Source organism: Bradyrhizobium centrosematis (assembly GCF_045571495.1).
Taxonomy (GTDB): domain Bacteria; phylum Pseudomonadota; class Alphaproteobacteria; order Rhizobiales; family Xanthobacteraceae; genus Bradyrhizobium; species Bradyrhizobium centrosematis.
Genome location: NZ_CP120703.1, coordinates 904,558 through 960,350, shown reverse-complemented (window position 1 = coordinate 960,350; position 55,793 = coordinate 904,558). Strand labels below are relative to the sequence as shown.

The 55,793-nt window shown below is 64.9% G+C and carries 56 protein-coding genes and 1 pseudogene (2 of these 57 only partly in view); 24 read left to right on the top strand and 33 right to left on the bottom strand.

The window, feature by feature from the left end; genetic code table 11:
- From P6U31_RS04525 to P6U31_RS04510, 4 genes are all read left to right on the top strand, one after another.
- Positions 1–243: the 3' portion of an ABC transporter permease gene (locus P6U31_RS04525; RefSeq protein WP_407187064.1), read on the top strand. The gene continues 597 nt to the left of window position 1, outside the view; only the last 243 of its 840 coding nucleotides appear in the window; its start codon lies beyond the left edge, outside the window; its stop codon occupies positions 241–243.
- Between the two features lie 2 nt (positions 244–245).
- Positions 246–1,865, top strand: a complete 1,620-nt coding sequence (locus P6U31_RS04520; RefSeq protein WP_407187063.1) for an ABC transporter ATP-binding protein — start codon at positions 246–248, stop codon at positions 1,863–1,865.
- Between the two features lie 366 nt (positions 1,866–2,231).
- Positions 2,232–2,405 (top strand): hypothetical protein, encoded by a 174-nt coding sequence (locus P6U31_RS04515; RefSeq protein WP_407187062.1) that lies wholly within the window; start codon positions 2,232–2,234, stop codon positions 2,403–2,405.
- Complete coding sequence (locus P6U31_RS04510; protein ID WP_407187061.1) at positions 2,402–2,611, top strand: hypothetical protein; 210 nt, start codon at positions 2,402–2,404, stop codon at positions 2,609–2,611. Before P6U31_RS04515 ends, P6U31_RS04510 begins: the two co-directional genes overlap by 4 nt.
- 24 nt (positions 2,612–2,635) lie before the next feature.
- Here P6U31_RS04510 and P6U31_RS04505 read toward each other — a convergent pair whose 3' ends face one another.
- Positions 2,636–2,920 carry a hypothetical protein gene (locus tag P6U31_RS04505; protein ID WP_407187060.1) on the bottom strand — a complete coding sequence of 95 codons (285 nt, stop codon included), beginning with the start codon at positions 2,918–2,920 and terminating at the stop codon, positions 2,636–2,638.
- A gap of 117 nt (positions 2,921–3,037) precedes the next feature.
- Positions 3,038–3,379 carry a hypothetical protein gene (locus tag P6U31_RS04500; protein WP_407187059.1) on the bottom strand — a complete coding sequence of 114 codons (342 nt, stop codon included), beginning with the start codon at positions 3,377–3,379 and terminating at the stop codon, positions 3,038–3,040.
- A 119-nt stretch (positions 3,380–3,498) separates the two neighbouring features.
- Between P6U31_RS04500 and P6U31_RS04495 the strand changes: the two genes are divergently transcribed.
- The 4 genes from P6U31_RS04495 (at position 3,499) to P6U31_RS04480 (ending at position 8,421) form a co-directional block, all read left to right on the top strand.
- Positions 3,499–3,819 carry a hypothetical protein gene (locus P6U31_RS04495; RefSeq protein ID WP_407187058.1) on the top strand — a complete coding sequence of 107 codons (321 nt, stop codon included), beginning with the start codon at positions 3,499–3,501 and terminating at the stop codon, positions 3,817–3,819.
- Between the two features lie 226 nt (positions 3,820–4,045).
- Positions 4,046–4,771, top strand: a complete 726-nt coding sequence (locus P6U31_RS04490; protein ID WP_407187057.1) for an outer membrane protein — start codon at positions 4,046–4,048, stop codon at positions 4,769–4,771.
- A gap of 162 nt (positions 4,772–4,933) precedes the next feature.
- On the top strand, positions 4,934–7,078 hold the full coding sequence (locus P6U31_RS04485; protein ID WP_407187056.1) for a methyl-accepting chemotaxis protein: 2,145 nt from the start codon (positions 4,934–4,936) through the stop codon (positions 7,076–7,078).
- Between the two features lie 281 nt (positions 7,079–7,359).
- Complete coding sequence (locus P6U31_RS04480; RefSeq protein ID WP_407187055.1) at positions 7,360–8,421, top strand: MBL fold metallo-hydrolase; 1,062 nt, start codon at positions 7,360–7,362, stop codon at positions 8,419–8,421.
- A gap of 58 nt (positions 8,422–8,479) precedes the next feature.
- On the opposite strand, the gene aroQ is transcribed toward P6U31_RS04480, so the two are convergent.
- Complete coding sequence (aroQ, locus tag P6U31_RS04475; protein ID WP_128923269.1) at positions 8,480–8,911, bottom strand: type II 3-dehydroquinate dehydratase; 432 nt, start codon at positions 8,909–8,911, stop codon at positions 8,480–8,482.
- A gap of 318 nt (positions 8,912–9,229) precedes the next feature.
- Between aroQ and hemA the strand changes: the two genes are divergently transcribed.
- Both hemA and P6U31_RS04465 read left to right on the top strand, forming a co-directional pair.
- Positions 9,230–10,459, top strand: a complete 1,230-nt coding sequence (hemA, locus tag P6U31_RS04470; RefSeq protein ID WP_407187054.1) for a 5-aminolevulinate synthase — start codon at positions 9,230–9,232, stop codon at positions 10,457–10,459.
- Between the two features lie 548 nt (positions 10,460–11,007).
- Entirely contained in the window at positions 11,008–14,517 is a 3,510-nt protein-coding gene (locus P6U31_RS04465) for a NahK/ErcS family hybrid sensor histidine kinase/response regulator (protein WP_407187053.1), read from the top strand.
- 10 nt (positions 14,518–14,527) lie between these two features.
- Here P6U31_RS04465 and P6U31_RS04460 read toward each other — a convergent pair whose 3' ends face one another.
- The 4 genes from P6U31_RS04460 to P6U31_RS04445 all read right to left on the bottom strand — a co-directional run bounded on the left by P6U31_RS04460 (position 14,528) and on the right by P6U31_RS04445 (position 17,487).
- Positions 14,528–15,352, bottom strand: coding sequence for an SDR family NAD(P)-dependent oxidoreductase (locus P6U31_RS04460; RefSeq protein WP_407187052.1), 825 nt, complete (start codon positions 15,350–15,352; stop codon positions 14,528–14,530).
- 18 nt (positions 15,353–15,370) lie between these two features.
- Positions 15,371–15,934 (bottom strand): cytochrome P460 family protein, encoded by a 564-nt coding sequence (locus P6U31_RS04455; protein WP_407187051.1) that lies wholly within the window; start codon positions 15,932–15,934, stop codon positions 15,371–15,373.
- A gap of 70 nt (positions 15,935–16,004) precedes the next feature.
- Entirely contained in the window at positions 16,005–17,033 is a 1,029-nt protein-coding gene (locus P6U31_RS04450) for an alpha/beta fold hydrolase (protein ID WP_407187050.1), read from the bottom strand.
- Positions 17,034–17,067: 34 nt separating this feature from the next.
- Positions 17,068–17,487, bottom strand: coding sequence for an organic hydroperoxide resistance protein (locus P6U31_RS04445; protein ID WP_407187049.1), 420 nt, complete (start codon positions 17,485–17,487; stop codon positions 17,068–17,070).
- A 199-nt stretch (positions 17,488–17,686) separates the two neighbouring features.
- Here P6U31_RS04445 and P6U31_RS04440 point away from each other — a divergent pair, with 199 nt between their 5' ends.
- Complete coding sequence (locus tag P6U31_RS04440; RefSeq protein ID WP_407187048.1) at positions 17,687–20,548, top strand: ATP-binding protein; 2,862 nt, start codon at positions 17,687–17,689, stop codon at positions 20,546–20,548.
- Positions 20,549–20,635: 87 nt separating this feature from the next.
- Here P6U31_RS04440 and P6U31_RS04435 read toward each other — a convergent pair whose 3' ends face one another.
- Positions 20,636–21,307, bottom strand: a complete 672-nt coding sequence (locus tag P6U31_RS04435) for a response regulator (protein WP_407187047.1) — start codon at positions 21,305–21,307, stop codon at positions 20,636–20,638.
- 338 nt (positions 21,308–21,645) lie between these two features.
- Here P6U31_RS04435 and P6U31_RS04430 point away from each other — a divergent pair, with 338 nt between their 5' ends.
- A complete protein-coding gene (locus tag P6U31_RS04430; protein ID WP_407187046.1) occupies positions 21,646–23,271 on the top strand; it encodes an MFS transporter in 1,626 nt (541 codons plus the stop codon).
- Positions 23,272–23,393: 122 nt separating this feature from the next.
- Here the strand turns inward: P6U31_RS04430 and P6U31_RS04425 are convergent, their stop codons facing one another.
- Entirely contained in the window at positions 23,394–23,867 is a 474-nt protein-coding gene (locus tag P6U31_RS04425) for a secondary thiamine-phosphate synthase enzyme YjbQ (RefSeq protein WP_407187045.1), read from the bottom strand.
- Between the two features lie 26 nt (positions 23,868–23,893).
- Positions 23,894–24,415, bottom strand: a complete 522-nt coding sequence (locus tag P6U31_RS04420) for a hypothetical protein (RefSeq protein ID WP_407187044.1) — start codon at positions 24,413–24,415, stop codon at positions 23,894–23,896.
- A gap of 359 nt (positions 24,416–24,774) precedes the next feature.
- On the opposite strand from P6U31_RS04420, the gene P6U31_RS04415 reads away from it, so the two are divergent.
- From P6U31_RS04415 to gspM, 5 genes are all read left to right on the top strand, one after another.
- Positions 24,775–25,149 carry an AtpZ/AtpI family protein gene (locus P6U31_RS04415; RefSeq protein ID WP_128923256.1) on the top strand — a complete coding sequence of 125 codons (375 nt, stop codon included), beginning with the start codon at positions 24,775–24,777 and terminating at the stop codon, positions 25,147–25,149.
- A 112-nt stretch (positions 25,150–25,261) separates the two neighbouring features.
- Positions 25,262–26,011, top strand: a complete 750-nt coding sequence (locus tag P6U31_RS04410) for a F0F1 ATP synthase subunit A (RefSeq protein WP_407187043.1) — start codon at positions 25,262–25,264, stop codon at positions 26,009–26,011.
- A gap of 53 nt (positions 26,012–26,064) precedes the next feature.
- Positions 26,065–26,292, top strand: coding sequence for a F0F1 ATP synthase subunit C (locus tag P6U31_RS04405; protein WP_018643436.1), 228 nt, complete (start codon positions 26,065–26,067; stop codon positions 26,290–26,292).
- Between the two features lie 61 nt (positions 26,293–26,353).
- Positions 26,354–26,920, top strand: coding sequence for a F0F1 ATP synthase subunit B' (locus P6U31_RS04400; RefSeq protein ID WP_407187042.1), 567 nt, complete (start codon positions 26,354–26,356; stop codon positions 26,918–26,920).
- A gap of 5 nt (positions 26,921–26,925) precedes the next feature.
- Complete coding sequence (gspM, locus tag P6U31_RS04395; RefSeq protein WP_407187041.1) at positions 26,926–27,411, top strand: type II secretion system protein GspM; 486 nt, start codon at positions 26,926–26,928, stop codon at positions 27,409–27,411.
- Between the two features lie 126 nt (positions 27,412–27,537).
- Here the strand turns inward: gspM and P6U31_RS04390 are convergent, their stop codons facing one another.
- The 5 genes from P6U31_RS04390 to P6U31_RS04370 form a co-directional block, all read right to left on the bottom strand.
- Positions 27,538–28,188: a hypothetical protein gene (locus P6U31_RS04390; RefSeq protein ID WP_407187040.1), complete on the bottom strand. Its 651-nt coding sequence runs from the start codon at positions 28,186–28,188 to the stop codon at positions 27,538–27,540.
- Positions 28,189–28,310: 122 nt separating this feature from the next.
- Positions 28,311–28,898, bottom strand: coding sequence for a GNAT family N-acetyltransferase (locus P6U31_RS04385; RefSeq protein WP_407187039.1), 588 nt, complete (start codon positions 28,896–28,898; stop codon positions 28,311–28,313).
- Between the two features lie 38 nt (positions 28,899–28,936).
- Positions 28,937–30,226 (bottom strand): M16 family metallopeptidase, encoded by a 1,290-nt coding sequence (locus P6U31_RS04380; RefSeq protein WP_407187038.1) that lies wholly within the window; start codon positions 30,224–30,226, stop codon positions 28,937–28,939.
- The gene (gene thrC, locus P6U31_RS04375) at positions 30,223–31,641 is read right to left on the bottom strand and encodes a threonine synthase (RefSeq protein WP_407187037.1); all 1,419 of its coding nucleotides are present in this window, start codon (positions 31,639–31,641) and stop codon (positions 30,223–30,225) included. The genes P6U31_RS04380 and thrC overlap by 4 nt, the downstream gene beginning before the upstream one ends.
- Before the next feature lie 562 nt (positions 31,642–32,203).
- Positions 32,204–32,848 carry a response regulator gene (locus P6U31_RS04370; protein ID WP_407187036.1) on the bottom strand — a complete coding sequence of 215 codons (645 nt, stop codon included), beginning with the start codon at positions 32,846–32,848 and terminating at the stop codon, positions 32,204–32,206.
- 86 nt (positions 32,849–32,934) lie between these two features.
- On the opposite strand from P6U31_RS04370, the gene P6U31_RS04365 reads away from it, so the two are divergent.
- Positions 32,935–34,266 (top strand): histidine kinase, encoded by a 1,332-nt coding sequence (locus P6U31_RS04365; RefSeq protein WP_407187035.1) that lies wholly within the window; start codon positions 32,935–32,937, stop codon positions 34,264–34,266.
- A 103-nt stretch (positions 34,267–34,369) separates the two neighbouring features.
- On the opposite strand, the gene P6U31_RS04360 is transcribed toward P6U31_RS04365, so the two are convergent.
- From P6U31_RS04360 to coxB, 9 genes are all read right to left on the bottom strand, one after another.
- Positions 34,370–34,738 carry a nuclear transport factor 2 family protein gene (locus tag P6U31_RS04360; RefSeq protein WP_407187034.1) on the bottom strand — a complete coding sequence of 123 codons (369 nt, stop codon included), beginning with the start codon at positions 34,736–34,738 and terminating at the stop codon, positions 34,370–34,372.
- Between the two features lie 113 nt (positions 34,739–34,851).
- Positions 34,852–35,604, bottom strand: a complete 753-nt coding sequence (locus tag P6U31_RS04355) for an SURF1 family protein (protein ID WP_407187033.1) — start codon at positions 35,602–35,604, stop codon at positions 34,852–34,854.
- Positions 35,601–36,002: a DUF983 domain-containing protein gene (locus P6U31_RS04350; protein ID WP_407187032.1), complete on the bottom strand. Its 402-nt coding sequence runs from the start codon at positions 36,000–36,002 to the stop codon at positions 35,601–35,603. The genes P6U31_RS04355 and P6U31_RS04350 overlap by 4 nt, the downstream gene beginning before the upstream one ends.
- A 98-nt stretch (positions 36,003–36,100) precedes the next feature.
- Complete coding sequence (locus P6U31_RS04345; RefSeq protein WP_407187031.1) at positions 36,101–36,997, bottom strand: cytochrome c oxidase subunit 3; 897 nt, start codon at positions 36,995–36,997, stop codon at positions 36,101–36,103.
- 79 nt (positions 36,998–37,076) lie between these two features.
- On the bottom strand, positions 37,077–37,730 hold the full coding sequence (locus tag P6U31_RS04340; RefSeq protein ID WP_407187030.1) for a cytochrome c oxidase assembly protein: 654 nt from the start codon (positions 37,728–37,730) through the stop codon (positions 37,077–37,079).
- A gap of 5 nt (positions 37,731–37,735) precedes the next feature.
- Positions 37,736–37,912 carry a CoxF protein gene (locus tag P6U31_RS04335; RefSeq protein WP_407187029.1) on the bottom strand — a complete coding sequence of 59 codons (177 nt, stop codon included), beginning with the start codon at positions 37,910–37,912 and terminating at the stop codon, positions 37,736–37,738.
- Complete coding sequence (locus P6U31_RS04330) at positions 37,909–38,853, bottom strand: heme o synthase (RefSeq protein ID WP_407187028.1); 945 nt, start codon at positions 38,851–38,853, stop codon at positions 37,909–37,911. The genes P6U31_RS04335 and P6U31_RS04330 overlap by 4 nt, the downstream gene beginning before the upstream one ends.
- Before the next feature lie 60 nt (positions 38,854–38,913).
- Entirely contained in the window at positions 38,914–40,533 is a 1,620-nt protein-coding gene (gene ctaD / locus P6U31_RS04325) for a cytochrome c oxidase subunit I (protein WP_407187027.1), read from the bottom strand.
- A gap of 86 nt (positions 40,534–40,619) precedes the next feature.
- Positions 40,620–41,474: a cytochrome c oxidase subunit II gene (gene coxB / locus P6U31_RS04320; RefSeq protein WP_407187026.1), complete on the bottom strand. Its 855-nt coding sequence runs from the start codon at positions 41,472–41,474 to the stop codon at positions 40,620–40,622.
- Between the two features lie 448 nt (positions 41,475–41,922).
- Between coxB and P6U31_RS04315 the strand changes: the two genes are divergently transcribed.
- Positions 41,923–42,468: an invasion associated locus B family protein gene (locus tag P6U31_RS04315; RefSeq protein WP_407187025.1), complete on the top strand. Its 546-nt coding sequence runs from the start codon at positions 41,923–41,925 to the stop codon at positions 42,466–42,468.
- A 13-nt stretch (positions 42,469–42,481) separates the two neighbouring features.
- On the opposite strand, the gene P6U31_RS04310 is transcribed toward P6U31_RS04315, so the two are convergent.
- Positions 42,482–42,766, bottom strand: coding sequence for a DUF5615 family PIN-like protein (locus tag P6U31_RS04310; protein ID WP_407187024.1), 285 nt, complete (start codon positions 42,764–42,766; stop codon positions 42,482–42,484).
- A gap of 43 nt (positions 42,767–42,809) precedes the next feature.
- Positions 42,810–43,034, bottom strand: a complete 225-nt coding sequence (locus P6U31_RS04305) for a DUF433 domain-containing protein (protein ID WP_407187023.1) — start codon at positions 43,032–43,034, stop codon at positions 42,810–42,812.
- A gap of 151 nt (positions 43,035–43,185) precedes the next feature.
- Between P6U31_RS04305 and tldD the strand changes: the two genes are divergently transcribed.
- From tldD to P6U31_RS04290, 3 genes are read left to right on the top strand one after another with little or no spacing between them, the layout of a single operon-like run.
- The gene (gene tldD / locus P6U31_RS04300) at positions 43,186–44,613 is read left to right on the top strand and encodes a metalloprotease TldD (protein WP_407187022.1); all 1,428 of its coding nucleotides are present in this window, start codon (positions 43,186–43,188) and stop codon (positions 44,611–44,613) included.
- Positions 44,610–45,386, top strand: a complete 777-nt coding sequence (gene lepB, locus P6U31_RS04295; RefSeq protein ID WP_407187021.1) for a signal peptidase I — start codon at positions 44,610–44,612, stop codon at positions 45,384–45,386. The genes tldD and lepB overlap by 4 nt, the downstream gene beginning before the upstream one ends.
- A 51-nt stretch (positions 45,387–45,437) precedes the next feature.
- Positions 45,438–46,004 carry a nucleotidyltransferase family protein gene (locus tag P6U31_RS04290; protein ID WP_407187020.1) on the top strand — a complete coding sequence of 189 codons (567 nt, stop codon included), beginning with the start codon at positions 45,438–45,440 and terminating at the stop codon, positions 46,002–46,004.
- 138 nt (positions 46,005–46,142) lie between these two features.
- On the opposite strand, the gene P6U31_RS04285 is transcribed toward P6U31_RS04290, so the two are convergent.
- From P6U31_RS04285 to P6U31_RS04275, 3 genes are all read right to left on the bottom strand, one after another.
- Positions 46,143–46,721 (bottom strand): PAN domain-containing protein, encoded by a 579-nt coding sequence (locus P6U31_RS04285; protein ID WP_407187019.1) that lies wholly within the window; start codon positions 46,719–46,721, stop codon positions 46,143–46,145.
- Between the two features lie 215 nt (positions 46,722–46,936).
- Positions 46,937–48,307 carry a glutamate--cysteine ligase gene (locus P6U31_RS04280; protein ID WP_407187018.1) on the bottom strand — a complete coding sequence of 457 codons (1,371 nt, stop codon included), beginning with the start codon at positions 48,305–48,307 and terminating at the stop codon, positions 46,937–46,939.
- Positions 48,308–48,405: 98 nt separating this feature from the next.
- The gene (locus P6U31_RS04275; RefSeq protein ID WP_097657218.1) at positions 48,406–48,903 is read right to left on the bottom strand and encodes a MarR family winged helix-turn-helix transcriptional regulator; all 498 of its coding nucleotides are present in this window, start codon (positions 48,901–48,903) and stop codon (positions 48,406–48,408) included.
- 159 nt (positions 48,904–49,062) lie between these two features.
- Between P6U31_RS04275 and P6U31_RS04270 the strand changes: the two are divergent.
- Positions 49,063–49,619 (top strand): annotated as a pseudogene (locus P6U31_RS04270) (glutathione S-transferase N-terminal domain-containing protein).
- Between the two features lie 54 nt (positions 49,620–49,673).
- Entirely contained in the window at positions 49,674–49,955 is a 282-nt protein-coding gene (locus P6U31_RS04265) for a hypothetical protein (protein ID WP_407190086.1), read from the top strand.
- A gap of 493 nt (positions 49,956–50,448) precedes the next feature.
- Here the strand turns inward: P6U31_RS04265 and P6U31_RS04260 are convergent, their stop codons facing one another.
- The 4 genes in view from P6U31_RS04260 to P6U31_RS04245 are tightly spaced (at most 55 nt apart) and all read right to left on the bottom strand, a layout consistent with a single transcriptional unit that may run on beyond the window.
- The gene (locus P6U31_RS04260; RefSeq protein WP_407187017.1) at positions 50,449–52,662 is read right to left on the bottom strand and encodes an FAD-dependent oxidoreductase; all 2,214 of its coding nucleotides are present in this window, start codon (positions 52,660–52,662) and stop codon (positions 50,449–50,451) included.
- 18 nt (positions 52,663–52,680) lie between these two features.
- The gene (locus tag P6U31_RS04255) at positions 52,681–53,889 is read right to left on the bottom strand and encodes an acetyl-CoA C-acetyltransferase (RefSeq protein WP_407187016.1); all 1,209 of its coding nucleotides are present in this window, start codon (positions 53,887–53,889) and stop codon (positions 52,681–52,683) included.
- 55 nt (positions 53,890–53,944) lie between these two features.
- Positions 53,945–55,735, bottom strand: coding sequence for an acyl-CoA dehydrogenase C-terminal domain-containing protein (locus P6U31_RS04250; RefSeq protein WP_407187015.1), 1,791 nt, complete (start codon positions 55,733–55,735; stop codon positions 53,945–53,947).
- A gap of 38 nt (positions 55,736–55,773) precedes the next feature.
- On the bottom strand, positions 55,774–55,793 hold the 3' portion of the coding sequence (locus P6U31_RS04245) for a nuclear transport factor 2 family protein (RefSeq protein WP_145630671.1). Its footprint extends 367 nt past the window's final position; only the last 20 of its 387 coding nucleotides appear in the window; its start codon lies beyond the right edge, outside the window — the gene reads right to left on this strand; it ends in the stop codon at positions 55,774–55,776.

Below are 55,793 nucleotides of genomic sequence, written 5' to 3'. Positions count from 1 at the left end.
GCCTCGCTGATGGTGGCGACCGCGATCCTGCTGGAATCATCGCTGTCCTTCCTCGGCCTCGGCGATCCCAATCTGATCTCCTGGGGCTACATGGTCGGCGCTGGCCGCACGGTGATCCGCCAGGCCTGGTGGATCACCGTGTTTCCCGGCGTCGCCATCCTGATCTCGGTGCTCGGGCTGAATCTGATCGGCGAAGGCCTCAACGACGCACTCAATCCGCGCCTGTCGCGGGAGGGACGCTGAGAATGACCACCCCGCCCGCCGTCTCCATCAAGAATCTCAGGATCGCGCTGCCCAAGGGTGCCGAGCGTCCGTTCGCGGTCGACGGCGTCTCGCTGGACTTGCGTCCCGGCAAGATCGTCTGTGTCGTCGGAGAATCCGGCTCCGGCAAGTCGATGTGCGCGCATGCATTGATGGGCCTGCTGCCGGACACCGTCTCGATCGCCTCCGGCGAGATCCAGTTCGAAGGTCGCGACCTGCTTAAGCTCGACGACGACGGCTGGCGCGATCTGCGCGGCCGCAGGCTGGCGATGATCTTTCAGGAGCCGATGACCGCGCTCAATCCGTTGATGCGGATCGGCGACCAGATGGCGGAGATGTTCGAGGCGCACGGCCTGCTGACGCCGAAGGAGCGGCGCGCCAGAGCGCTGGCGCTGGCACAGGAGGTCGGCCTCCCCGACCCTGCGCGCATCGTGCGCGCCTATCCGCACCAGCTTTCCGGCGGGCAACGCCAGCGCGCCATGATCGCGATGGCGCTCGCGCTCGAGCCTGCGGTGCTGGTGGCGGACGAGCCGACCACCGCGCTCGACGTCACCACGCAGGCGCAGATCCTCAAGCTGATCCGCAACCTCCAGCGCAATCGCAACATGGCGGTGATGTTCATCACCCATGATTTCGGCGTGGTCGCTGACATTGCCGACCAGGTCGTCGTGCTCAGGCACGGCAAGGTCGTGGAGGAAGGTCCGGCCGCGACCGTGTTCAACGAGCCCCAGCACGACTACACCAAGGCGCTGCTCGCCGCCGTCCCCTCGATGGATCCGCCGGCACGCCAGCCCCTCGACGATCAGGCCAGGGCGGTCGAGGTGATCGGGCTGGACAAGACGTACGTGACCTCAGGCGGCTGGTTCCGCGAGGATCGCCGCGTCGATGCCGCGCGCGCGGTCAATTTCAACATCCTCAAGGGCGAGACGCTCGGCCTGGTCGGCGAATCCGGCTCCGGAAAATCCTCCGTGGCACGGCTGGTGATGCGGCTGATCGAGGCCGACCGCGGCACGGTGCGAATCGGCGAGACCGATCTCACCTCGCTCTCCGGCAAGGCGCTCCGCGCCGAGCGTCATCGCATCCAGATGATCTTCCAGGATCCGTTCGCCTTGCTCAATCCGCGGCGCAAGATCGGCCATATCATCGCCGACGGCCCGATCGCAGCCGGCCTCGATCCCAAGACCGCGTTCGACCGCGCCCGCGATCTCCTGAAGCTGGTCGGCCTGGATGCCGGCGCGCTCGAACGTTATCCGCACGAATTCTCCGGCGGCCAGCGCCAGCGTATCGGCATTGCGCGCGCGCTCGCGCTCGAGCCCGAGATCATCGTCGCGGACGAAGCCGTCTCCGCACTCGACGTCTCCGTGCAGGCGCAGGTCTTGAGGCTGCTCGAAGATCTCAAGGCGCGCCTCGGGCTATCGATGCTGTTCATCACCCACGACTTACGCGTCGCCGCCCAGATCTGCGACCGCATCGCGGTGATGCAGCGCGGCGCCATCGTCGAGCTGAAGCCCACCGCCCAGCTCTTTGCCGCGCCGGAGCATGCCTACACGCGCGAGCTGCTGGCGGCGGTGCCGGGGCGGAGGGAGCGCGCACCGGCGGCGTGAAGCATGGCTGGGATCGGATCTCCGAAGTTCGGGATGGTTCCAAAAACTTGCGTGGCGGCCGAAGTGAAACATATTTGATCCGACAGCATTTGCCTTTCGAGGCTGTCCTTGCTGACGACAGCAAGGCGTGAGCCGATACTCGCATTCGCCCGCTCGGCCATAAGAGCCCTGCAACGAATATGAGGTGGTGAGAGGATTCTCAACCCAGCGCAACAAACGCATTGGGTGAGAGCCTAGCGGATGCTCACGCTGTTTTTATTCTGTCGTGATCGGCCGCCGCTTCAAAGCCGAAGGCGGCACCATAGATCTCTATGGAATGATAGACATCATCTGATGACGGATTGTCAACTGCTAGTCGGAGCCACCATGGGCGAAGTTATTCGATTTGTCTCGAAGTCCGAGCGCGAGCGAGTGCGTCTCATTCAGGAGGCGCGCGCCATCTACGACAGCATCTTCCCTCCTGCTGATCCGGCCAACGACGGACAGGACAGGGCAACGATCGGCCGTGGATTAGGCCGCGACGGAGGCAACCTGTCGTGATCAAGATCATTGCCGTGCTCTGCAGCCTCGCCTCTCCGACCAATTGCCACGAACAGATCGTCACCACCTCGGATTTTGCTGAAGTTTCGGTGCAGTCCTGCTTGATGGGCGCGCCGCAGCTCGCCGACTGGATGAACCAGCATCCAGCCGAACGCCTCGCGGCATGGCGTTGCGTGATCGGTCAACAGGTCGGTCGGGGCATCTGAGGCCGAAGACCGCCTGATCGTGCCCTATCTCGTGGTGTTGCTCCAGGTGGGCACGGCGTTGGTCACGCCCACGGAGGGCCAATTGTACGATCCGATCGACGGTGCCGTGACCGTCCCGACCGTCTGTCCGGAGGAGCCGTAAGGGGCCCTCGGCTGCGCTGCGGGGGCTCCGGCACCGCTATAGGTCGGGGCCACGACGCCCGTGCTGTAGTATCGGCTCGACCGCGCCTTCTTCGCTTCAGCCGCAAAGGGCGCGGCAAGCAGACTGGTCGTGATGAGCGCGGCAATCGCGAGTTTGATGCTTGTCATCGCTGATCCCTCGGTCGCTGAGGCCCCTTGTCCCATGTGTTCATTGATCTGACGATGTCCATAGGCACACGTTCATAACTGCGTGCGCGGACGAATGTGCCGAAGCAATGCCGTTCGTCACCTCCGCTTCGGACGGCAGGCATGACGGCCATGCCGGTCCTTCACGGTCGCGACAGAATGCATCAATTCCTTGAAAGCGGTGATCGCCTTGTCCTCACCGAGCACGCCGCCGTGATTTGCCTCCAGATGCTCGATCACCGCCAGCAGCGCATCGGCGACCCGCCCGATCTGCTTGCCGTAGCTTCCGACGTCCGACAACACGTCCTTCTCGACATCAGGCGCCGAGGACTGCCCGACCGTGATGTTGACGAGGCCGAACTGGCCGCCGGTCGGGCTGAAGAACGATGGATAGATGGACTGGACGACATCTCCCGACAGGGGCAGCTTGAACACGGGCATGCGATTTCCCTCGCTGATTTCGACCGGCGAGGAAACACTATCACGATCATGCTTGCCTTCGGATGGACCCGAATCAGCGCTAGTCCATTGCTCTCATCGACTTCGCGTATTGAGGCGACATGACCGGCCCCGAACTGAAGCAACTCCGCGCTGACCTTTCCGATGCTCTCGAGCGGCAGCTCACATTGGCCGACATGGCAAAGCTCTGCGGATTGCCGGAGAAGGGCGGCAGCGACACCATCCGGCGCTGGGAGGTGAGCGGCCCGACACCCTCGGCGACCAAGGTGCTGCGCGTGCTCGCAATGGCGAGCGAGCGCTATCCGATCCTGGAGAAGTTCGACATCTTCGATCGCCATGACGTGCGCGAGGAAGACCGCCCCGCCAAGCGCGCGGCGTTCCGCCAGCACATGCGGGATGAGGCGCGCCGGCGCCTTGGTTAACGAAGGACGCAGAGAGCTTACCGCGGAGCTGCTGCGTTAAGCCTTCCTTCAGCATTTCTTAAGCCGGCATTAAGCACGAAAACCAATTGCAGCCCAATAAGTTAGGTTGGGTCTCGCTGTGCCACGGATGTGACAGCATTTTCGTCAAAAGCGAGCTATCTGCAAAACCAACGACGGCGCGAAAGAGCGCGCCAGCCGGGGACCTTACGTGTTGGAGTTCAAGACGATGAAGAAGTTTCTGTTTGCGACCGTGGCGCTGCTCGCGATGGGCGCGGCTGCACCGGCGGTCGGCGCCGATCTCGGCAACCGCAACTATTACAAGGCGCCCGCGCCGGCTTATGCCGCGCCGATCTACAACTGGACCGGCTTCTATATCGGTGGCCATGTCGGCGGCGCGTTCTCCAGCGACAACAATTTCAACGGCCTCTCCACCGGTAATAACGGCAACGGCCGTTTCCTCGGCGGCGTGCAGGCCGGTGCGGACTGGCAGCTCAACCCGAACTTCGTGGTTGGCGTCGAGGGCCAGTATTCCTGGCTCTCCGGCAGCGTCGGCGCGGTGTTTCCGGGCGGCGTCGCCTATACCAACGATCAGCGTGGCCTCGGCTCGATCACCGGCCGCGTCGGCTACACCTGGGGCCCCGGTCTCGTCTATGTGAAGGGCGGCTACGCCTACTCGGACAACAACGAGAAGGTGACGGTCGGCGGCGTACCGACCGGCTTCATCATCGATGGCGATCACCGCAACGGCTACACCGTCGGCGCCGGCCTCGAATACATGTTCGCCCCGAACTGGTCGGCCAAGGCCGAGTACCAGTACTACAATTTCGGCGATGCGCACTTCACCGCGGGCCCGCTGGCCGGCACCGGCAACTTCACCACCGACGACCACACCGTCAAGGCGGGCGTCAACTACCGCTTCAACTGGGCAAGCCCCGCCGTCGCGCGCTACTGATCGGTTACTGCAGCTTTACCATGACAGAGGGCCGGCGACTTCGCCGGCCCTTCTTTTTTCGCCCCGCGGAACGCGCAAGCGTTTGCTGAGATTGCGAATTCTTAACCGGCCGTGCCGATACTGCCGGCCACAAAGAGAAGCAAGAACGTTGGGGGAATTACAATGGCGATCCGTCTCAGCCTTGGCGGCCGACTGCGGCCTCGTTTCAAAATGCCGACATGGGGCGTGCGCGGCAGCCTGTTCGCGGCCTTTGCGGTGATCGCGGGCATGGGCCTCGTGATCGCGGCCGGCGCAGGCCTGGCGCTGCAGAACCTCGGCGGACGCATGACCGAACTGAGCGGGCGGGACATTCCGCGCCTCGCCGCCAGCCTGCAATTGTCGGCACTGAGCGCCAGCCTGGCGGCACAGGGGCCGGCCCTGCTCGCGGCGCAAAGCGAGGACGCCCTGAACGAGCGCACCAAGAAGCTGAGGGAATTGCAGGAGCAGACCCAGCAGAAGCTCACTGAGATCATCCAGCTCGGCGGCGACAAGAACGTCGTCTCCGGCCTCAGCGACACCATGAAGAGCATCAACGAGGCGGCCCAGAGCCTGGCCAAGGCCGCCCGCGAACGGCTCGATATCGCCGCTCTTCACGAGAAGCAATATGATGCGCTGCGCAACGCGCAGAGCGCCTTCGTCGGCGCTGCAAGTCCGGCGATGCTCGACGCACAGACCCGGGTCAACGCCATTCTCGGCTCGGCCGATTTGTCCGCCGCCGATGCCAGCGACGCCGCACAGACCGTCGGGCAGCTCGGCAACGTCGTCGCCAGCGGCAACCTCGCCGCCGCCGACATGAGCGCGGCGCTGTCGGCCAGCACGAGCGACAAGCTCGACGACATCCAGAAGGAGTTCAAGACGGCACAGGGCCGCCTGCGCTCCAACCTCGATTTGCTGCCCGACAACCAGGGCAACAAGATGCTGCGCGAGACGGCGGAGAAGCTGCTCGCGCTCGGTGTCGGCAAGACCGGCGTATTCAACCTGCGTGAGAAGGAGCTCGACTCCATCGACTACGGCCAGACCATCCTGGACGAGACCCGCAAGCTCAATGTCGGCCTTGGCATCAGCGTGCAGCAGCTCGTCGACGGCGTGCAGAAGGAGACCAACGCCTCGACCTTCCAGGCGCAGCAGGAGATCTCGCTTGCGACGAGCGTGATGCTGGCACTCGGCTCCTTGATGCTTGTCGGGTCGGCGCTGTTCGTCTGGCTGTATGTCGGCCGCAACATCCTGCGCCGCATCGGCGAGCTTCAGCGCGCCATGCAGCTGCTTTCGGCCGGCGACCTCGACACCGAGATCGTCCGCTCCCGGCAGAACGACGAGATCGGCGTGATGAAGGAAACGCTGACCGTGTTCCGCGACAGCATGATCGAAGCCCGGGCGCTCGCCGGCGAGCAGGACAAGGACCGGATCGCCAAGGCCGAGCGGGCCGCGCGCATGGAAGCGAGGATCGCCGAATTCGAGAACACGGTGCGCGCCGCGCTCGACAATCTGGCGCAATCGGCCAATTCGATGCAGTCGACCGCGCAGAGCATGTCGAACACCGCCGACCAGTCCAACGCGCTGGTCAACGCGGTCGCCTCCGCCGCCGAGGAGACCTCGGTGAACGTGCAGACCGTGTCGTCGGGCACCGAGCAGCTGTCGTCCTCGATCGAGGAGATCAGCAAGCAGGTCGTCACCTCGGCCGCAATCGCCAAGAAGGCCGTCGACGAAGCCGGCGCGACGGACGCCACGGTGCAGAGCCTCGCCGACAGCGCGAGCCGCATCAGCGTCGTGGTCGATCTGATCCAGACCATCGCCTCGCAGACCAATCTGCTCGCGCTCAACGCCACCATCGAGGCGGCGCGCGCGGGAGAGGCCGGCCGCGGCTTCGCGGTGGTTGCCTCCGAGGTGAAGAGCCTGGCGAGCCAGACCGCCAAGGCGACGGAGGAAATCCGCACTCAGATCGCCAGCATGCAGGACATCACGACGTCGGCGGTCGGCGCCATCCAGGGCATCGGCCGGATCATCGGCGAGATCAACGACGTCACCACCACGATCGCGGCCGCGGTCGAGGAACAGGGCGCCGCCACCCGCGAGATCGCCCGCAACATCCAGCACGCGGCCGGCGGCACCAGCGAAGTCTCCAGCAACATCGTCGGCGTCTCCACCGCCTCCGCCGAAGCCGGCGCGGCAGCGAGCGAGGTGCTGGGCGCCTCCGACGCGCTGCGGCGCGAAGCCGACATGCTGCGCGGGGAGATCGACGCGTTCCTCAACAACATGCGGGCTGCGTAAAGACGCTAACGCACAGGGACTCCGCTCCCTCTCCCGCTTGCGGAGAGGGTTGGGGTGTCTCCCCAATGGGATAGTTGCGGCTCATTGAGAATATCCCCGCGTGGAGAGAGTCCCCACCCGGCGCTTCGCGCCGACCTCCCCGCGAGCGGGAGAGGTGACCGAGCTCGTGGCATCACGGTCCCACAGCACGGAAATATCGACCCCGGAATGACCGCTATGCGGGCCGATCCGGCGTCCTTTTTCGGCTGGCGCCCCGCGCGCGCTGGGTTTAAGCCGGTAGCATGAGCTCAAAATCCGACACCGTGCAGTCCTCGGCCGAGGCCCTGCGCTATCCCTGGGAACAGCATCCTGGTCACGACGAGATCGTGGAGGTCAGGCCCGGCGTGCTGTGGGCGCGGCTGAAGCTGCCGTTCCGCCTCAACCACGTGAACATCTACCTGCTCGCCGACGGCGACGGCTATGCGATGGTGGACACCGGCTTCGGCAACGAGGAGACCATCGAGGCCTGGACCAGGCTGTTCGACGGGCCGCTGAAGGGCGTCAACATCACGCGCCTGATCGTGACCCACTCCCACCCCGACCATGTCGGGCTTGCGGGCTGGATCGTCGAGCGCTTCAACTGCCCGCTGGTGATGTCGCAGGTCGAATATCTGCAATCGGTCTATCACCAGAACCGCGGCACTGCGGAGCGGAAGGAAGCGCAACGGCTGTTCTTCCGCCGGCACGGCATGGATGAGTCGCTCACCGAAAAGCTGCTGGGCCGCGGCCAGGATTATCTCAAGCGCGTCTCGGTGCTGCCGCCGTCCTACCGCCGCATCTCCCACGGCGACGACGTCGTGATCGGCTCGCGCCGCTTCAAGGTGATCACCGGCGGCGGCCACGCGCTCGACCAGGTGATGCTGTATTGCGCCGACGACAAGCTGTTCCTCTCCGCCGACCAGGTGCTGAGCAAGATCTCGCCCAATGTCAGCGTCTGGGCGGTCGAGCCCGACCAGAATTCGCTCGGCGAGTATCTGGCCTCGCTCGCCAGCCTCACCACGACGCTGCCCTACGACGTGCTGGTGCTGCCCGGCCACGGCGTGCCATTCTACGGATTGAAGACCCGCATCAAGCAGCTCGCCGACCACCACGAGGAGCGCTGCCGCCTGATCGCGGAGGCCTGCCGCGAAGTGCCGCAAACCTCGCGTGCCTTGGTCCCCGTCGTGTTCAACAAGCATGTGCTCGACGAGCACCAGATGGGCTTTGCCGCCGGCGAGCTCGTCGCCCACGTCAACTACATGATCGTCGAGGGCCGGCTGACGGCGGAGACGAAGGACGGCGTGCTGCAGTTCAGGACGACGTGAGTTTCTCCGCCTCTTCCCTGCAAGCGGGACGAGGGAGCGCACCTTCGCCGCAAGCACCTCACTTCATGTTCGCGATCGCGTGCAGCGCGGCGATGTAGCCGAACGGGCCGAGGCCGCAGATCACCCCGGTCGCCACGAACGAGATCTTGGAGTGGCGGTGATATTCGTCGCGGGCGTGGATGTTGGAGATGTGGACCTCCAGCACCGGCCCTTCGAACGTCTTGATCGCATCCATGATCGCGACGGAGGTGAAGGAAAAGCCGGCGGGATTGATGATGATGGCATCGGCATCCTGCCGCGCCGACTGGATCAGGTCGACGAGAACGCCTTCGTGGTTGGACTGATGAAAGGCGAGCTTGAGGCCGAGCTTGGCCGCCACGTCCTCGCAGCCCGCATTGACCTCTGCGAGTGTCGTCGTGCCGTAGATGTGCGGCTCTCGGATGCCGAGCATGTTGAGGTTGGGACCGTTGAGGATCATGACACGTTTCATCGGGCGTCCTTTCGCATGAGCGGGCGGGCGCCGATCAGCGCCCCATGGACGCGACCGGCTCAGCCATCATGGACGCAGCCGGCCCATGGACAAAATGCCCAAGCCGGCGGCAACGGTCCCGTGCTTTCCCGGAAGACCCGGTCCGCGCCGGCAGGCCAGTGTTAGGCGTTTGATCCACATCAACTATCGCCGACGAGACGTCGTTATCGATATACCCGCGCGCCGCGCCACGAATGTGTGCTGGCGCATAGACATGGGAGCTGGAAAAGCTCTAAAAAGAGTGGCCGCCGTGGCCGGGTTCCGTTGCAGGTTTTGCCGATGGATTACAACCAGTTCTTCGATTCCGCCCTCGATCGTCTCCATGCCGAACGGCGCTACCGCGTGTTCGCCGACCTGGAGCGCACGGCCGGCCGATTCCCGCACGCGGTCTGGCACTCGCCCAAGGGCAAGCGCGACGTCGTGATCTGGTGCTCCAACGATTATCTCGGCATGGGCCAGCACCCGAAGGTGGTCGGCGCCATGGTCGAGACCGCGACGCGGGTCGGCACCGGTGCCGGCGGCACCCGCAACATCGCGGGCACGCATCATCCGCTGGTCCAGCTCGAGGCCGAGCTCGCCGATCTCCATGGCAAGGAAGCCGCGCTGCTGTTCACCTCGGGCTATGTCTCGAACCAGACCGGCATCCCGACCATCGCAAAGCTCATTCCGAACTGTCTCATTCTGTCGGACGAGCTGAACCACAATTCGATGATCGAGGGCATCCGCCAATCGGGCTGCGAGCGGGTCGTGTTCCGCCACAACGATCTGGCACATCTCGAGGAGCTGCTGAAGGCAGCCGACCCGAACCGTCCGAAGCTGATCGTCTGCGAGAGCCTCTATTCCATGGACGGCGACGTCGCCCCGCTCGGCAAGATCTGCGATCTCGCCGAGAAGTACGGCGCGATGACCTATGTCGACGAGGTCCACGCAGTCGGCATGTACGGCCCCCGCGGCGGCGGCATCGCCGAGCGTGACGGCGTCATGCACCGCATCGACGTGCTGGAAGGCACGCTGGCGAAGGCGTTCGGCTGCCTCGGCGGCTACATCGCCGCCAACGGCCAGATCATCGACGCCGTGCGCTCCTATGCGCCGGGCTTCATCTTCACCACCGCGCTGCCGCCGGCGATCTGCTCGGCCGCGACCGCCGCGATCAAGCATCTGAAGACCTCGAGCTGGGAGCGCGAGCGCCACCAGGACCGCGCCGCCCGCGTCAAGGCGATCCTCAACGCCGCCGGCCTGCCCGTGATGTCGAGCGACACCCACATCGTGCCGCTGTTCGTCGGCGATCCCGAGAAGTGCAAGCAGGCGTCCGACCTGTTGCTCGAAGAGCACGGCATCTATATCCAGCCGATCAACTATCCGACGGTCGCCAAGGGCAGCGAGCGCTTGCGCATCACGCCCTCGCCCTATCACGACGACGGCCTGATCGATCAGCTCGCCGAAGCCCTGCTGCAGGTGTGGGACCGTCTCAGCCTGCCGCTGCGCGCCAAGTCGCTGGCGGCGGAGTAGGCATCGCTCTTACCCTCTCCTGGAGGGGGAGGGTCGTCTCATGTCGAGCGAAGCGAGGCGTGAGACGGGGTGGGGTGACCGGTCTCTCCTTACGCGACAGCGCCCGAATGGATAGATTGGCCCCGCCCCGCTCGCGCTTCGCGCGATCGACCCTCCCCCTCCAGGGGCAGGGGAATCGCATGTGGCTCTTTGCACGAGCTGAGCGCGCGCCTCGTCCTTCGAGACGACCGCTTTCAGCGGGTCTCCTCAGGATGAGGCTAAGCGGCATCGGAGCCCGTCGAAACCAGCGAAACGCACTCGGTCCTCATCCTGAGGGCCCGCCAACGGCGGGCGTCTCGAAGGATGGCCGCACGCGACATCACTCTCATATGCGATAGCCCAGCCCTCCAGGAGAGGGTGAGCAGGCAGCTCGCCCTGCACCTTAACGACGCCCACAGTTCCCGCCCGCACCGGGCATTTCGCTGTCGCTTGCGTCAGCTCAACGCGCTAGATTTGCAGGGAAAATGAGCTTGGGCGCCGCCGGCGCCCTTTCGAGAAGCGCGTTTCCCATGCTGCACGATTGGGGCGTGATCGCCGCCGCCTTCGGCTATATCGGCTTCCTGTTCCTGGTGGCGAGCCATGGCGACCGCCGCTCGCCGGCCGGGCGCGGCCGTGCCTCCGGGCTGATCTACCCGCTGTCGCTAGCGATCTACTGCACCTCGTGGACCTTCTTCGGCTCGGTCGGCTTCGCCACCCGCACCTCGACCGACTTCCTCGCCATCTATGTCGGTCCGATCCTGATGATCGGGCTCGGCGCCGGCATCTTGCGCCGCGTGATCCAGCTGGCGAAGGCCCACAACATCACCTCGATCGCCGACTTCATCGGCGCCCGCTACGGCAAGAGCCAGGCGGTGGCGGCAACCGTTGCGCTGATCGCGATCATCGGCTCGGTGCCCTACATCGCGCTCCAGCTCAAGGCGGTCGCCTCCTCGCTCGAGACGATCCTGAGCGAGGACCAGGCCTTCTCCCACATCCCGATCCTCGGCGACATGGCGCTGATGGTGACACTGGCGATGGCGGCTTTCGCGGTGCTGTTCGGCACCCGGCAGACCGACGCCACCGAGCACCAGCACGGCCTGATGCTGGCGGTCGCGACCGAATCCATCATCAAGCTGGTCGCCTTCCTCGCTGCCGGCATCTTCGTCACCTTCTGGATGTTCTCGCCGCATGAGTTGATCGAACGCGCGATGAAGACGCCGGAGGCGGTGCGCACGATCAACTATTCGCCGTCGATCGGCAACTTCCTCACCATGACGCTGCTGTCGCTCTGCGCGATCATGCTGCTGCCGCGCCAGTTCCACGTCAGCGTGGTGGAGAACTCCTCGGATGCCGAGGTCGGCCGCGCGCGCTGGCTGTTCCCGCTCTACCTCGTCGCCATCAACCTGTTCGTGATTCCGATCGCGCTCGCCGGCCTCGTGACCTTCCCGTTCGGCGCAGCCGACCCCGACATGTACGTGCTGGCCCTGCCGATCGAGAGGGGCGCGGACCTGCTCAGCGTCGCCGTGTTCGTCGGCGGTCTGTCGGCGGCGACCGCCATGGTGATCGTCGAATGCGTCGCGCTCTCCATCATGGTCTCGAACGACCTCGTCGTGCCCCTGGTGCTGCAACGCCGGCCGGAGGGGCGCGCCGGCGGCGCCGATTTCAGCAACTTCCTGCTGCGCTCGCGGCGGCTCGCGATCTTCGCCATCATGGTGATGGCCTATTTCTACTATCGCGCGCTCGGCAACGCCCAGCTCGCGGCGATCGGCCTGCTCTCTTTTGCCGCCATCGCCCAGCTTGCACCAAGCTTCTTCGGCGGGCTGTTGTGGCGGCGCGCGACCGCGCGCGGCGCGATCGGCGGCATGCTGGTGGGCTTCGCTGTGTGGCTCTACACGCTGTTCATGCCGAGCTTCATGGACTCCTCGACATCGGGCATCCTGCTGCTTCAGCACGGCCCGTTCGGCATCGAGGCGCTGCGGCCGCAGGCGCTGTTCGGCGCCGACCTGCCGCCCTTGATGCATGGCGTGATCTGGTCGCTGTCGCTCAACATCTTGACCTATGTGCTGCTGTCGCTGGCGCGAAGGCCCTCGTCCATCGAGCTGCTGCAAGCCGATCTGTTCGTGCCCAACACGCTCGCGCCGATCTCGCCGAGCTTCCGCCGCTGGCGCACCACCATCACCGTGCAGGATATCCAGACCACGGTGGCGCAATATCTCGGACCCGACCGCGCGCGGCATTCCTTCGAGGCCTTCTCCGCAAGACGCAACGTGCGCCTGGAGCCCGGCGTGCCCGCCGATTTCGAGCTGCTGCAGCACGCCGAGCATCTGATCGCCTCTTCGATCGGCGCGGCCTCCTCGCGCCTGGTGATGTCGCTGCTGCTGCGCAAGCGCACGGTCTCGGCCAGGGCCGCCCTCAAGCTGCTCGACGATTCGCACGCAGCGCTGCATTTCAACCGCGAGATCCTCCAGACCGCACTCAACCACGTGCGCCAGGGCATCGCCGTGTTCGATGCCGACCTGCAGCTGATCTGCTCCAACCGGCAGTTCGGCGATCTCCTCAATGTCCCGCCGCATATCGTCCAGTTCGGCACGCCCTTGCGCGAGATCCTGGAATTCATCGGCGTGAGCGATCAGGACGATCCGGCGGGGCGCGAGGCCGTGCTGGAGCGGCGCCTGGCCGCTTACACCACCGATAGCGAGCCATATCTGGAGCGCCTGCCGGAACGCCACATGGTGATCGAAGTGCTCACCAACCGCATGCCCGGAGGCGGCTTCGTCATCACCTTCACCGACGTCACGCCCACCTTCGAAGCGGCAGAAGCGCTGGAGCGCGCCAACGCCTCCCTGGAAAAGCGCGTGCGCGACCGCACCGAGGAGCTGACGCGGCTGAATTCCGAGCTGGCCCTGGCCAAGAGCGCGGCGGAAGATGCCAGCATCTCCAAGACCCGGTTCCTTGCCGCCGCCAGCCACGACATTCTCCAGCCGCTGAACGCGGCGCGGCTCTATGTCACAAGCCTGGTCGAGCGCCAGCACAATGGCGAGGAGACGCGGCTGGTCGAGAACATCGACGAATCGCTGCAGGCGATCGAGGAGATCCTCGGCGCGCTGCTGGACATCTCGCGGCTGGACGCGGGCGCCATGACGACCTCGATCTCGAGCTTCAAGATGGCCGATCTGATGCGCTCGCTGGAGATCGAGTTCGCACCGATCGCGCGCGCCAAGGGCCTCGAGCTCGCCTTCGTGCCCTGCTCGCTGCCGGTCGAGTCGGACCGCCTCCTGCTGCGGCGGCTGCTGCAGAACCTGATCTCGAACGCGATCAAATATACCCCGCGCGGCCGCGTGCTGGTCGGCTGTCGCCGCCGCGGCGCCTCGCTCAAGATCTGCGTCTACGACACCGGCGTCGGCATCCCGCCGGTCAAGCGCGGCGAGATCTTCAAGGAGTTCCACCGCCTCGAACAGGGCGCACGGATCGCGCGTGGGCTAGGCCTCGGCCTTTCGATCGTCGAGCGGCTGGCGCGCGTGCTCAAGCACGGCATCGCCATCGACGGCAACAAGAGCGGCGGCTCGATGTTCTCGGTAACGGTGCCGACGGCGAAGGCGATCACCCACACTGCCGCCGTGACCAGCGCGACGCCGCTGGCCCGCACGCCGATCTCCGGCGCGCTGATCGTCTGCATCGAAAATGATGCGGCGATCCTCGACGGCATGCGCACGCTCTTGAAGGCCTGGGATGCCGAGGTGATCGCGGTCGCCGACCCCGAAGGCGCGATCGCCGCGATCGAAACCGCCGGAAGACGTGTCACCGGCCTCCTGGTCGACTATCACCTCGATCGGGGCAACGGCATCGCTGCCATCCGCGAGATCCGCCGCCGCTTCGGCGACGGAATTCCCGCGATCCTGATCACGGCCGACCGCAGCCCCGCGGTGCAAATCGCCGCACGGGACGAGAAGATCGCCGTACTCAACAAGCCGGTGAAGCCGGCCTCGCTCCGCGCCCTGCTCGGTCAATGGCGCACGCAGCAGATGGTGGCGGCGGAGTGAGACGCAGGGGTCAGTAGTCGGTCGATACGCTGAGCGTTCGCCACCTCTCCAGCTCTTCCAGGCGGAACCTATCGGTCGCAGCGATGGCGTTGACGGCGTCGCTTCCGAGCGCAATGCGCAGAGGCGGGCGCTCCATGTGGGCGAGCTTCAGCACCACGGCCGCGGCTTTGGCCGGATTGCCGGGCTGGTGGCCGTCGTAGTCGCGCTGCATTCTGACGGCAGCGCCGACGACCGCATCGTACTCGGGCCGGCCTTCGCCGGTCTCATGTGCGGCTTGCGCAAAACCGGTGCGAAAACCGCCGGGCTCGACGATCGTGACGTTCACGCCGATCAGCGCCATCTCGCGCGCCAGCGATTCCGAAAAGCCTTCGATTCCCCATTTCGCGGCCGAATAGGCCGCGCGGGCCGGAGCGCCAATCCGCCCGCCGACAGACGAGACCTGCACGATATGGCCACGGCGCTGGCGACGTAGCACCGGGATCGCCGCCTTGGTGACGATGATAGTGCCGATCAGATTGGCCTCGATCTGCCGGCGGAACGAATCCAGGCTGGTATCCTCGACCGATCCGAGATCGCCGTAACCGGCGTTGTTCACCACCACGTCGACGCCGCCAAATGCCTGCACGGCGAGGCCGACCGCCGCTTGCGCTGCCGCCTCGTCGGTCACGTCGAGCGATGCAAGCCGAAGCCTTTCTCCGGAGCGCTCCAGCAGCGGTTCGAGCGGCTTTGGGTTCCGGGCCGAAGCCAGCACGCGATCTCCCGCCGCGAGCGCGGCTTCCACGATGGCCCGGCCAAGCCCACGCGAGCTGCCGCTGATGAACCATGTCTTCGACACCACGATCTCCGGATCGACCTAAGGCGCCAGCCGCGTGAAAACGTAATCGCGTCCCTTGGCACGCGTTTCGTGGCACGCAAAGCAGGTGCGATGCTGAGCCTCGTCGACCGGCTTGCCGTTGACGAAGCGGCCAAAGCCCCAGCCGCCGGTCGAGGCGTATCTTTTGGAATCCTTGACCATCACCTGGACCGTGGTGGCGGCACCCGGGATGGTCGCGGACGCAAACTCCGGCGACTGTTTCCGCTTCCAGGCGCGCTTGACCAGGATGGAGCCGTCGGGGAACGGCAGCTTGCCGGCCTGATAGGCATCGACCGCGGTCTGGTTGCCGAGAACGGCGCGAAGCTCGTCGAGCGGCGCGGCCTCCTCGGCCGGTGCGATCAGCTCCCACTGCTTGTAACCAGAGGGAATCGTGACGCCGAAAATAGGCGAGGCATCCGCTGGGCCAGGTGGCATCGGCCCCTCCGCCAACGCGACCGTGATGAGGTACGGCACGCATGTCAGGAGAACGACGAGGAGCAGCATGGCGAGCACGATCGCCGTGGAGAAGGAGAATGTTTTCTGTTCAGGTTCGATCGGCGTCATGACGTTTCAGCAAGCGGAGAGCAACGGTAGGATCCCGGCCCAGCCTGGGCTGGCCGGGAGGACGGGATCCTCAGGCACCGTCGGCGTCGATGACGGCCTTGGCAAAGGCCTGCGGCGCCTCCTGCGGCAGATTGTGACCGATGCCGCCGGTGATCAGGCGAAACTCGTACCGGCCTGAAAACTTCTTGGCGTAGGCGCTGGGCTCGGGATGCGGCGCGCCGTTGGCATCGCCCTCCATCGTGATGGTCGGCACGCCGATGACCGGCGCCGCGGCCAGCTTCTTTTCGAGCTGCTCGTATTTGGCTTCGCCCTGGGCGAGCCCGAGCCGCCAGCGGTAATTGTGGATCGTGATCGCGACATGATCCTTGTTGTCGAGCGCCGCCGCGCTGCGCGCGAAGGTGGCGTCGTCGAACTTCCACTGGGGCGAGGCGAGCTTCCAGATCAGCTTGGCGAAATCGTGCGTGTACTTCTCGTATCCGGCACGGCCGCGCTCCGTCGCGAAATAGAACTGGTACCACCATTGCAGCTCGGCCGATGGCGGCAGCGGCGCGTTGCCGGCAGCCTGGCTGGAGATCAGATAGCCGCTGACCGACACCAGCGCGCGGCAGCGCTCCGGCCACAGTGCGGCGATGATGTCGGCAGTGCGTGCACCCCAATCGAAGCCGGCAACGACCGCCTTCTTGATGTCGAGCTTGTCCATCAGCGCGATGATGTCGGTGGCCATTGCGGCAGGCTCGCCATTGCGCGGCGTCTCACTGGCGAGGAACTGCGTCGAGCCATAACCGCGCAGATAAGGGATGATGACGCGATAGCCGGCCTTTGCCAGGATCGGCGCGACGTCGACGAAGGCGTGAATATCGTACGGCCAGCCGTGCAGCAGGATAGCCACGGGACCGTTCGACGGTCCCGCTTCGGCATAGCCGACGTTGAGAACGCCGGCATCGATCTGCTTGATCGTGCCGAAAGACGCATTCGATGCGGAGGACTGCCGCGCTTCCGTCTCGGCGCGAGCGAGATCAATCACGCCGAGACCGACGGCGACCGTTCCCGCCGCGATGCCAAAGAAGTTACGACGCTGCTGGTCGATGATCTGCTTCATGATGTTGCTGCCTTGTGGTGGTTGGTGATGTGCCTCAGATCAGCGCGACCGTGACGTCGACATTGCCGCGGACCGCCCTGGAGTACGGACAGGTTTGATGCGCATCGTCGATGATGCCGCGCGCGGTCTCGCGATCGAGGCCCGGCAGGCTGACATTGAGACGCGCCCGGAGCGAATAGGCGCTCTCGTCGAGCACGAGATCGATCTCCGCATCAACAGCGCATTTCGTTGGAAGGTCGATCTTCCGCTTGCGCGCCGCAATCTCCATCGCGCCTTCAAAGCAGGCCGACCAGCCGGCGGCGAACAATTGCTCGGGATTGGTGCCGATCCCCGCGCCGCCTGGCGGCGACAGCTTGACGTCCAGGCGACCGTCAGAGCTGCGCGCGATGCCGTCATGGCGCCCGCCGCTGGTGTGGGTCCTCGCCGTGTAGAGTATCTTTGCCGCCTGCGTCATCATGGTCTCCTCGCCGTCACGCCACTGACTAGCAGCGGCTGCGGCCGGACGCCCGTTTGGACTTGTGAGAAATTGTGAGGTCTCAGCTTACGTGCCTCACAAGGGCCTGCATCCGCGGTCTGATGCCGATGCACGGACGGCCTTGCCGGATCACGCTCATCTGGCTATCCGGGCCTCTCGAAGGGACCAAGATTTCGCCATGACCGAGCCGGCCGGCACTACGACGGGAACTCTATCGTTCGGGCCATTCTCCGTGAGGCCGCATGAAAGGCTTGTGATGCGCGACGGCGTCGCCTTGCCGCTCGGCGCGAAAGCATTTGACACGCTGATGGCGCTGATGTCGCGGCCGAACGAGGTCGTCAGCAAATGGGACCTGATGGCGCTGGTGTGGCCGGGCATCACGGTCGAAGAGACCAATCTGCGCTTCCACGTCGCAGCACTTCGCAAGGCGCTCGGCGACGGCAAGGACGGCGCCCGCTACATCACGACGCTCTCTGGCCGCGGCTATTGCTTCGTGGCGCCGATTTCGCAGATCGCGGCGCCGACTTCGCAAGCCGATCTTGCGGCAGCTCAGCGCCCCGCACCGCGGCCGGAATTGCCGCCCGTGAAACTGCCGAACCGGCTGCAGCGGATGGTCGGGCGCGCCGATGCGATGGCCGCCGTCTCCGACAGGCTCATCGCCTCGCGCTTTGTCACGATTGCCGGGCCCGGCGGCGTCGGCAAGACCGCCGTCGCCGTAGCGATCGCCCACGACCTGCTGGAGACATTCTCCGACGCCGCGCACTTCGTCGACCTTGCCGCGCTGAGCGATCCCGATCTCGTGATCACCTCGATTCTGCTGATGCTTGGCTTGCCGGCGCAGGCCGACGATCCCCTGCCCGCACTGCTCGCACATCTCCAGGACAAGCGGATGCTGCTGATCCTCGACAATTGCGAGCACGTCATTGCGGCCGCCGCGCCGCTGGCGGCGGAGATCTTCCAGGCCGCGCCGCACGTCCATATCCTCGCAACCAGCCGCGAAGCCCTGCGCGTCGAGGGCGAGCAGGTCTATCGACTGGCCCCGCTCGCCGTTCCACCCGACGGCTCCGGCGTGACGGTCGCCGCAGCACGGACCTATCCCGCGCTTCAGCTATTCCTCGAACGCGCCACGGCAGGCGGTGCGCAGATCGCGCTCGATGACGCCAATGCCACGATCATCGCCAGGATCTGCCGCAAGCTCGACGGCATGGCGCTGGCCATCGAGCTCGCCGCCGGCCGGGTCGAAGCCTACGGCCTGGAGCAAACGGCCGCGCTGCTCGACGAGCGCCTCAATCTGCTTTGGCAAGGCCAGCGAACGGCGCCGCCCCGGCAGAAGACGTTGCAAGCCACGCTCGACTGGAGCTACGGACTGTTGTCGGATCTCGAGCGCCTCGTGCTGCGCAGGCTTGCGGTCTTCGCCGGGCACTTCACCATCGACGCAGCGCTCGAGGTCGTGCCGGACGAGCGCGTCGACCGCACCCGCCTGTTCGACGCCGTCGACAGTCTCGTTGCCAAATCGATGGTCGCGCCGCGCCCCATCGGCGCCATGATGCGCTACCGTCTGCTCGACACGACGCGTGCCTATCTGCTCGAGATCGAACCCGATGACGCGGCTCTCGCCGCCCGCCACGCGACCTACTACCGGCGATGGCTGGAGCAAGCCGGCACGACGTGGGCGATGGTGCCGAGCGCGGATGAGCGAGCAGCTCACTTCTCCGCGCTTCACAATGTGCGCGCCGCGCTCGACTGGTGCTTCGGCCCGAACGGTGATCTCGGCATCGGCGTTGCGCTCGCCGCCGCCGCGGCGCCGATCTTCCTGGCGATGTCCCTGCTGATCGAATGCCGACGCTGGTCGGAACGGGCGCTGCTGGCGATTGCCCCCTACTCGCGCGGCAGCGCCGAGGAGATGCACATCCAGGCCGCGCTCGGGCTGACCTTGATGTTCACCCGCGGCGGCAGCGAGGCGGCGCGTAGCGCCTTGAGCAGGAGCCTTGCCATCGCCGAAGCGCGCGGCGACGAGGTCAACCAGCTCCAGCTGCTCGGCCGGATGCATATCTTTCACGAGCGGATGGGAGAGTTCGACGCCGCGCTCGGCTATGCGCAAAAGAGCCTCGCGGTCGCGCGGTCGCTGGGCGACCCCGGCTCGATCGCCCTCGCCCATTCCCTGCTGGGTGTCTCGCTGCATCTGGCGGGTGAGCATCACGACGCGCTGAAGATGCTGGAGGTCGCCTGGCAAGGTCCTGGCACGGAGCTAGTCAGCACCGTCCACGGCTTCGATCATCGCAACCGGGCCGGCATCACCCTGGCTCGCGAGCTCTGGTTGCAAGGCCGGCCTGCGGAAGCGCTGCAACTGGCGCAGCAGACGGTCGCCGAAGCCGCACAGATGGATCACCCGATCACGCTCTGCATTGCGCTGATCTGGGCGGTCTCGATCGACCTCTGGAGCGGAGACCTCGACGGCGCGAACGAGAACATCGACCGCTTCATCGCGCATGCCAATTCGCGCTCGATGGGGCCTTATCTCGCCGTCGGCCGCGGCGTCAAAGGCGAGCTGGCGATCGAGCGCGGCGATGCCGCGGGCGGCGTCGAGACCATCAGGGCCTGCCTGCGCGAGCTCCACGATGCCGGCTACGAGCTGCTCACCACGGCGTTCAACATCGCGCTGGTCCAGGGCTTGCTGGCGCTTGGACAGATCGAGCAGAGCGCCGAGCTGATCGACGACACCATTCGCCTCGTCGAGCAAAGCGGCGATCATCTCTACATGCCCGAGCTGCTGCGCATGAAGGGCCGAGTTCTGTTGTCGCTGCCGAAGCCCGATACCGAGCAGGCAGAAGTCTGCTTCATGCAGTCGCGGGATTTGAGCCGTCGCAAAGGCGCAAAAGCCTGGGAGCTGCGGGCCGCGATCGATCTTGCGCAGCTGCTCGTCGAACGCGGCCGGCCTGAGGACGCGAAACAATTGGTTCAATCGGCGCTTGACGGCTTTGTAGAAGGCTCCGAGACGGCAGATATCAGAGCGGCCAATCGTCTGCTCCCGACGCTGTAGCCAATTGCGCCCTATCGAGCTCTGTCATCCTTCGAGTCTCCGCTACGCTCCGGCGCCTCGGGGCGACGATGGGACTGTTTGTGCGGATCACCCCGCCGGCGTGCCCTGCTTCCACTGGCCGCCGGCGATCCTGGCGGCGGCGATCACGGCCTGGGTGCGGCTTTCGACGCCGAGCTTTTGCAGGATGGCCGAGACATGCGCCTTGATGGTGGCCTCGGACACCCCGAGCTCGTAGGCGATCTGCTTGTTGAGCAGGCCCTCCGACAGCATCATCAGGACCCGGACCTGCTGCGGCGTCAGGGTCACCAGCCGGTCGCGCAGACGCGTCATATCGGGATCCGCCTCCGCCGACAGATCGGTATCGGCGGGAACCCAGACGTCGCCTTCCATCACCTTGAGGATGGCGTCGCGCAGCGTCTCGACGCCGAAACGCTTCGGGATGAAGCCGGAGGCGCCGAAATCGAGCGAGCGGCGGATCGTGGCGCTGTCGTCGGAGGCCGAGACGATCACGACCGGAATCGCCGGATATTGCGCCCGCAGATAGATCAGGCCGGAGAAGCCGGAAATGCCCGGCATCGAGAGGTCGAGCAGGATCAGGTCGACATCCGAGCTCTGTTCCAGCAGCCTGGTCAAATCCTCGAACGATCCGGCCTCGTCGATCCTGGCCGAGGTCAGGACGCCGGCCACCGCCTGTCGTAGCGCGTCGCGGAAAAGAGGATGGTCATCGGCGATGACGAGATGAGTCGAGGGAGCGTTCATCGTTCTCTTGCTGTCGTTCGCGGGCCGGCGGACCAGATCCCGGATGGGTCAATTCTTTCCCGAGCAGCCGTGGCATGCAAGTACACATTATCCCTTTGCTGCAAAGGGGTTAATCCGGAAGTTTCCGTGACCGCACACCGCCACCTGATACCGGACGTCAGCTGCGCGTCAGTGCGCAAGGCCGAAAGTCGTATTGGGGCGGGTTTCACGCCGATGTTACCTTGCGGGCAAGACCTGGGTTGATCCGGCACGTCCGGACATCCGGGGCGCGAGGAAACGCATTTGGGGAGCGACTTAACATGTCGACAATGGCTGTATCTCAAGCAGGCGCGGGAGGGATGACGAAGGACGAACGGTTCGTCATTCTCGCTTCCTCGCTCGGTACCGTCTTCGAATGGTACGATTTCTATCTCTATGGCTCACTGGCCGGCATCATCGGCACGCAGTTCTTCTCGGCCTATCCGCCGGCAACCCGCGACATCTTCGCGCTGCTTGCGTTCGCCGCCGGCTTCCTGGTGCGTCCGTTCGGCGCGATCGTGTTCGGCCGCATCGGCGACATCGTCGGCCGCAAATATACCTTCCTCGTCACGATCCTGATCATGGGTCTGTCGACCTTCATCGTCGGCCTGCTGCCGAACGCGGCGACCATCGGCATCGCGGCGCCCATCATCCTGATCGCGCTGCGCCTCGCCCAGGGCCTGGCGCTCGGAGGTGAGTACGGCGGCGCGGCGACCTATGTCGCGGAGCATGCTCCGAACGGCAAGCGCGGCTATTACACCTCCTTCATCCAGACCACGGCGACGCTCGGCCTGTTCCTGTCGCTGCTGGTGATTCTGTTCACCCGCACGGCGACCGGCGAGCCCGACTTCGCCGCTTGGGGCTGGCGCATTCCGTTCCTGGTCTCCGTGCTGCTGCTCGGCGTCTCGGTCTGGATCCGGCTGCGTCTCAATGAGTCGCCGATCTTCCAGAAGATGAAGGAAGAGGGGAAGAGCTCGAAGGCGCCGCTGACGGAGGCCTTCGGCAACTGGCAGAACGGCAAGCTCGTGCTGCTCGCGCTGCTCGGTGGCGTGATGGGCCAGGGGGTCGTCTGGTACACCGGCCAGTTCTACGCGCTGTTCTTCCTGCAATCGATCCTGAAGGTCGACGGCTACACCGCCAACCTCTTGATCGCCTGGTCGCTGCTGCTCGGCACCGGCTTCTTCGTCGTGTTCGGCGTGCTGTCCGACAAGATCGGCCGCAAGCCGATCATCCTCGGCGGCTGCCTGATCGCGGCACTGACCTTCTTCCCGATCTTCAAGATGATCACCACCAATGCCAACCCGGCGCTGGAAAAGGCCATCGAGCAGGTCAAGGTCGAGGTGGTGGCCGATCCCAAGGGCTGCGGCGACCTGTTCAACCCGGTCGGCACCCGCGTGTTCAGCGCGCCTTGCGACACCGCCCGCGCCTTCCTGTCGCAATCGTCGGTCAAGTATTCGACCTCGCCGGCCGCAGCCGGCTCCGGCGTGAAGGTGATGGTCAACGGCAAGGAAGTGCCCTACGCCAACGCCAAGGACGGCAACCCGGCCGTGCTCGCCGCGGTCCAGGCGGCCGGCTATCCGAAGGCCGGCGACGCCGGCATCGTGAAGATGTCGAATCCGTTCGACATCTTCCGTCCGCAGGTGGCCGCGACCATCGGGCTGCTGTTCATCCTGGTGGTGTTCGTCACCATGGTGTACGGCCCGATCGCGGCAATGCTGGTCGAACTGTTCCCGACCCGCATCCGCTACACCTCGATGTCGCTGCCCTACCACATCGGCAACGGCTGGTTCGGCGGCCTCTTGCCGGCGACCGCCTTCGCCATCGTGGCCTCGACCGGCGATATCTATGCCGGCCTCTGGTATCCGGTCATCTTCGCCGCGATTACCGTCGTGGTCGGCTTCCTGTTCCTGCCCGAGACCAAGGACGTCGACATCAAGGCGACCTGATCGAAAGCAGCGATCGACACCACAAGCCGGCCGCGGTCTCCGCGGCCGGTTTTGCTTTTGAGCGACTCTTATTGCGAGGCGTTTTCTTTACGCGAACCGGCGCCCACTTCGCTCGAAACGCTCTACTGATTGCTGCCGACGAATTGCAGCACGATCTCGCGGCGGTGCGGACGGCTGCGGTGCTCGATCAGATAGATCGCCTGCCAGGTCCCGAGTGCAAGCCTGCCGTTCAGAACCGGGACCTGAAGCGAGGTCCCGGTCAACATCGTCTTAACGTGTGCCGGCATGTCGTCCGGCCCTTCGGTGTCGTGGGTCCACCCGGCGTTCTCCGGCGCAAGCCGGGACAGCGCCGTGCCGAGGTCCACGAGCACGGAAGGATCAGCGTTCTCCTGAATGGTCAGCGAGGCCGAGGTATGGCGGATGAACAGCATCAAGGCGCCCTCGCGCGCCTGCGCCTCGGCGATGAATTTCGCTGCTTCACTGGTCAGATCGGTGAAGCCGCGGCCCGGCGTCTGCACGGTGAGCAGTGACGACGTGACGGTCGTGGCTTGCACCGAGGATGGTGTCGAGCGGGTGATGGATCTGGCTGATGTCATGAAGGGTCTCGACTGATCGAACACCGTCAAATCTTGCCCGACACGTCCTTCTGGACGCGGTTGGCCATATCGATCAGCCGCCGCCAGGCCTTTTCCAGAAACGACATCACGCGATCGACGTCCTGATCGCTCGGCAGCGGGATCTCGATCTTGCGCTCGCCCTCGGCGACCCTGGGCTCGGCTTTCTTCAGCGGATCGGATTTCGGCAGCGCCTCGTCGATCTTGCCCGACACCGTCGGCCCCGCCGCGAGCTGCCCCTTCAGCTTCTCGACCTCGGCCTGGAGCCTGCCGATCTCGGCGTCGAGCGCGCTCCGTTCGTCGGGCACCGCGTAGCAGGCCCAGCCGGCGCCGTTCTTGGTGCAGGTCGATACCGTGCCGGTGCGCGTGTCGAGCCGCAGCACGCCCTCGGGAATGGGCGTCATGCTGTAGCGACCGTTTTCGCCGTCCGGCGCGGATTGCGCGGCCACGAGACCGTCGCCGGTCGCCATCGCCGCGGCGAACGCCGCCGCCGCAAGCCAGGATGTTGTGGATGACGTCACGGGTCTCATCGCGCTCTCCGCTATGACGTACAGGTGGCAATCGCTGAAATTCTACACCCCGGTGAGGCGATCCGCCGCCCAAAACACACACCGGCATCAACGATCCCTGCGGCATCTTTGATCCCGGCGGCGCGGCGAAAGCGCGGCAGCCTTCGCCGTTCATGGGGCGAGCTGCTGCGGTGCGGCGTCACGCTGTGTGCAGCGCTGCCGCACGCGCCAATATCATCAAGAAAATCAATTACATAACTGAAAGCGACGCAATCGTGACTTGGCTTGACTTGATTATAGGCCATCAGTATGGTCCGCGCGGCTTTTGAGGGTGGCGGGCGCAATTTCCATTCAGCCGCGGCGTTTCGGGTCTTCGTTGCATGACACAGGGCACGGGACACGGCGAGAATGGGGATCGCGATAGATCGTCCGAGGAAGCTGCGCTTTCCGAACGGCTCGGGAGTCTCGATCAGCGGTTGTCCGAACTTCGTGACCGCCGGATCAAGACCGAGCAACCCGCAGGTGACGGTGGAGACGGAGCGGCCAGAGCCTCGGCGATGGCGCTTGGTTTCCGGTTATCCTCGGAGTTGGTCGCCGGTGTCGCTGTCGGAGCGGGGATTGGCTGGGGGTTCGACCGCTTGCTGTCGACGTCGCCTTTCGGATTTATCGTGTTCCTGCTGCTGGGCTTCGTGGCCGGCGTGGTGAATGTGGTGAGATCGGCGGGCGCGGGTCAAAACAGGCGCGGTGGTTCGTAAGGCGATCCGCACAGGAGAGGAATGATCGTGCCGGCTTTGCCGGTACGGGCCGGCCCGGCCGGCAGACCGAGACCCGCCGGCATTGCCCGGCAGACCAAGAGATGCCGCGCCGATGAAAATCGATCCGATCCACCAGTTCAACATCGAGCCTCTCTTCACGATCGGCCATATCGGCAATCACACGATCGCCTTCACCAATTCATCGCTCTACATGCTGGTGGCAGTGGCGATCATCGCGGTCCTGATGCTCGCCAGCGGTTCACAGCTGGTTCCCGGCCGTCTGCAGTCGGTCGCCGAAATTTCCTACGAGTTCGTCGCCTCGACCATCCGTTCGACAGCCGGCGCGGAAGGCATGAAGTTCTTCCCGCTGATCTTCTCGCTGTTCATGTTCATCTGCGTCTCGAACCTAGTCGGCATCATCCCCTACACCTTCACGGTCTCGAGCCACCTGATCGTCACCGTAGGCTTGGCGCTGCTGGTCTTCTTCACCGTGCTGATCTACGGCGTCGCCAAGAACGGCCTGAAATTCTTCTCGATTTTCGTTCCTCACGGCGTCCCCGGCTACATCCTGCCGCTGGTGATGTTCATCGAGATCCTGTCGTTCTTCCTGCGTCCGGTTTCGCACAGCATTCGTCTGTTCGCCAACATGCTGGCCGGCCACATCGCGCTGAAGGTGTTTGCGGGCTTCGTCGCCATGCTGGGCTTCTCGCTCGGCGCCATCGGCTGGGTCGGCGGCGTGCTGCCGCTTGCGCTCACGATCGCGCTGTACGCGCTCGAGATTCTGGTCGCGTTCCTGCAAGCCTATGTGTTTGCGATCCTGACCTGCATCTACCTCAACGACGCCATTCATCCGGGACACTGAGCGGTCCGGGGAATTTCCACCCACAACCCAATCTTTCTTCCAAGGAGTCTAAAATGGATCCGGCAGCAGCAAAACTTATTGGCGCGGGCATCGCGTGCATCGGCATGGGCGGTGCGGGCGTCGGCGTGGGCGTGATCTTCGGCAACTACCTCGCCGCAGCCGTCCGCAACCCGTCGGCCGCTCAGGGCCAGTTCGGCAACCTGATCTTCGGCTTCGCCGTGACCGAAGCGCTCGGCATCTTCTCGCTGCTGATCGCGCTGCTTCTGCTGTTCGTTTTCTAAAGAACGACTTCTTTCGCGCCGCTTCATCCGAAGCGGCGCGTGACAGCAACAGGAGTACTCCATGGCCGAGAGTCATGGCGAGGCGAAGGGTCCGGCGGCGGGCGCTCACACCGAAGCCGATGGCGGTCATCACGGCGGCGGTTTTCCGCCGTTCGAGAGCAGCACTTTTGCTTCGCAGCTGGTGTCGCTCGCGATCTTCTTCGTCGTGCTTTACGTGATCGTGTCCAAGCTCGCTCTGCCGAAGGTCGGCGGTGCGATCGAGGCGCGCCAGAACAAGATCGAGGGTGACCTCACCGAGGCGCAGAAGCTGAAGGACCAGTCCGAGGCGGCGCTGAAGGCCTATGAAGGCGAGCTCGCTTCGGCGCGCACGCGGGCACAGGCGATCGGCAACGAATCCCGCGACAAGGCGAATGCGCAGGCAGATGCCGAGCGCAAGGCGCTGGAAGAACAGCTGGCGGCCAAGCTCGCCGAGGCGGAGAAGACCATCGCCTCGACCCGCGCCACAGCCATGAGCAACGTCCGCGGCATCGCGGCCGATGCGGCAGGCCAGATCGTGCAGCAGCTCACCGGCGTGGTTCCGGATGCGGCCTCAGTCGGTGCTGCCGTTGACGCGTCCTTGAAAGGCTAGTCGATATGTTCTTCGATCCTGAGACCTGGGTCGCCGTCGCCTTCGTGATCCTGATGGTCGTGTTCGGCTATCTCGGGGTGTTCAAATCGGCGATGACCGCACTCGATCATCGCGCAGCCCGCATCAAGGCCGAGCTCGACGACGCCGCGCGCCTCAAGCAGGAGGCGGCCAAGGTGCTCGCCGACTACAAGGCGCGCAGTGCCACGGCCGAGCGCGAGGCTGCCGACATCATTGCCAATGCCAAGGCCGAAGCCGAGCGCATCGCGGCCGATGCCAAGGCCAAGATGGAAGACTTCGTCGCCCGCCGAACCAAGACCGCCGAGAGCAAGATCGCACTCGCCGAAGCCCAGGCGCTGGCCGATGTCCGCGCCGCTGCCGCGGAAGCCGCCGTCCAGGCCGCCTCCACGATCCTGTCGCAGTCGGTCAAGGGCCAGATTGCCGACGACCTGCTCGCCAAGGGCATCAACGAAGTCAGGCAGAAGCTGAACTGAGGGTTTTGCCTTCACGAAATCAAAAAGCCGGCGCGATGAGCGCCGGTTTTTTTATCGGGTAACAGCGACAATCGCGGTGTCATCACCCGCGGGCAATGACAGCTGAGATTGCCGGAAGACCCCAGGCTACTTCTTCTTCCGCCCCTTCGGCTCGGGCGAGAGTGCCTGCGGGTCGAAGCCGACATAGAAAATGTAGCTATCGGCGACCGCGGGCGCCGGCGCCGGATAGGTCATGTCCTCGGCGACGAAGGTGAAGGGCACGCTGCCGCCCTCGGTCATCTCGACGGTGGTCCGGTAGGCCTTCGAGGCGATCACCTTCTCGCCGACGCCGCCCTGCACCACCGCGATGCGCAGCGGCACTTCGACCGAGGCAGGCGCACCGGCGGGACCGGCGATGACGCGGCCCTGGATGCCGATCCTGGCCGTGATGCCAGCGCTGCTGCGGGAACATTCGCGCGCCATCTTGGTGATCGAGGCCTGGAAACGGATCTCATTGCCAACGGCCGGCTTGCCGCCGGCGCCAACCGCATAGGTCGAGGCCCCCGCGCGCACCGTGACCTGCGGGCAATCGAGGTCGTCTTCTGCCGGCTGGCCGGGCGCAGGCGCCGGCTTGGGCTCGGTCGGCTCGTCGGACTTGCCGCCGAACAGGCTCTTGAAGCGGTCGGTCAGCGACTGGGCCGCCGCCGGTGAGACCGAAACGAGTCCGATCGACAATGCCAGCGCGATCGCCGTTCCCAGCCGCAACGCATTCCGCGATGACCGAAACTCCTGCACCATCGACGCCTGTACTCCATGACAATTGTCCGGCCGATCGCCGGCCGGGGCATGCGGGTTATATCGCCAAAATCGGCGAACCCAAGGCAGCAAAAAGGGGGATTCGGCCGCGCGAAGCGGGCGGCTCAGCCGCGGAAATCCTCGTGCAGCAGGCCGAACAGCAGATGATCCTGCCAGACTCCGTTGATGCAGAGATAGCGGCGGGCGAGCCCCTCGCGGGTGAAGCCGCACTTTTCCAGCACCCGGATCGACGGCGCATTGGTCGGGATACAGGCGGCCTCGACCCGGTGCAAATTGAGCTCGCCGAACAGGGTCGGCAGGAGCACCCGCAGCGCCGCCGTCATGTAGCCGCGATGGGCATAGGGTTGCCCGATCCAATAGCCGATGGTGCCGGCCTGCACGATGCCGCGGCGGACATTGGCCAGGGTGATACCGCCGACCATGGCGCCATCGAGCTCGCGGAAGATCAGAAAGGGATAGGAGCGGTCCGCGGCGATGTCCTCGGAATAGCGGCGCAGACGGCGGCGGAAGCCCGAGCGGGTGAGATCGTCGGACGGCCAGATCGGCTCCCAGGGCGTCAGGTAATCGCGGCTGGACTCCCGCAAGTGAGCCCATTGCAGGAAGTCCGACATCTGCGGGGCGCGCAACAACAGCCCGTTGCCGCGCGGCGCGAGGGCGGCGGGTCCACTGGACGGCAGGCGAAAGAGGGCCATGGTGATGCTTTCCGGGGCGGTCTCGCCATTCGCGGCTTCTAATGCAGCCGCGCCTTGGCGCGCGCCCGGGTCAATCCTTCCGCAAAAGACACCGCCGTGTCCAGACCCCTGCCACTGCCTAATGCGACAACGGCGGGCCGGCTCCGCGACAACAGCGCACGCGCTGCGTCCCGGGTCGATTCGACGCTGACGGCGTCGATCCGGCCGACCAGCTCCTCGACCGTCTGCGGCCGGCCATAGGCCAGCACGTGCCGGGCGAGCTGCTCGGCACGGGACGAGCAGCTTTCCATCGCCATCAGCAGACCTGCCTTCATCTGCGCCTTGGCGCGGGCGATCTCGGTCTCGGTCAGCGTCTCCACCGACTCATTCATGATGTCGACCACGACCTCCATCATTTCCGGCGCATCGGCCGGGTCGGTCCCGGTGTAGAGGCCGAAGAAGCCGGTGTCGGTATAGGGCGCGTGGAACGCGTAGATGGAGTAGCAGAGACCGCGCTTCTCGCGCACCTCCTGGAACAGCCGCGACGACATTCCGCCACCGAGCACGTTGGTGAAGACCTGGAGCGAGAACAGCGACAAATCGGTCTGCGGCACCCCTTCCAGCGCCAGCGTCAGATGCGCCTGCTCGAGCTCGCGATGCACCACCTTGGCGCCGCCCTTGCCGAATTGAGCGGTTTGCGGCTTCGGGCCCGGCGTCCCCTCGAAGCTTGCAAAGCGCCTTTCGACCTCGGCGACCACCTGGCCGTGATCGACCGCGCCGGCCGCCGCCACCACCATGTCGGGCCCGCGATAATGCGTCGAGAGATAGCCGCGCAGCATGTCGCGGTTGAAGCTGCGCAGAGTCTTCGCGGTGCCGAGCAGCGAGCGGCCCATCGGCTGGTCGGGATAGCAGAGCTCGTTGAGATGCTCGAACACGACATCGTCGGGCGTATCCTGCGCCGCGCCGATCTCCTGCACGATGACGTTTTTCTCGCGCTCCAGCTCGTCGGGCTCGAAGGCGGGATTGGCGAGGATGTCGGCGAGCACGTCGAGCGCCAGCGGCACGTCCGCCTTCAGCACCCGCGCATAATAGGACGTCGTTTCGGTCGAGGTGCCGGCATTGAGGTCGCCGCCGACCGCCTCGATCTCCTCAACGATCTCGCGCGAGGAGCGCTTCGTCGTGCCCTTGAACGCCATGTGCTCGAGCAGGTGCGAAATGCCATGCTCGTTCGGCTTCTCGTCGCGGCCGCCGACGCCAGCCCAGACGCCGAGCGCCGCGGTCTCGAGCTGGGGCATCTTGTCGGTGACGACGGTCAGGCCGGAGGCAAGCTTGGAAATCTCGACGCTCATCCAGCAACTCCCTGCTTTGCAGCGCGGCTGACCGACAGCACGAACCGCTCGACCTCGGCTTGGTCGTTCTTCATCACCTTCATATGTTCGGATTTGGTCATCAATCCATCGAGCCAGGCCGGCAGTTGCGGCCGCTGGCCGCAGGCGGCTTCGACGGCGTCGGGGAATTTGGCCGGATGGGCGGTGGAGAGCACGATGCTCGGCACCCGCGTGTCCGTCGTATCGCGGTCGGCGACAGCGAGCGCCACCGCCGTATGGGGATCGACCAGCTCGCCGGCCTCGCGCCAGCCGGCGCGGATCGCAGCCGCGGTCTCGGTCTCGTCAGCGCGCCCGGCGTCGAACTCCTCGCGGATTGCAGCCAGCGTCGCATCGGGCAGCACGAAGCGTCCGGACTGCTTCAGCGAATCCATCAGGCGGCGCACGCCGGCTGCATCGCGGCGGCCAGCCTCGAACAGCAGCCGCTCGAAATTCGATGAGATCTGGATGTCCATCGACGGCGATGCCGTCGCGTGCACTTCGCGAACCTCGTAGATCCCGGTCTTCAGCGTGCGCGCCAGGATGTCGTTGACATTGGCCGCGATGCGCAGGGTCCGCACCGGCAACCCCATGCGCTTGGCGACGTAGCCGGCGAAGATGTCGCCGAAATTGCCGGTCGGCACCACGAAGTCCACCGCGCGCGCCGGCGCGCCGACGGCCACGGCGGAGGTGAAATAGTAGACCACCTGCGCGACGATGCGCGCCCAGTTGATGGAGTTGACACCGGAGAGCGAGGTGGCATCGCGGAAGCGATGATTATTGAACATCCCCTTCACCAGCGCCTGGCAGTCGTCGAAATTGCCCTCGATGGCAAGCGCATGGACATTGGCCGCGCCGGTCGTGGTCATCATCCGTCGCTGCACCTCGGAGATGCGGCCGTGCGGAAACAGCACGATCAGATCCACGTTCTCGAGGCCGGCGAAGGCCTCGACCGCGGCGCCGCCTGTGTCGCCTGAGGTTGCGACCACGATGGTGGTGCGCTGGCCGCGCTTGGCGAGTACGTGATCCATCAGCCGCGAAATCAGCTGCATCGCCACGTCCTTGAAGGCGAGCGTCGGGCCGTGGAACAGCTCCAGCACGAACTGGTGCGGCGCCATCTGGCGCAGCGGCACCACGGCCGGATGACGGAAGGTCGCATAGGCCTCGTTCGCCATGCGGCCGAGCTCGGCGTCGGCGATCTCGCCACCCGTGAAGGGACGAATCACATCGACCGCGACCTCCCAATAGGGGCGGCCGAAGAAGCCGGCGATGGTCTCGGGCGAGAGCTGCGGCCAGACGGTCGGAACATACAGGCCGCCGTCGCGCGCGAGCCCGGTCAGCATCACGTCACAGAAGCCGAGTTCGGGGGCCTCGCCCCGGGTCGAGATATAGCGAGTCAAACTGCCCTCCAAAGGCGGACCGGCCTAAGCACGATCCATAAGCCTTTGATTTTACGAAGTTACTGTTAGCGGCCAGAGGCTTGGAGCCACCATAAAGTGTTTTGCGGCATCGGGAAACCGCTTCCCGTCTGCACACCTGCCCGGCAGGTGCCTGCGCAACAAAAAGGGCTGCGGCGGTGCCGCAGCCCTCTCTTGGAAGGTCTGTCGTTGATGTGTGCAGACCGGTTTGCCTTCGGGGTCGTCGACCCCTCAAAACTGATCGCGTAACCTTTCGTCGCCTGTCACGAAACCGTCAAGGGCGAAAACGATGGGCGCGAGAAAATGTTCCTATTATTCCCGACGTCAATTCAGCGTTCTAACGCAAAGCCAAGCAGCTGGATGGCGCGCATTGCCGGACTTTCCCGAATTTCCGGGAACGAGCACCGCCTCCGCCCATTGGGATCGGCGGATGGGCGTCGGCGCGTATCCATGCCATTGCCCGGTGCACGCTGGCATCGATCCGTGCGCCGGACCGGCTGCATCCTGGAGCGGCCGGTTCGGTGCGACGACAGCGCCCGGGACATCAATTCATCCCGATTTCCACCGCGATCCTGATCAGGTCGGAATGGTTCTTGGCCCCTAATTTCTGCTTGAGCAGGGACGTGGTGTTGGCGACCGTCTTGTAGGAGATGCCAAGCGCCTCGGCGACTTCGACGATCTTGTCGCCGCGCCCGAGCAGGCGGAGAATCTCGAGCTCCCGCGGCGTCATCTGCGAGGCTGGGTTGGCCTTGATCGCCGCGCCGGAAAACGTCACCGCTTCCGCGAGTTGCGGCGAGATGAAATTGTCGCCCGCGACCACCTTGCGCACCGCTTTCAGCAGGATCCTGGGATCGTCGCCCTTGGAGACATAGCCCTGCGCCCCGAGCTCGACCGCCCGCACCACGAAGGCCGGATCGTCATTCATGCTGAACATGATGATCTTGGCGTCGGGATCGTCCTTGCGGATGCGCCGCATCAGCTCGAAGCCGGAGACGTCGGGCAGGCTGATGTCGATCACGGCAACGTCGGGCCGCTTGCTGACATAGGCGCGGTGCCCGGATTTGGCGTCCGTCGCCTCCTCGATCCGGATCGAATGATCGGAAGCGAACAGGGTGCGGCAACCGGACAGCACCACAGGATGGTCGTCGACAATCAGAACCCGGGTCGCCGGCTTGGCACTATCTTGCATCGCGCGCTCTCTTGTTGTTCGACTCATAGACCGGCGGGAACAAATGGAAAGAGAAAATCCCGTCGATGCGCGTTAGAATTGCCCTAATGTGGCAACGACTCTCGTTCAGAACGCAACTGTTTCTTCCACTCGGCGCGAGTTTTCTCGCAGCGCTGATCCTGGGCGGCGTGCTGCTGCAGATCTTCGCGACCAGCCAGCTGGCCGACGAGAACGAGCCGGCTCGCCGTTCGACCCAAACCATCGCCACCGCACTCAACAACACTTTGCGTGCGTCGGACAATCCGCAGAAGACGCTTGACGCGTTCATTCAGTCCCTGACCACCTCCTCGGATATACAATTCCGCTCTGCGGAAGGCCGTCCTCCGCAGGACGGCAGGCGTAACTTGCAGGCGGTTCCGCAATGGTTCGCCGACCTGCTCATGATATCGGACACGGATGCCGCGGCCCCGGTGCTGATCGACGGCAGGCGGATCGGCGATATCGTGTTTCTGCCGGACCTGTCGGCCGACCTGTTCGAGAAATGGATCGGCTTCCTCGCGCTGGCCAGTCTCGTCGCCGTGCTGATGGTGCTCACCGGAATCATCGCCTATTTCTTCGCGGGGTCGGCACTGCGCCCCCTGCAGCATCTCGGCGAAGGCCTGACACGGATGCGGCGCGGCGATTACACCAAACCGATCCCGGTCGGAGGGCCGCCGGAGATCCGGCAGAGCTGCGCGGAAGCAAATGCGCTGGCTGCAACGCTTGCGCAACTGAGCCAGGACAATCGCGACCTGATGCATCGCCTTGTGTCACTCCAGGACGACGAGCGGCGTGATCTCGCCCGCGAATTGCACGACGAGCTCGGACCGCTGCTGTTCAGCATCCGCGCCAGTACGATTGCGCTGGTCGACGCAGCACCGCTTGCGGGAAATCTCGGCAATTCAGCCCAGGAGGTGCTGCAATCGGTCGAGGCGCTGCAGCAGACCAACCGCCGCATCCTCGATCGGCTGCGGCCGCTCTACATCGAGGAGCTGGGCCTCGCGGCGAGCGTGCAGACGCTGCTCCGGAACTTTCGCAAGCAGGCGCCGCATATCGCCCTGACGGATACGATCGACCCGGATCTCAATGTGATCGACGGGCCGCTAGCTCGGACCATCTATCGGGTGATCCAGGAGGCTCTGACCAACGTGCTGCGCCACGCCAAGGCGAGCAGCGCCCACGTCCAGGCCACCATCGCCGGTGAGACGCTCGTCATCGAGATCTCCGACGACGGCGGCGGCTTTCCCGCCGACAATGTCTTCGGCCGCGGCCTGACCGGCATGCATGAGCGCGTGCGCGCGCTCAGCGGATCGCTGTCACTGCTGCGCGTGGATGAGCGAACCTATGTCCGCTGCCGTCTGCCAATCGAGCCGGCACGCGAGGCGCCGGTCAACCGCTGAGGTGCGATGAGACTTAGATGAATCGCCATCGCGCGTCAGGTTGCTGTTTGCGCATGCCCCTTCCGGAAAACCGCTTCGCACTTTTCCGGATCATGCTTTTGATCTAGCAGGCGCAGCAGCCGTCATGCGCGTTCTGGTGCGCCGGTTCGCACAGCGTGCTGTAGATCTTGCCTTCCGGATTGAAGCGAAACGAGGCGTGAATGCGCAGCGCGCCGGCGATGGAATATTCGAGATCGACACCGTGGGGCGCCGGGCGGATCTCCTCCAGCCCGAAGCCCGCGGACGAGAACGCGCCGAGCCGTGGCGCCCAATAGTTTTCGAGCTCGCCCCGACCGCGGTAGCGTTGCGTACCGCTGCACGTGCATTCGAGCTCGGCGTCATCGGCGTAGAGGTCGAGCAGCATCGCAAGGTCGCCCTTCCGGCAGGCGTCCACCCAGTCGATGACAATTCCCATCTGATCGAAATCGCTCACGCTGCAATCCTGTCTGCCGCGGAAAATCACCGGCGGCTTAGGGCCACACTCGTGAATGTGCGCTGAATAATAAACCCCGGGCGATACCGGGTTCCCGCGCGGACACCCTCGGCTCAGCTGCGCCGCCGTCCCCTCGCCCACACGGCGAAGGCGATCACCACGGTGCCGGCGAGCAGGAACCAGGTCACGGCATATTGCAGGTGATCGTCCTTCAGATGCACATCGAGCGGCCCGGGGCGCGGAATGCCGTTCTCGGGCGCCGGCTGCTCGAGATCGACATAGAACGGCGCCACCGCGCCCCAGCCCAGCGTGCTCGCGATCGCGAGATGGTCGCGCACGAACCAGAGCCGCTTGTCGCGGTTCTCAGCTGGCGTCAGCCAGCCGGACGGCTCGGGAAAGCGCAGATAGCCGGTAAGCGCGACCGGCTGCCCGGTGACGAGCTTCTTCACCGCGCGATCTTCGACGCCGCGGTCCTGCATGGTGTTCTCGACGAAACCTGCGTCGATCACGACCGTCTCGCCACCCGGCAGCCGCGCCGGCAGGAACGCCCAGGTGCCCGGCCCGGAGGCGTCCTTGCGCACTGCCGAGCCGGAGGAATAGACCATCGCATCGGGCAAGGCTGCATAGGTCGCGGTGAAGCTGACGCGGCGAAATTCGTCGCGCGAGGCATTCAGCACCGCCCATTGCGACGGTGGCGGCAGCGCGATCGGCGCCGCGGCCAGACGCTCGGTGAGCGCGGCGATCAGCTCGTGCTTGGCGGCACGGCGTTGCAATTGCCAGACGCCAAGCGCGACGAAGACGGCCGCCAGGAACAGCGTGAACAGCGCGAAGCCGGCCACGCGGGGCTTGCGCGCAGGCTCGTTCATTTCGCGCGGTCGACCAACCGGCCCGGCGCCGCCTTGTGGTGGAATTGCAGGGCGATCAGCAGCGACTTCATCGCACGCAGGGGCAACAGCGTGGTGGCCAGGATCAGGGGCAGCCACAGCACCGCATGCAGCCAGTACGGCGGCTGGTACTTGACCTCGACGATGAGTGCGGCGGCAACGACGATGCCGCCGGCCAGCATGATGATGAAGATCGCCGGACCGTCGCCGGTGTCGATGAAGGCGTAGTCGAGACCGCAGCGGTCGCAGGCAGGCGCCAGCGTCAGAAAGCCCGCATAAAGCTTGCCCTGGCCGCAGCGCGGGCACCTGCAGGCAAGCCCGCGCAATGCGCTTTGCCAGACAGTGGTTTCGGACGGAGGTGTGCCGGCACTGTTGTTCATGATGGCGGACTCTATCACAGTTTTGCCGAAACTTTCCGGTGCCCCGAAAGCGAAAGGGCGGCCCAGCGGCCGCCCCTTCAGATCGATTCCCTGACGGCTCAGTGCGCGCCGTGAGCCATGGTCTCGGCGCCGTGTCCCCAGACGTAGATGCACAGGAACAGGAACAGCCAGACCACGTCGACGAAGTGCCAGTACCAGGCCGCAAACTCGAAACCGAGGTGCTGCTTCGGCGTGAAGTGGCCGGCATAGGCGCGGAACAGGCACACCAGCAGGAAGATGGTACCGACCAGCACGTGGAAGCCGTGGAAGCCGGTCGCCATGAAGAAGGTCGCGCCATAGACGTTGCCGGCGAACGAGAACGCCGCGTGGCTGTACTCGTAGGCCTGCACGCAGGTGAATGCAGCGCCGAGGAGAACGGTGAGGATCAGGCCGTATTTCAGGCCCTGGCGATCGTTCTCGAGCAGCGCGTGGTGGGCCCAGGTCACCGTGGTGCCCGAGGTCAGCAGGATCAGCGTGTTCAGGAGCGGCAGGTGCCAGGGATCGAAGGTCTCGATGCCCTTCGGCGGCCAGGTGCCGGGGACCGCGCAGGCGCCGGGCTGGGTGCCGAGGCCGCAGCCGAACACGGCGTCACGGGTGGCATGGACGGCGTCGGCTGGAAACAGCGCCGCGTTGAAATAGGCCCAGAACCAGGCAACGAAGAACATCACCTCGGAGGCGATGAACAGGATCATGCCGTAGCGGTGATGCAGCTGCACGACGCGGGTGTGGTCGCCCTTGTACTGGGCTTCCTTGATCACGTCGCCCCACCAGCTCGCCATGGTGTAGAGCACGCCCACGGTGCCGACGCCGAACACGATCGGCGCGGCCGAGAACATGTGGTGCATCCAGGCGATCGCGCCGACCGCCATGATGAAGGCCGAGAGCGAACCGACGGCCGGCCACGGAGAGGGATCGACCAGGTGATAGTCGTGATGCTTGGTTTGCGCCGTTGCCATTTTGCGGTCTCTCTCCTCAATCCCGTGCCTGCCCGGCACTTATCCCCTTGTGTCCAACCCCGCGGCGTGAGCCCGGCGATCAGAGATTTCCCTTGCGCTTGTCGCCTTCGCCCGACGCCAGCGGTTTCACCACCGGCTCCTTCACCGGATAGAACGTGTAGGACAGCGTGATCGTGTTCAGCCCGTCGTTCTCATGATCGTCGGCGATCGAGGGATCGACGTAGAACACGACCGGCATCTCGCGCTTCTCGCCGGGCGCCATGGTCTGCTCGGTGAAGCAGAAGCAGTTGATCTTCTGGAAATAGGACCCGACCGTCAGCGGCGCGACATTGTAGGCGGCTTGCGCAGCCGTGGTGCGCGCGGCCTGGTTGGTCACGGTGTAGAAGATGGTCGTGACCTGTCCGATATTGACCTCGATCTCGTTCTGCTCCGGCTCGAACTTCCAGGGCAGGCCGGGCGCGACGTTGGCATCGAAGCGCACCGCGATCTTCCGCGCGATCGGGCCGGTGGCCGGCGCCGAGGTCGCCACTTGCGTCGTGCCATTGAAGCCCGTGGCGCGACAGAACCAGTTGTAGAACGGCACCGCCGCGTAGGAGGCACCGACCATCAGCGCGACCACACCGCCGCAGATGGACGCCACCACCACATCGCGCCCCAGCCCGCGGCGCACGGCCGGCGCAGGCTTACCCGGCTTGGCGCTGACGTTCGGCGATATGGTCGGCTCGTGTTTCATCTGTTCTACATCGGCCGCACGAGAACTGCCGGTCCCTTGACCATGGTGACGGCGAAGAACAGCACCACGAGCACGCCGAGCGCCAAAGCGATCGCGATGGAGCGCTGACGGCGGCTCTTCTGCTGCGCCTCGGTGAGGACGATTCCTTCTGGCTCGCGTTTGTCGGCCATCCCTGTGATCATGCGCCCCCAACCATCGGAGCCAGCGCGCGGACCACGACCTCGGCCAGCAGGGTCGCGAACAGCACGAACAGATAGAGGATCGAGAAGGCAAACAGTTTTCGCGTCGCGCGCAGCGACTGGCTGCGCTCGCGGCGCAGATAGACGTTGATCGCGAGCACCAGCATGCCGGCGCCAAGAATCAGCGAGACAATGCCGTAGACCGCGTCGAAATAGCCGAGCGCCCAGGGCGCGGCGGCGACCGCGATCAGCACGATGGTGTAGAGCAGGATCTGCAGCCGCGTCGCATCGGGTCCGGCGACGTTGGGCAGCATCGGAATGCCGGCGCGCGCGTAGTCGTCGGAGCGGAACAGCGCCAGCGCCCAGAAGTGCGGCGGGGTCCAGAAGAAGATGATGGCGAACAGCAGCAGCGGCTCGACGTCGACCGTGCCCGTGACGGCGGCCCAGGCAACCACCGGCGGCAGCGCGCCGGCGGCACCGCCGATCACGATGTTCTGGGCGGTCCAGCGCTTCAGGCCGATCGTGTAGATCACGACGTAGAAGAAGATGGTGAAGGCGAGCAGCGCGCCCGCGACCCAGTTGACGAGGATGCCGAGCGTCATCACCGAGAAAAAGGACAGCGTCAGGCCGAACGCCATCGCCTCTGGGCGGGTGATGCGGCCGCGCGGGATCGGCCGATTTGCCGTGCGCGACATCTTGGAATCGATGTCGCCTTCGAGCGCCATGTTGAGCGCGCCGGAGGCGCCGGCTCCGACGGCGATGCAGAGCAGCGAGGTGAACGCGAGCACGGGGTGGAAGTGTCCCGGCGCCATCGCCATCCCGACCAGCGCGGTGAAGATGACCAATGACATCACCCGCGGCTTCAGGAGCGCGATGTAATCGCCGACCTCCGCCTCGGAGATGCGGGGATTGATGTCGATGGCGTTGTGGTCGAGGACGGACACGAATTCAACTCGCTTCGCTATGGAGCCGCGGCGCCCGTCACGGGCGCCGCAGCTGATTGCTTACTGCACGCGGGGCAGCACTTCGAACTGGTGGAACGGCGGCGGCGAGGGCAGCGTCCATTCCAGCGTGGTTGCGCCCGCACCCCACGGATTGTCGCCCGCCGGCACCTTCTTCATGAAGGCGTCGATCACGCAGTAGAGGAAGATCAAGACGCCGAAGCCGGAGATGTAGGAGCCGACCGAGGAGACCAGGTTCCAGCCCGCGAACGCATCAGGATAGTCGACATAACGGCGCGGCATGCCCGACAGGCCGAGGAAGTGCTGCGGGAAGAACACCAGGTTGACGCCGATGAAGGTGACCCAGAAGTGCGCCTTTGCCAGCGTCTCGTTGTACATGTAGCCCGACATCTTCGGAAACCAGTAGTACCAGCCGGCGAAGATCGCGAACACCGCACCGAGCGACAGCACGTAGTGGAAGTGCGCGACGACGTAGTAGGTCTCCTGGAGCACGCGATCGACGCCCGCGTTCGCCAGCACGACGCCGGTGACGCCGCCGATCGTGAACAGGAAGATGAAGCCCACCGCCCAGATCATCGGGGCGCGGAACTCGATCGAGCCGCCCCACATGGTGGCGATCCAGGAGAAGATCTTCACGCCCGTCGGAACCGCGATGACCATCGTCGCGGCGACGAAATAGGCCTGCGTCGCCGACGACATGCCGACCGTGTACATGTGATGCGCCCACACCACGAAGCCGATGCCGCCGATCGCGACCATGGCGTAGGCCATGCCGAGATAGCCGAACACGGGCTTGCGCGAGAAGGTCGAGACGATCTGGCTGATCATGCCGAAGCCGGGCAGGATCAGGATGTACACCTCGGGGTGGCCGAAGAACCAGAACAGATGCTGGAACAGCACCGGATCGCCGCCGCCGTCGGGCGCGAAGAAGGTCGTGCCGAAATTGCGGTCGGTGAGCAGCATGGTGATCGCACCGGCGAGCACAGGCAGCGACAGCAGCAGCAGGAACACCGTCACCAGGATCGACCACACGAACAGCGGCATCTTGTGCAGGGTCATGCCCGGCGCGCGCATGTTGAAGATGGTGGTGATGAAGTTGATGGCGCCGAGGATCGACGAGGCGCCCGCCAGATGCAGCGACAGGATCGCAAAGTCGACAGCCGGGCCCGGATGGCCGGAGCTCGACAGCGGCACGTACATGGTCCAGCCGGCGCCGACGCCGTTGGCGCCCGGCTCGCCCTCGACGAAGGTCGACATCAGGAGCAGCGCAAAGGAAGCCGGCAGCAGCCAGAACGAGATGTTGTTCATGCGCGGGAACGCCATGTCGGGCGCGCCGATCATCAGCGGAACGAACCAGTTGCCGAAGCCGCCGATCATCGCCGGCATGACCATGAAGAAGATCATGATCAGACCGTGCGAGGTCACGAACACGTTATAGGTGTGCGTCTCGTGGAAGATCTGCACGCCCGGATACATCAGCTCGGCACGGATCGCGATCGACATCGCGGCACCGATGATGCCGGCGATGACCGCGAAGATCAGGTACATCGTGCCGATGTCCTTGTGATTGGTCGAATAGACATAGCGGCGCCATCCGGTCGGATGGGCATGCTCGTCATGTCCGTGGGCGTGATCGCCGTGTGCCGCTGCGCTCGTTGCCATTTTTAAATCCTGCCTTGCGTCCCATTCGGACCTTTGGAGGTCCCGCCCTTCTATCGCTTCCAGTGCCTCAAGCCGTCACCCGACGCTTACTGCGTCGGGCCGGCCGCGGAGGCGTAGGTGCTGGTGCCGCCGCTCGCATATTTCTTCTTCGCCGTCTCGACCCAGGAGGCGAACTCCTGGTCGCTCACCACGCGCACGGCGATCGGCATGAAGGCGTGGTCCTTGCCACACAGCTCCGAGCACTGACCGTAATACATGCCGGTCTTGGTGGCCTTGAACCAGGTCTCGTTCAGGCGGCCCGGAATGGCGTCGATCTTGATACCGAAAGCGGGCACCGCGAAGGCGTGAATGACGTCGGCGCCGGTGGTCTGGACCCGAATCACCTTGTTGACCGGCACCACCATCTCGTTATCGACGCCGAGCAGACGGGGCTGCTTGTCCTGCGCCATCAGCGAGTCGAACTCGAACTTGCCGTTGTCGGGATAGGCATAGGACCAGTACCACTGCTTGCCGGTCGCCTTGATGGTCAGATCCGCCTTCGGCACGTCGAGCTCGAGGAACAGAAGCCGGAACGACGGCACCGAGATGCCGACCAGGATCAGCACCGGGACCAGTGTCCAGGCCACTTCGATCAGCGTGTTGTGGGTGGTCCGCGACGGCACCGGATTGGCCCGCGCGTTGAACTTGAGAACCACGACCACGAGCAGCGCCAGAACGAACAGCGTGATCAGCGTGATCAGCACGAACAGGAAGTTGTGGAACCAGACGATGTTATCCATCACCGGGGAACCGGACTGCTGGAGCGTCCACTCCCAAGGAGCCGGCTGCCCGAGCTCGGCAAGTGCCGCACCACCCGTCGCCAGCGTGACGCCAGTCGCCACCAAGGCGATGGTGGCCAATCCCAGCAAATGCCGGCCCACCCGACCCATCGACATCCTCATGCCGTTCGCGCTCCCCTTACGAAATCACCCCAAGTGCGCTGCCCTGTGTCCGGGAAACGCTTATTCGATCCGCCCGTCTGACAAACCGCCGCGCAAGAATACCTCTAAGAGGAATTGGGGCCAGATCGCTAGAACGCCGAAATCAAGCCTCTCAAACCATAATTTTTGATCTATCGCAATGCAGTCTTGAGCCCGGTCTGCCAGCGATCACCCGCAAGATATTTCCTAGTAACATCAGACAAAAATACCGTTTGCCGGGATGCTGCCGCTTGACAGCGGAATTGCCCGCGTTAGGCACTGCCAGATGGCCGCGCAGGAACCTGATTCGTGCGGGCGGCGGCGGCGCAAGGCGGCGTGGAATTTGCTTGGGAATCGCCTTCAAGACGCCGTCATTCCCGTATCAGTCCGCCAAGCGCGAGCGAGGAAGGCGAGCAGAGGGACCGACCCGATGGGGTTTTCGAAATCGATGGCAAGGCAGGCTAGCAGGCAGGTTCACCGCCTCCCGGCGCTGGCCGCCCTGCTGGCTGCGATCGTCCTTCTGGCGCTCCCCGGCCTCGCTCATGCGCAGGGCGCAGTGCGCTCCGTCCATGGCGACTGGCAGATTCGCTGCGACACGCCCCCCGGCGCCCAGACCGAGCAATGCGCCCTGATCCAGAGCGTGGTCGCGGAAGACCGCTCCAATGCCGGCCTGACGGTGATCGTGCTCAAGACCGCCGACCAGAAGAGCCGCCTGATGCGCGTGGTGGCGCCCTTGGGCGTCCTCCTGCCCTCCGGTCTCGGCCTCAAGCTCGACAACCAGGACGTCGGCCGTGCCGGTTTTGTCAGATGCCTGCCCAATGGCTGCGTCGCCGAGGTCGTGATGGATGACAAGCTGCTCGGCCAGCTCCGCAGCGCCAAGACCGCAACCTTCATCATCTTCGAGACCCCGGAAGAAGGCATCGGCTTCCCGCTCAGCCTGAACGGCCTCGGCGAAGGCTACGACAAGCTGCCGTAGCGGAAGGTCGGGCTTAGTAAATCTCGAGGCACGCCGTGCTATTGTCTCCCTCGAAGGCCTGAATGGTCTGGGCGTGCCGGCGGAGCAGATGGGCAACCGCCGCGGTCGACTGATTGCCGCTCCGAAGCCAAATGACCTTGGGAGGAGAACCCAATAGGCCTGCCATCTCGGCGAAATCGACGTCCTTGGTCACAATTGCAAAGCCATTTTCCTTTGCAAATTCCCAAAGGATGCGATCAGTCGCTTCGGAGAGTCCGTGCGAGCGGGCATGAGCGGAATCCGGGAAAGCATCCGCCACATCTGGCAAAGTTTGAAACTGAGATTCTGATCGAACAGCAGCTTCATCTAGCGGCGGTCACAACTCGCCTCTCGCGATCGGCGGCATAGGCCAGGCAGGCTCGGATGTCGTCCTCGGTCAGTTCCGGAAAATCAGCGAGGATCTCGGCATGGGTCTGACCAGCGGCCAGCCAGCCGAGCACATCGGCCACGGCAATCCGCATATGGCGGATACAGGGACGCCCCCCACGCTTGCCGGGCTCAATCGAGATGATGTCACGGTAATTCATTGAGAGAAGATAGCATCGATCCGCGCAGGATGCAGCATTGGCATAGCATGTACGCCCATCCTATCGTTTCGGTAATGTGACGCCCCGCCCCCTCGCGGAACCGTTCCGAAACCATTATCTTGCCCCACATCTTCCGCTAATGGACGGACGCATGACCAATCCCGCCACAACTTCCCTGCTCGAGCGCGCCAATCTCGATCGCGACCAGGTTCGCCACGAGGTCGCGCGCGGACTTTCCGGCGCCGACGACGGCGAGCTGTTCCTGGAATACAGCCAGACCGAAGCGCTGATGTTCGACAACGGGCGGCTGAAGCAGGTGACCTACGACACTTCGCAAGGATTTGGCCTGCGCGCAGTCAAGGACGATGCGGTCGGCTATGCGCATTCTTCCGACGTCTCGCTGCCGGCGCTGATGCGCGCTGCGGATGCTGTCGCAGCCGTAAGGGGCGGCTATTCCGGCAGTTTTGCCGCGCCGCCTCCGCATACCAATGTGCGGCTCTATGGCGACGACAATCCGCTTGATGCACCGGGCTTCGAGACAAAAGTAAAATTGCTCGCCGAGATCGACGCTTACCTGCGCGACAAAGATCCGCGGGTGCGGCAGGTCAGCGTCAGCCTGGGCGCGACCTGGCAGGTTGTCGAGATCCTGCGGCCGGACGGCGAGAGCTATCGCGACATCCGTCCGCTCGTGCGCGTCAACGTCTCCGTCGTCGCCGGCCAGGGCGACCGCCAGGAAAGCGGCAGCAAGGGCTATGGCGGCCGCGCCGGCTATGCCGAATTCATTGAGACGAGGTCCTGGCGCGACGCCGCCGATGGCGCGCTGCGCGAGGCGCTGGTCAATCTGGAATCGATTCCGGCCCCGGCCGGGGAGATGGACGTGGTGCTGGGAGCCGGCTGGCCCGGCGTGATGCTGCATGAAGCTGTCGGCCACGGTCTCGAAGGCGACTTCAACCGCAAGAAAACGTCCGCATTTGCCGGCTTGATGGGCCAGCAGGTCGCGGCCAAGGGCGTCACCGTGGTCGACGACGGCACCATCGCCTCGCGCCGCGGCTCGCTGTCGATCGACGACGAGGGCACGCCGACCAATCGCACCGTGCTGATCGAGGACGGCATCCTCGTCGGCTACATGCAGGACCGCCAGAACGCCCGACTGATGAACATGAAGCCGACCGGCAACGGCCGCCGCCAGGGTTATGCCCATGTGCCCATGCCGCGCATGACCAACACCTACATGCTCGCCGGCGACCGCGATCCGGCCGAGATCCTCGCTTCAGTGAAGAATGGCGTCTTCGCCGCGAATTTCGGCGGCGGCCAGGTCGACATCACCTCGGGCAAGTACGTGTTCCAATGCACCGAGGCCTACAAGATCGAGAACGGCAAGCTGGGCGCGCCGCTGAAAGGCGCCATGCTGATCGGCAATGGGCCGACCGACCTGCATCGCATCCGCATGATCGGCAACGATCTTGCGCTCGATACCGGTATCGGCACCTGCGGCAAGAACGGTCAAGGCGTGCCTGTCGGCGTCGGTCAGCCGTCGCTGCTGATGGAACGCATTACAGTAGGTGGAACGGGCGCATGAGCGTTGAGAAAGTAGCTGTCACCTCCAAGCGGACAGGCAGCGGCTGGGGCGGGCAAATCGTTCAGCTCGCCGGCATCGTGCTCGCGGTGTTCATCGCCAAGGGCGCGCTGGCCGAGCCGTTCTACGTGCCGTCGGGCTCGATGGAGCCGACCCTGTTGATCGGCGATGCGCTGCTCGCCTCGAAATTCCCCTATGGCTACGGCACCTCGTCGCTGCCGATTCAGATCAGCCTGCCCGAGAGCGGCCGCGTGTTCGCGGAGACGCCGAAGCAGGGCGACGTCGTGGTGTTTCGCTGGCCCGCCGATCGTTCGCAGGCCTGGGTCAAGCGCGTCGTGGGCCTGCCCGGTGACCGCATCCAGATGCGGCAGGGCCAGCTCTTCATCAATGACCGTCCCGCAGAGCTCAAGCCGGACGGCGTTGGCGCTGCCGAGGACGACAATGGCGGCAGCGAGCCCGCCTACCGTTATGTCGAGACGCTGCCGAACGGCGTCTCGCACCTGATCTTCAAGATGCGCGACAACGGCCCGCTCGACAACACACAGGAAGTGACGGTGCCGCCCGGCCACCTCTTCGTGCTCGGCGACAACAGGGACAATTCCGCCGACAGCCGCGTGCCGCTGCGGTCCGGCGGCGTCGGCCTGTTGCCGATCGACAACCTGATCGGCCGTGCGGATGCGGTGCTCGGCTCCTGGGATCTCGGCATGCGCGGCCAGCCGGTGTGGACCTGGCTGTCCGGATTCCGCCTGGCACGGTTCTTCACCGCCGTGCACTGACTGAAGCGCAGGTCGTCGGGTGGGCAACGCGGCAGCGCGAAGCGATTTCCGATGACCGGCGACGAATTCCTCGCATTGGCCCTGCAAAATTCCGTCAACGCCGCGATCATCGATGAACTTGATCGCCTCGCGCTGCCGGATGCGTGGCTGGTTTCGGGATGCCTGGTGCAGACCGCATGGAACGTGCTCACGCGCCGCGCGATCGACCACGGTATCGCCGACTACGACGTGTTCTATTTCGACCCCGACACCTCGTGGGAGGCGGAAGATGAGGTCATCCGCACCCTCCATGCGCGCCTTTCGCATCTCGGTGCCAAGATCGAGGTCCGCAACCAGGCCCGCGTGCACCTGTGGTACCCCGCCAAGCACGGCCTGCCCTATCCGCCGCTGAGAAGCTCGAGCGAAGGCATCGACCGCTTCCTCACGCAGAACACGCAAATCGGCGTCCGGCGCGCAAGCGATGGCTACGAGGTCTACGCACCGCACGGGTTTGACGACGTCGCAGCCCTGATCGCGCGGCCAAATCCAGGACCGAATTTTTCCGTCGCGAATTACGCGGCGAAGGCCGCGCGATGGAAGGCGCTGTGGCCGGAGATTACGGTGATCGCGGCAGAGTGAGGTGCCGTGGGGTGGGCAAAACGACTTGTCCGCCGTAGCTCGAAGAGCGAAGGCGGAAGCGCGCCCACGCGGCTGTGGCGTATCGCAAGATCGCGGGCCCGGCGCAAAGGCGCCTTTGCCCACCTTACGGCACCTTGCCTATCTCACCACGCCCGACGTGAACCCCGCCTTCCGCCGTGGCGGCTTGATTTCCTTTTTCAGGAAGCAGCGCGCCTCGCGTCCGGTATAGCCGGGACGGGCATAGGTGAAGGCGCGGCACTTGTTGTCGGCGGTGCACGCGGCCTTGCAGGTCTCCACGCTCTCCCCGTCCTTCAGCTCGAAATTGCGCAGGTCCCCGCCGGGACGGTCGATCGACGTCTCCACCCCCTCGACCCGCGGCTCGATCACGCCGGCGCCGCGCACGCCGGAGATACAGCAACTTCCCGGCACGCGCGCCGGCACGGTGTTCTTCAGCCAGCACACCGCCGAGCCGCCCTCGACGTCCGGATAGCTGAAGCTCCAGGAGCGGCAGCGGCGGTCGCGCTCGCACAGCAGCGCACAATCCTCGGGATCGCCCGAGGCGACCGGTGTGCTGAAATAGTCGCCGCCGGGCCGGTCGAAGGCCGTCTGGGCGCGCGCCGGCACGCTCGCGAATGCGAGCGAAAGCAGCGTGACACAAGCCACGATGCTTGCCAGGACCTTTGCCATGACGGCTCCGGTCAGATGGCCCTTCCCCATCGGAACAGCTTTCGAGTTATTGACGACGCTCAGGTTTTTCAGCCGGTCATTTGATCGCCGCAAACCTGTATGGGCGATGAACGGCTGAAATCCCGATCGGCAGTCGACGGGCCTAACGCGTCGACCGGAAAGGCGCGCAGCGGTCTTCCGAAAAGATCATGCCTAAACAACAATCTAAGCGCGACCGCGGTTCACACGCATCATCGCATCTCGCGTTAGAACGCGTATTCCGCGTAGGCCGGTTCCACCGAGCCCTTCCAGGGACCGTTGAACTTGTCCAGCATCTCCTCGGCCGGGGTCCGGCCGCAATCGATGATGCGGTCGAGCGGCTCGAGGTGCCGCGTTTCGTCGCGGCCGAGCTGGTCGATTCGCCCGCGCCGGCGCAGCCCGGCATGTGCCAGAACGAGGCATTCCTTGGCGACCTCGAAGAGGTAGCGGTCCTTGATCCGCGCCTTGAAGCCCATGCGCGGCACGTCGTCGCGCAGGGCCTGCCGTTCATGCGCGCTCCAGTGCTTGACGATCTCCCAAGCGGCGTCGAGCGAGACATCGTCATAGAGCAGCCCGACCCAGAACGCCGGCAGCGCCGGCAGCCGGCCCCACGGGCCGCCGTCGGAGCCGCGCATCTCGAGATAGCGCTTCAGCCGCACTTCCGGGAAGATGGTCGACAGATGGTTGGCCCAGTCCGACAGCGTCGGACGCTCGCCGGGAAGGTTGTTGTTGCGGCCGTCGAAGAACGCGCGGAACGAGGAGCCCGACACGTCGATGTACTCCTCGCCGCGCTTGACGAAATACATGGGCACGTCGAGCGCATAGTCGACATAGCGCTCGAACCCCATGCCGTCCTCGAATGCCCAGGGCATCATGCCCGACCGGGCATTGTCGGTATCGCGCCAGATTTCGGAGCGGAAGGAGAGGAAGCCGTTCGGCTTGCCTTCGGTGAACGGCGAATTGGCGAACAGCGCGGTCGCGACCGGCTGCAGCGCGAGCGAAACGCGCAGCTTCTTGACCATGTCGGCTTCGGAGGAGAAATCGAGATTGGTCTGCACCGTGCAGGTCCGGTACATCATGTCGAGGCCGTACTGGCCGACCTTCGGCATGTAGTTGGTCATGATCTTGTAGCGGCCCTTGGGCATCACCGGGATGTCGGCGCGCGACCAGGACGGCGTCATGCCGAGGCCGAGGAAGCCGATGCCGAGCGGCGTTGCGATCTCGCGCACTTGCGCCAGATGCGCCATCAGCTCGCTCTGGGTCTGGTGCACGTTCTCGACCGGGGCGCCGGAGAGTTCGAACTGCCCGCCGGGCTCGAGCGAGATCGCACCGCCGCCGGTGACGTCGTAGAGGCCGATGATGTTGCCCTGCTCCATGATCGGCTCCCAGCCGAGCAGGAGCTTCATGCCCTCGAGCAGCGCGCCGATGCCGCGTGCGCCCTCATAGGGCACCGGGCGATGGCCTTCGAGCGTGAACGGCGTCTTCTCGTGCTCGGTGCCCATGCGGAATTCGGACGGGTCCTTGCAGCCGGCCTCGAACCACGCAACAAGCTCGTCGCGCGATTGCAGCGGCGTCATATCGATCTGGTCTCGCGCCATATCAAACTCTAATCAAAGGCGCTTCGATCGAATGCGCGCGGGTGACGGGATGGTCCGCGAACCCACCGGGCGCACGGACGAGTTGGTGTGCCGCGCGATCATCGCGAAGGCGAGGTTTCGTTGACGTTGGCGACGGGCGGCAGTTTCATCTCGCCGCACGAGCAGCCCAGGCGGTCGAGCAGACCGCAGAGCTTGACCGCATCTGCATCGGACAGTTTCGAACCGACATATTTCTCGATCGCAGCCGAATAGGCGCCCCACATCCGCTTCTGCAACTCGCGGCCGGCCTCCGTGATTTCGACGAACTGGCCGCGCTTGTCGATCTTGCATTCGCGCCGCGAGGCGAGGCCCTCGTCGACCAGGCGGTCGATCAGGCGCGAGGTCGAGTATTGCGGGATCAGCATCTGCCGTTCGAGTTCCACCGGCCGCAGCTCGCCCGAGGGCGCCCGTGACAATTCGAGCAGCGCGTCATACCAGGCCAGCGGCGGGAAGCCGGCCTTCTTCAAGTCCTGCTCGACGCAATCGAGCACGCGGCTCTGCACCCGCATCAGGCGGATCCAGGCGGAAGTCGCCTCGGTCGATGGTTTGCGTTTCATGGTCCCGCTCAAGCTCGTCGCCCGTCTCTTACCTCATTTGATGCAGGTGCATCAATCTTGACTATTCCAAGCAGATGCATGTAATCGCTTTTTCGGCCGAGCCAAGCATGAAGAGAAGGAAATTCCACGAAACCGTACTGCTCGCCCGGCGCCCGTTCGCTGTCCCCCACATCGCGCCCCTGGAAGCCGGCCTGCCCACTGAGCTGGTCGAGGTCGATATCCGGGCCAAGAAGCTCGAAAATGGTGAGGATTATCTGAAGCTGAACCCCAAGGGCCAAGTCCCTGCGCTGGCCTCGACAGCGGCAAGATCGTGACCGAAGGCCGCGTGATTGTCCAGATGATCGCCGATCAGGCTTCCAGCAAGGCGTTGGCTCCCGCCCGCGACAGTTCTGAGCGCTCGAGGCCGCTGGGGTGGCTGAATGTCCTCACCTCTGAGCTGCACAAGAGCGTCAGTCCGCTCTTCGCGCCGGCCTTGGATGACGACGCCAAGGCCCCTCTTCAGGGATCGCATCATGGGTAAGCCGAAATAGATCGACAGCCAGCTCGCAGGACGCGACGACCTCATGGGTAAGCAGTTCACGGTGGCCGACGTCTATCTCTTCACGATGCGGACCCGGAGCGACCGTTCCAAACGCCGCGCCATCAATTTTAGAAGCATTGTCCGGATTAACAATAACTCTGCCTTGTCAGGTTCGCGGACGTCACCATCCTTGTGAGAGCAATCCAGTTGGCTCAACCTCTGCCGCGGAATGCTGAACTGGGAAGTCATCGTGACCACCGCACTACTGCTCTTTCTCGCAAGCGGAATCGCCGGACTGACGACGGGACTCTTCTTGCGGGTGTGGGCCCTGGTGCTCGTCTCGCCGGTCACCGCGATCCTGGCAGCGATCGTTCTGCAGAGCGCGGGCTTCGGATTTTGGATGGGCATTCCGATCGTGGTCGGATGTCTGGTATTCGGCCAGATCACTTATGTGGCGGCGGCGTTCTACATGCAGCGTGGTGGGTTCTCAGTGCAGGACGACGTCGACGGCAAGCCAGGCGAGCACGGCTAACGCGATATCGGCGAAGAGAACGAGTAGCGCCACGCCAGCCCAGGAGGGGATCTTTCTGCGCCGCCGGAGAACCTTGCGGCGCGACCACGGACGATCGAGCAGCAACAGCGGAGAGTGTCTCAACGCAACACCGGCTGCGCCATCTTGAAACATCGTGCGGATCATCACAGGACACCTTCAATGCTAATGATTGGTCTTGTGAATTGATCAGCAAGCGGGGTGCCAGCGCGCAGTAGGCGCAGCCGCAGCGCGACGAGGAATCGCTGGTGGGCGCGAACATGAACAGAGGCGACAGACCACAACGAGCGCCTGTCGCCGCACGTCGAACGGCACGAAAAGGCCGGATCAACGATCCGGCCTTTTCTGTTGCTGGGTAGTCCGAATGGATGCCGCTAAAGCATGATCCGGAAAAGTGCGAAGCGGTTTTCCGGAAAGATCATGCGCAAACGACAACCTCAAGCGCGATGACGATTGACCTAAACCTCATCGCGCTTTAGGCCGCCGCCTTCTTCGGCGCGAAGCGGCCATAGAAGGTTTCGCCCTTGGCCGCCATCTCCTCGAGCAGCTTCGGCGGCGCGAAGCGCGAGCCGTACTTCGCTTCCAGCTTGTGGCAGAGCTCGACGAACTTCTTCGTGCCCATGAAGTCGATATAGGACAGCGTGCCGCCGGTGAACGGCGCGAACCCGAAGCCGAGGATCGAGCCGACATCCGCCTCGCGCGGATCGGTGATGACGTGATCCTCGACCGTGCGCGCGGCTTCCACCGCCTGCACGACCAGGAAGCGCTGCTTCAGCTCCTCGACGTCGAGCGTGTCGGGGTCGAGCTGCTTCGGCTGCAAGGCCGAGAGGCCCGGCCACAGGCTCTTCTGGCCCTTGCCCTTCTCGGGATAGTCGTAGAAGCCCTTGCTGTTCTTGCGCCCCAGACGGCCCTGCTTCTCGACCATCTCCACCATCAGCTTCTTCTGATCGGGGTTGATGGCGTTGGGGCCGAGATCGGCCTCCGTCGCCTTCATGATCTTGAGGCCGAGGTCGAGAGCGACCTCGTCCGACAGCGAGAGCGGGCCGACCGGCATGCCGGCCATCTTCGCGCAGTTCTCGATCATCGCCGGCGGCACGCCTTCGAGGAACATCTCGTTGCCTTCGGCGACATAGCGGCCGACGCAGCGATTGGCGAAGAAGCCTCTGGAGTCATTGACCACGATCGGCGTCTTGCCGATCTGCCGGACGTAGTCGAGCGCGGTCGCGAGCGCGACGTCGCCGGTGTTCTTGCCAAGGATGATTTCGACCAGCATCATCTTCTCGACCGGCGAGAAGAAGTGGATGCCGACGAACTTGCCCTGGTCCCTGAAGCTCTCGGCCAGCGAGGTGATCGGCAGCGTCGAGGTGTTGGACGCGAAGATCACGTCGGGCTTCAGATATTCCTGCGCCTTGGCGAAGGTCTCGGCCTTGACCTTGCGGTCCTCGAACACCGCCTCGATGACGAGGTCGACGTCCTTCAGCGCGGCATAGTCGGCGGTGGCCGTGATGCGCCCGAGCAACGCTTCGGCATCGGCAGGTTTGGCGCGGCCCTTCTTGATCTGCTCCTCGATCACCTTCTGCGCATGCGCCTTGCCCTTGTCGGCGCTCTCCTGGTCGCGATCGATCAGGACGACGTCGAGGCCGGCACGAGCCGAAACGTAGCCGACGCTGGCGCCCATGAAGCCGGCGCCGATCACGGCGATCTTCTTCACCTTGGTCGGCGGCACGTCCTTCGGCCGGCGCGCACCCTTGTTGAGCTCCTGCATCGACAGGAACAGACTGCGGATCATCGCGGCTGCTTCCTTCGACCGCAGCACCGAGGTGAAGTAGCGCGATTCGACGCGAAGCGCGGCGTCGATCGGCAGCTGCAGGCCTTCATAGACGCAGCTCATGATCGCGCGCGCGGCCGGATAGTTGTCGTAGGTCTCGCGGCGATAGATCGCGTTGCCGGCCGGGAACATCATCATGCCGGCCTTGGAGAACACCGGGCCCCCAGGCAGCTTGAAGCCCTTCTCGTCCCAGGGCGCGATCGCCTTGCCGCCGCCCTTGATCCAGTCCTTTGCAGCCTTGATGAGGTCGGCGGCGGGCACGATGGCGTGGATCAGATTCAGCGCCTTGGCCTTGTCGACCGTGACCGGATCGCCCTTGAGCAGGATCGTCATGGCGTCCTGCGGCGGCACCAGGCGCGGCACGCGCTGCGTGCCGCCGGCGCCGGGGAACAGGCCGACCTTGACCTCGGGCAGGCCGAGCCGCGTCTTGGGATTCTCCGCCGCTACGCGATAGTGGCAGCACAGCGTGATCTCGAAACCGCCCCCGAGCGCGAGGCCGTTGATCGCGGCCGCCCACGGCTTGCCTGAGGTTTCGATCGAGCGCAGCACTAAAGAGAAGCGGCGGCTCTGGTCGAACAGCATCTGGTTCGCTGCGGTCTCGCCCTGCTCCTTGAAGACCTTGGCATAAGCCTGGTTCATGCCTTCGAGCATGGAGAGGTCGGCACCGGCGCAGAACGCGTCCTTGGCCGAGGTGATGACGACGCCCTTCACGGCGGCGTCCGCCGTGGTCGCCTTGACGATCGCCTCGAGCTCGTTGGTCGAGGTCTCGTCGAGCACGTTCATCGAGCGGCCCGGGATGTCCCAGGTGACGAGCGCGATGCCGTCGGAATCGGTCTCAACCTTGAAGTTCTTGTACGACATGTTGGTTGCTCCCTACCCTTAGACGCGCTCGATGATGGTCGCGGTGCCCATGCCGCCGCCGATGCACAGCGTGACGAGGGCGGTGGACTTGTTGGTGCGCTCGAGCTCGTCGAGCACGGTGCCGAGGATCATCGCACCGGTCGCCCCGAGCGGATGGCCGAGCGCGATGGCGCCGCCATTGACGTTGATCTTGGCATTGTCGATGTCGAAGGCCTGGATGTAGCGCAGCACGACGGAGGCGAAGGCCTCGTTGAGCTCGAACAGGTCGATGTCCGACTTCTTCATGCCGGAACGCGCGAATAGTTTTTCGGTGACGTCGACCGGACCGGTCAGCATCATCGCCGGCTCCGAGCCGATGTTCGCGAACGCGCGGACTTTTGCGCGCGGCTTCATCCCATACTTCGCGCCCGCCTCCTTGCTGCCGAGCAGCACGGCGCCGGCGCCGTCGACGATACCCGAGGAATTGCCGGCATGGTGCACGTAGTTGACGCGCTCGATCTCCGGATGGGACTGAATCGCGACGCCGTCGAAGCCGCCCATCTGCGCCATCATCGTGAACGACGGCTGCAGCTGCGCCAGCGACTGCATCGTCGTCGAGGGACGCATGTGCTCGTCCTTGGCAAGGATCGTGAGGCCGTTGATGTCCTTCACCGGCACCACCGACTTGTCGAAACGGCCCTCGTCCCAGGCCTTTCCGGCGCGCTGCTGGCTCTGCACCGCGTAGCCGTCGACGTCGTCGCGCGAGAAACCGTATTTGGTCGCGATCAGATCGGCCGACACACCCTGCGGCATGAAATAGGCCGGCACTGCGATCGAGGGGTCCACCGGCCAGGCGCCGCCGGAGGCGCCGATGCCGACGCGGCTCATCGATTCGGCGCCGCCGCCGATCACCAATTCATGCTGGCCGCTCATGATCTGCGCGGCGGCAAAGTTCACGGCATCGAGGCCGGAGGCGCAGAAGCGACTGATCTGCACGCCGGGCACGGCCTCGCCGAGACCGGCCTTCAGCGCGGCGAAGCGCGCGATGTCGGAGCCGGCTTCGCCGACCGGGTCGACCACGCCGAGCACGACGTCATCGACGGAATCTTCGGGCAGGTTGTTGCGGTCCTTCAGCGCCTTCAGCGGCACGGTCGCGAGCGCGAGCGCGGTGACTTCGTGCAGCGCGCCGTCCGGCTTGCCGCGGCCGCGCGGGGTGCGAACGTGGTCGTAGATGAATGCCTCAGGCATGACGCCCTCCTGATGTGATGTTCGATACGATTGGGAGCAGGCAGCGGAAGCTGGCTCAGAACGCTTCCGCCGGCAATTCCATGATGGTGGCGCAGCCGGCCTGGATGCGCGCGAGATTGGCGGCGGTCTCCGGCAGCATCCGCTCCATGAAGAAACGGCCGGTGACGAGCTTGGTCGAGAGATAGGGCGTGGCCCCGCTCTCGGCAATCTTCGCCTGCGTCACCTTCGCCATCTTGGCCCACATATAGCCTAGTGCGACGAAACCGAAGAGATGCAGGTAATCCGTTGCGGCAGCACCGGCATTGTCAGGCTTCGCCATTGCGTTCTGCATCAGCCAGGTCGTGGCCTGCTGCAGATGGCCGAGTGAGGTCGAGAGCGGGGTGATGAAGGGCTTCAGCGCCTCGTTGCCGCCGTTCTCCTTGGCAAAGGCCATGACCTCGCCGAAGAAGGCCATGATGGCGCGGCCACCGTCGCGCGGCAGCTTGCGGCCGACGAGGTCGAGCGCCTGGATGCCGTTGGCACCTTCGTAGATCATGGCGATGCGCGCATCGCGCACGAACTGCTCCATACCCTGCTCGGCGATGTAGCCGTGGCCGCCATACATCTGCTGCGCCTGCACCGCGTTGGCGAAGCCATAGTCGGTGAGGAAGCCCTTCAGCACCGGCGTCATCAGGCCCATGTGGTCGTCGGCGGCCTGACGGTCTTTCGGGTCCTCGGAGCGGTGCGCGACGTCGCTCTTCAGCGCGGTCCACATCACGAAAGCGCGCGCGGCCTCGTTGAAGGCGCGGATCGACAGCAGCGTGCGGCGCACGTCGGGATGCACGATGATCGGGTCGGCCGCCTTGTCCGGCGCCTTGGCGCCGGTCAGCGCGCGGCCCTGGATGCGCTCGCGGGCATAGGCGACCGCGTTCTGATAGGCGACCTCGGACTGCGCGAGGCCCTGCACGGCGACGCCGAGCCGAGCCTCGTTCATCATCACGAACATGCCCTGCATGCCCTTGTTCTCTTCGCCGATCAGCCAGCCGGTGGCGTTGTCGTAGTTCATCACGCAGGTGGAATTGCCGTGGATGCCCATCTTGTGCTCGATCGAGCCGCAGACGACGCCGTTGCGCTGCCCCAGCGAACCGTCGGCGTTGACCAGGAACTTCGGCACCACGAACAGCGACACGCCCTTGATACCGGCGGGTGCGCCCTCGATGCGGGCCAGCACGAGGTGGATGATGTTGTCGGCGAGGTCATGCTCGCCGGCCGAGATGAAGATCTTGGTGCCCGTGATCTTGAAGCTGCCGTCGGCCTGTCGCACCGCCTTGGTGCGGAGCATGCCGAGATCGGTGCCGCAATGCGGCTCGGTCAGGTTCATGGTGCCGGTCCATTCGCCCGCCACCATCTTCGACACATAGGTCTGCTTCTGCTCGGGCGTGCCGTGCACCAGCAGCGCCGCGGTCGCGCCCATGGTGAGGCCGCCATACATCGAGAACGCCATGTTGGCGGAGATCTGGAATTCGTTGACGGCTTGCGAGAGCGTCACCGGCAGGCCCTGGCCGCCATATTCGGTCGGCGCCGACAGGCCGAGCCACCCGCCCTCGGCGACCTGCTTGAACGCCTCCTTGAACCCCTTCGGCGTGGTGACGCTGCCGTCGTCGGCGCGCTTGCAGCCTTCGAGATCGCCGATGCGATTGAGCGGCTGCAGCACCTCCTCGGCGAGCTTTGCGGCCTCGCCGAGGATGGCATCGCGCACGTCGCTCGACGCATCGGAGAAGCCGGCGAGGTTGTCGTAGCGGTCGATCTGGAAGACGTCGTTGAGCAGGAAGTTCACGTCTTCGACGGGGGCTTTGTAGATCGGCATTGGGTTCTCCCGGCAGGGGCTTGAAGGGGATGTTGGGCTTATGATTGGGCGGCGGCAA

Coding starts and splice junctions, on each gene's coding strand:
- P6U31_RS04495 (WP_407187058.1), top strand. CDS start 3,499: ATGACCGGCCCCGAACTGAAGCAACTCCGCGCTGACCTTTCCGATGCT.
- P6U31_RS04520 (WP_407187063.1), top strand. CDS start 246: ATGACCACCCCGCCCGCCGTCTCCATCAAGAATCTCAGGATCGCGCTG.
- P6U31_RS04450 (WP_407187050.1), bottom strand. CDS start 17,033: ATGAAGCAGATCATCGACCAGCAGCGTCGTAACTTCTTTGGCATCGCG.
- P6U31_RS04385 (WP_407187039.1), bottom strand. CDS start 28,898: ATGGCCCTCTTTCGCCTGCCGTCCAGTGGACCCGCCGCCCTCGCGCCG.
- P6U31_RS04440 (WP_407187048.1), top strand. CDS start 17,687: ATGACCGAGCCGGCCGGCACTACGACGGGAACTCTATCGTTCGGGCCA.
- coxB (WP_407187026.1), bottom strand. CDS start 41,474: ATGAGGATGTCGATGGGTCGGGTGGGCCGGCATTTGCTGGGATTGGCC.
- P6U31_RS04365 (WP_407187035.1), top strand. CDS start 32,935: ATGTGGCAACGACTCTCGTTCAGAACGCAACTGTTTCTTCCACTCGGC.
- P6U31_RS04315 (WP_407187025.1), top strand. CDS start 41,923: ATGGGGTTTTCGAAATCGATGGCAAGGCAGGCTAGCAGGCAGGTTCAC.
- P6U31_RS04505 (WP_407187060.1), bottom strand. CDS start 2,920: ATGACAAGCATCAAACTCGCGATTGCCGCGCTCATCACGACCAGTCTG.
- P6U31_RS04340 (WP_407187030.1), bottom strand. CDS start 37,730: ATGAAACACGAGCCGACCATATCGCCGAACGTCAGCGCCAAGCCGGGT.
- P6U31_RS04275 (WP_097657218.1), bottom strand. CDS start 48,903: ATGAAACGCAAACCATCGACCGAGGCGACTTCCGCCTGGATCCGCCTG.
- P6U31_RS04350 (WP_407187032.1), bottom strand. CDS start 36,002: ATGAACAACAGTGCCGGCACACCTCCGTCCGAAACCACTGTCTGGCAA.
- P6U31_RS04345 (WP_407187031.1), bottom strand. CDS start 36,997: ATGGCAACGGCGCAAACCAAGCATCACGACTATCACCTGGTCGATCCC.
- gspM (WP_407187041.1), top strand. CDS start 26,926: ATGTTCTTCGATCCTGAGACCTGGGTCGCCGTCGCCTTCGTGATCCTG.
- P6U31_RS04430 (WP_407187046.1), top strand. CDS start 21,646: ATGACGAAGGACGAACGGTTCGTCATTCTCGCTTCCTCGCTCGGTACC.
- P6U31_RS04285 (WP_407187019.1), bottom strand. CDS start 46,721: ATGGGGAAGGGCCATCTGACCGGAGCCGTCATGGCAAAGGTCCTGGCA.
- P6U31_RS04260 (WP_407187017.1), bottom strand. CDS start 52,662: ATGTCGTACAAGAACTTCAAGGTTGAGACCGATTCCGACGGCATCGCG.
- tldD (WP_407187022.1), top strand. CDS start 43,186: ATGACCAATCCCGCCACAACTTCCCTGCTCGAGCGCGCCAATCTCGAT.
- P6U31_RS04380 (WP_407187038.1), bottom strand. CDS start 30,226: ATGAGCGTCGAGATTTCCAAGCTTGCCTCCGGCCTGACCGTCGTCACC.
- P6U31_RS04305 (WP_407187023.1), bottom strand. CDS start 43,034: ATGAATTACCGTGACATCATCTCGATTGAGCCCGGCAAGCGTGGGGGG.
- P6U31_RS04420 (WP_407187044.1), bottom strand. CDS start 24,415: ATGAGACCCGTGACGTCATCCACAACATCCTGGCTTGCGGCGGCGGCG.
- P6U31_RS04410 (WP_407187043.1), top strand. CDS start 25,262: ATGAAAATCGATCCGATCCACCAGTTCAACATCGAGCCTCTCTTCACG.
- P6U31_RS04250 (WP_407187015.1), bottom strand. CDS start 55,735: ATGCCGATCTACAAAGCCCCCGTCGAAGACGTGAACTTCCTGCTCAAC.
- P6U31_RS04490 (WP_407187057.1), top strand. CDS start 4,046: ATGAAGAAGTTTCTGTTTGCGACCGTGGCGCTGCTCGCGATGGGCGCG.
- P6U31_RS04290 (WP_407187020.1), top strand. CDS start 45,438: ATGACCGGCGACGAATTCCTCGCATTGGCCCTGCAAAATTCCGTCAAC.
- P6U31_RS04400 (WP_407187042.1), top strand. CDS start 26,354: ATGGCCGAGAGTCATGGCGAGGCGAAGGGTCCGGCGGCGGGCGCTCAC.
- hemA (WP_407187054.1), top strand. CDS start 9,230: ATGGATTACAACCAGTTCTTCGATTCCGCCCTCGATCGTCTCCATGCC.
- P6U31_RS04425 (WP_407187045.1), bottom strand. CDS start 23,867: ATGACATCAGCCAGATCCATCACCCGCTCGACACCATCCTCGGTGCAA.
- P6U31_RS04335 (WP_407187029.1), bottom strand. CDS start 37,912: ATGATCACAGGGATGGCCGACAAACGCGAGCCAGAAGGAATCGTCCTC.
- P6U31_RS04455 (WP_407187051.1), bottom strand. CDS start 15,934: ATGACGCCGATCGAACCTGAACAGAAAACATTCTCCTTCTCCACGGCG.
- P6U31_RS04405 (WP_018643436.1), top strand. CDS start 26,065: ATGGATCCGGCAGCAGCAAAACTTATTGGCGCGGGCATCGCGTGCATC.
- P6U31_RS04390 (WP_407187040.1), bottom strand. CDS start 28,188: ATGGTGCAGGAGTTTCGGTCATCGCGGAATGCGTTGCGGCTGGGAACG.
- aroQ (WP_128923269.1), bottom strand. CDS start 8,911: ATGAAACGTGTCATGATCCTCAACGGTCCCAACCTCAACATGCTCGGC.
- P6U31_RS04370 (WP_407187036.1), bottom strand. CDS start 32,848: ATGCAAGATAGTGCCAAGCCGGCGACCCGGGTTCTGATTGTCGACGAC.
- P6U31_RS04435 (WP_407187047.1), bottom strand. CDS start 21,307: ATGAACGCTCCCTCGACTCATCTCGTCATCGCCGATGACCATCCTCTT.
- P6U31_RS04465 (WP_407187053.1), top strand. CDS start 11,008: ATGCTGCACGATTGGGGCGTGATCGCCGCCGCCTTCGGCTATATCGGC.
- P6U31_RS04515 (WP_407187062.1), top strand. CDS start 2,232: ATGGGCGAAGTTATTCGATTTGTCTCGAAGTCCGAGCGCGAGCGAGTG.
- P6U31_RS04500 (WP_407187059.1), bottom strand. CDS start 3,379: ATGCCCGTGTTCAAGCTGCCCCTGTCGGGAGATGTCGTCCAGTCCATC.
- P6U31_RS04485 (WP_407187056.1), top strand. CDS start 4,934: ATGGCGATCCGTCTCAGCCTTGGCGGCCGACTGCGGCCTCGTTTCAAA.
- lepB (WP_407187021.1), top strand. CDS start 44,610: ATGAGCGTTGAGAAAGTAGCTGTCACCTCCAAGCGGACAGGCAGCGGC.
- P6U31_RS04280 (WP_407187018.1), bottom strand. CDS start 48,307: ATGGCGCGAGACCAGATCGATATGACGCCGCTGCAATCGCGCGACGAG.
- P6U31_RS04415 (WP_128923256.1), top strand. CDS start 24,775: ATGACACAGGGCACGGGACACGGCGAGAATGGGGATCGCGATAGATCG.
- P6U31_RS04355 (WP_407187033.1), bottom strand. CDS start 35,604: ATGAACGAGCCTGCGCGCAAGCCCCGCGTGGCCGGCTTCGCGCTGTTC.
- P6U31_RS04480 (WP_407187055.1), top strand. CDS start 7,360: ATGAGCTCAAAATCCGACACCGTGCAGTCCTCGGCCGAGGCCCTGCGC.
- P6U31_RS04255 (WP_407187016.1), bottom strand. CDS start 53,889: ATGCCTGAGGCATTCATCTACGACCACGTTCGCACCCCGCGCGGCCGC.
- ctaD (WP_407187027.1), bottom strand. CDS start 40,533: ATGGCAACGAGCGCAGCGGCACACGGCGATCACGCCCACGGACATGAC.
- P6U31_RS04445 (WP_407187049.1), bottom strand. CDS start 17,487: ATGACGCAGGCGGCAAAGATACTCTACACGGCGAGGACCCACACCAGC.